The organism is Achromobacter sp. Marseille-Q4954, from assembly GCF_943737025.1.
Classification (GTDB): domain Bacteria; phylum Pseudomonadota; class Gammaproteobacteria; order Burkholderiales; family Burkholderiaceae_B; genus Achromobacter; species Achromobacter bronchisepticus_A.
Map to the genome: position 1 here is coordinate 512,839 of NZ_CALSFQ010000001.1, position 56,664 is coordinate 569,502.

Sequence of the window (56,664 nt, forward strand, 5' to 3'; positions counted from 1 at the left end):
ATTGCGTACGGCAGCTTGCTGTACAGTGTGTAATTGACCGCATTCGGGCCGCTGCTGCCCATGACCATCGTGTAGCCGTCGGGCTCGGCGCGCAGCAGGCCTTGCATGCCCAGGATGCCGGCCGCGCCTGCCATGTTCTCCACCACCACCGGCTGACCGAGCCGCTCTGACAGCTTCTTGCCTATCACCCGGCTGGTGATGTCCAGAATTCCGCCGGGCGAACTGGGCGCGATCAGGCGCAGGGGTTTGTTCGGATAGTCATCGGCCGCGTGCGACATCTGCGGCAAGGATATTGCGGTCATCAGGCCGGCCAGCACTGCCAGCGTGTATCGCCTGCGTGTGTTCATGTATGTCTCCTGATTGGTTTTTTGTCCGCGGGCTTGTGGCGCCCGCTGTCTCGAATCCGGCGTACGGACCCGTTGCCGCGCGTCAATCCACCTTCATGCCGGTGGCGTCGACCACGCCCTGCCACTTCTTCACTTCGCCCTTCAGGAAGGCCCGGGCCTCTTCGGGGCCGCCGGTCAGGGGCCGGGCGTAGATCCGGTCCATGAACTCCTGCACATCGGGCTGCTTGTTGATGTCGGCCACGGCATCGGCCAGCTTCTTCAGGACTGGCGCCGGCACCTTGGCGGGCGCCGCCATGAAGTACACCGCTTCCACGTCGTAGCCCTTGAGGCCGGCCTCCTCGATGGTGGGCAGGTCGGGCATCGCCTTCATGCGCTCGCGCCCGGTCACGGCCAGCGCCTTCAGCTTCTTGGACTGCACCAGCGGGATGGCGGTGGAGACGCTGCCGAACATCATGTCCACCGTGCCCGACATCAGATCCACCTCCGCCGGCGACACCCCCTTGTAGGGCACGTGTGTCATGTCGACGCCGGCCATGACCTTGAACAGCTCGCCCGCCAGGTGGATGGACGAGCCCATGCCGGCCGAGGCGAAGGTCAGCTTGTTGCCGCCGGCCTTGGCCTTGCGCACCAGGTCGTCGACGCTCTGGATGCTGGAGCCGGGCGGCACCACCAGAATGTTGGGCGTGGACGCCACCATGCCTATGGGCATCAGGTCGCGCTCCCAGTCGTAGGGGTTGCGCTTCATGGCGGCGTTGGCCGCCACATAGTTGGCCGCCATCGCGATCGTGTAGCCGTCGGCCGGCGCCTGCGTCAGCGCCTGGATCGCGATGTTGCCGCCGGCGCCCGGGCGGTTTTCCACGATGAAAGTCTGGTTGAAACGTTCGCCAAGCTTTTTGGCGTACAGGCGGGCAAGCAGGTCGGTGGCGCCGCCGGGCGCGAAGCCCACGTACACCCGCACCGGCTTGTCCGGATAAGCGTCGGCCCCGCTGGCTGCGCCCGCGGCAGCCAGGCTCAGTACCGCGGCCAACAATCCCTTCAACATTGCCATGAGTCGATCTCCTTCCGTTTTTTTAGAGATATGGGAATGCCGGGCCTGCTCATTTCCGACATGCCGAACAGTATAACGACGTGCCGATATTAATTGTCAAGAATTCCGGTGATGTGTATATTTGTTCGGAACCTCGGAATAAATTCAAACCTGCCAAGTGCCTATCCCGGGATGTTGGATTTCGGGTCCAGGGCGCCGGGCGCCATCAGCTACAGAAGGGGAATGGAGATGGACCTGCAACTCACCGGTAAAGTCGCTGTCATTACGGGTTCCGGCCGCGGCATCGGCTATGCGTCGGCATTGGCCCTGGCGCAGGAAGGCGCCCGCATCGTCATTACCGACATCAACCCCGAATCGGTGGAACAGGCGGTCGGCAGCCTGAAGCAGGCCGGTCACGAGGCTATCGGCGCCGTGCTCGACGTCTGCGATGCGGAACAGGTCCAGACCATGGCCGAACTGGCCGCGCACAAGTTCGGCGGCATCGACATCCTGGTCAACAACGCCGGCTTCACGCGCGACAAGTACCTGCTCAAGATGCCGGTGGAGGATTGGGATTCGGTGGTCGACACCATCCTGAAGGGCGCCTACTACTGCACCAAGGCCGCCCTGCCCTCGATGATGGAAAGGAAGTGGGGCCGCGTCATCAACATCGCCTCGCGCGCGCACTGGGGCAATCCCGGCCAGACCAACTACTCGGCCGCCAAGGCCGGCCTGATCGGCTTCACCCGCGCGCTGGCGCTGGAACAGGGCAAGTTCAACATCACCGCCAACGCCATCGCCCCGGGGCTGATCGAAACGCCGCTGGTGCGCGGCCTGTCCACCTACGAAACCCTGCGCGCCAATGCGCTGGCGCGCCAGCCGGTGCCGCGCCTGGGCGCGGTCGAGGACATCGCCAACGCGGTGGCCTTCCTGGCTTCCGAGCGGTCCTCCTTCATCACGGGCGAACTGCTGCACGTGACCGGCGGCCGCTACGCGTCGTAAAACGCCCCTCCCATCCGGAATCCGATCAGCCATGCAAAGCGCAAGCCCAGTCAGCCAGCCCCCGCTACCCATCCAGCCGCCGCTGGAGGTCGGCCACCATTTCGAATCCGCCGGCCGCACCATTACCGAAAGCGACATCGTCAACTTCGCCTGCCTGTCGGGTGATTTCAACCGCCTGCACGTCGACCACGAATACGCCAGCGCCACGCCCTTCGGCCAGCGCATCGCCCACGGCCTGCTGGTGCTGTCCGTGCTGTCCGGGCTGACCACCCAGTCCAGCGGCTACCGCCAGCTGGAGCCCTACGTGCTGGCGCTGATCGACATCAACTGCCGCTTTCCCAAACCCACCTTCATCGGCGACACCATCGTGGTGCGGGTAACGGTGACGGAAAAGACGAAGCAGTACCGGCCCGGCAAGGACAAGGTGGTGTTCCGGCGCGAAGCCATCAATCAGCGCGGCGAGGTAGCGGTCCAGGCCGACTTCGCGATGGTGCTGCGTTCCATGGAGGGTCAGGCATGAAGCCGTTCGCAGACCTCAGCCGCTTCGTCAATCCGCGCAACATCGCCGTGGTCGGCGCGTCCGCCCGTGAATCCAGCCAGGGACGCCGCCTTTACGACAACCTGGCGCTGCATTCCTCGGTGCCAGGCGAGATATACGCGGTCAATCCCGCTTACCAGGAGATAGGCGGTCGGCCTTGCTGGCCTTCCATCAGCGCCTTGCCACAGGCCGAGATCGACGTGGCCCTGATCATGATCAACGCCTCGCTGGTGCTGGATGCCTTGCGGCAATGCGCGGCGCGCGGGATTCCTTTCGCGGTGGTCATGACCTCCGGCTTTTCCGAGGCGGGCGAGGAAGGCCAGCGGCTCGAACGCGAGATCGCCGAGCTGTGCGAAGCCACCGGCCTGCATGTCTACGGGCCGAACTGTCCGGGCTTCGTCAATGTCCGCGACCGGCTGGGCATGACCTTTTCGCCCGCCTTCAAGGACGATCTGAATACCGGCTCCATCGGCCTGGCAACCCAGGGCGGCGGACTCGGCCGCAACCTGCTGCAAGGCCTGTCCTACGGCCAGGGCGTGGGCCTGTGGTTTTCCGCCGGCAACGAGGTCGACCTGGAGATTCCTGACTTCATTGCCCACATGGCGAACGATCCGAAAACCAGCGTGATCGCCTTGCTGATGGAAGGCGTGAAGGATGGCAGGCGCTTGACCGCCGCGCTGGAGCTGGCGCGCGCCCGCAACAAGCCGGTGGTGGTGCTGAAGGTCGGCCGCTCCGAAGCCGGCGTGCGCGCCGCGCAGTCGCATACGGCGTCGGTAGCCGGCACGGCCGCCGTCAACAGCGCGGTGTTCCGCCAATTCGGCGCTATCGAAGTGGACGACCTGGACCAGTTGCTGGCGGTCTCGCGCCTGCTTACGCGCATCACGCCCAAGAGCGGCAATGGCCTGTGCATCTATACGTTTTCGGGCGGGACCGCCGCGCTGGCCGCCGATATCGCCGGCGCCGCCGGCCTGCCGATGGCGTCCTTCGCGCCCGAGACCAAGGCCGCCTTGCGCAAGCTGCTGCCGGACTTCGCCAGCATCGACAACCCCGTCGACACCACCGCCGACATCCTGCGCAACCCCGAGGCCTCGGCGGCCTGCCTGCGCGCCATATGCGCCGACCCGGCGGTGGGCACGGTGCTGTTCCCCATCCCCATGGATTACGGTTCCATCACCGACGGCATGGCGCAGGCCATCGCCACGGTGGCGGCCGAAACCGAAACCCTGATCGTGCCGGTCTGGATGAGCCGGCGCCTGGGCGGCGGCTTCCAGCTGCTGGAAACCGCCGGTTTGCTGCCGTTCCTGTCGCTGTCGGATGCGATTGCGGCGCTGTCCAAGGCCATCCCTTGGAAACGGCCCGACCGCAGGGCGGTTGCGCCCCCCGTGCACGTGGACGCCGCTACCGACCAGGCCTGCATGCTCAGCGAAGCCGCGGCCAAGGCGATGCTGCGCGCGGCCGGCCTGCCGATACCTGAAGGGGTGGTGGCCGCCAGCGCCGACCAGGCGGCCCGCGAAGCCGAGCGCCTGGGCTTTCCCGTGGTGATGAAGGTGGTCAGCGCCCAGATCGCGCACAAGACCGAAGCGGGCGGCGTCAAGCTGGGCATTGCCAGCGCCGGCGCGGCGCGCGAAGCTTATGCCGCCATCCGCGAATCCGTCGCGCGCCATCATCCCGATGCCGTCATCGACGGCATCCTGGTGGAACGCATGCTGCCGCCGGGCGGCCGCGAGGTGCTGGTCGGCGTGCACAGCGATGCGGCCTTTGGCCTGGTGCTGACCTTCGGCCTGGGCGGCATCTTCGTCGAGACCATCCGCGACGTGGCGCACCGCATGGTGCCGCTGTCACGCGACGATGCTCGCGCCTTGCTGCGCGAGATCCGCCATGCCGACGTGCTGGACGGCGTGCGCGGCCAGGCGCCCGCCGACCTTGCCGCGCTGGAGGACCTGATCCTGCGGGTATCGGACTTTGCCTGGAGCCGCCGCGACGCTTTGCAGGAACTGGAGCTCAACCCGGTCTGGGTCGGTGCCGAAGGACAGGGCGCGATGCCGCTGGACGCGCTGATCGGCCTGCGCCCCGGCGCAGACGCCGGCCTGGAGCAACGCCCATCATGACCGCCGCCGCAACGCCCTCCTCGACCATATCCGCCTAGGACTCGCATGGACTTCTCACTGGACTCCACCCAGATCGAATTGCGCGATTCGCTGCGCCGCTACCTGGCGGCCGAAGTCGCGCCCATCGTCAACCGCTACGAGGCCGAAGCCCGCGTGGTGCCGCAGGACATGGTCCGCGCCATGCGCGACTTCGGCCTCCTGGGCGGCATGCTGCAGGAAAAGGACGGCGGCTACGGCCTGCCGATGACGACCTACGGCGTGCTGATAGCCGAGCTGGCGCGCGTCTGGCCGTCGCTGCGCAGCATCGTCAGCACCAGCAATCTCGCGGCCTCGGTGCTGAGCGACGGCGGCTCGCCCTATCTCAAGGAAAAGTACCTGCCGCGCGTCCTGTCGGGCGACGCGATCGCCAGCTTCGCGCTCAGCGAACCCAATATCGGCTCGGACGCCGCCCATGTCGAAACGCGCGCGGTGCAGACCGAGACCGGCTGGCGAGTCAACGGCCGCAAGCTGTACATCAGCCTGGGCACGGTCTGCGAGCTGGGCGTGGTATTCGTGCAGACCCAGCGGGATGGCGGCGAACGAGGCGTGTCCTGCCTGCTGTTCGAGCGCGCCATGCCGGGCTTCTCGTCCAGCCCCATCGACAAGATGGGCATGCTGAGCTGCCCGCTGGGCGAGCTGCTGTTCGAAGACGTGGAAATCCCCGCCGCCAATCTGATCGGCACGGAGGGCAAGGGTTTCGCGCTGGCCAAGAAGTACCTCAACATCGGCCGCTGCGTGGTGGCGTTTTCCGCGCTGGGCATCGCCGAGGCCGCCTATGAGGCGGCGGTAAAATACGCCGGCGACCGGGTCCAGTTCGGCCGGCCCATAGGCGGCTTCCAGTTGGTGCAGCATATGATCGCCGACATGATGACGCTGGTCGAAACCTCGCGCCTGCTGTGCTGGCGCGCCGCCGACGCGCTGGACCGCAACGCCGCCGACAGCCAGATGCTATGTTCGATGGCCAAGCGCCATGCCACCGACGCCGTGCTGCGCGTGGCGGAACTGTCCATGCAGGTGCATGGCGGCGCGGGCTACACCACGCTGTTCCCCGTCGAGCGTCATTACCGCGACGCCCGTCACCTGAGCATTGCCGAAGGCACCAACCAGATCCAGGCCCTACTCATGGCGCAGAGCGTACTGGGCATTTCCGCGTTGAAATGACCGACTACGCAAACGCCCAGGCCGGCTCCCCTATCCACTCCGACATCCTATGCCGCAAATCCTCCCTACCGCACAGCGCGTGCTGCAAGTCTTCGAAGTCTATGCGCGGGAACGCCGTCCCCTGACGAATTCGGAAATGGCGCGCTTTCTCGACCTGGCCGACAGCAGTTGCTCGGACCTGCTCTACACGCTGCGCCAGGCAGGCTACCTGCTGCGCACGCCCAAGTCGCGCTACTTCCACCCGACCGGCCGGCTGCTCGACGTGGCCCAGGGCATTTCGGCGGCCGACCCGCTGCAGGCCTTCGCGTCCGAAGCGCTGGAGATCCTGACGCGCCAGTCCGGCGAATCCTCGATGTGCGGCCTGCTGGACGGCAACAAGGTGAAGATCTACGCCAGCCAGGAAAGCCCGCGCGCCCTGCGCTACGTGGTGCAGCCCGGCACCACCTTCGACCTGCAGGTGGCGGCGCTGGGCAAGGCGCTGCTGGGCGAGATGGACGCGGCGGAACGCAATGCGCTGATCGACTCGCTGCCGTATGAGCACGTCACGGCCAGCAGCATCACCGACCCCGCCACCTTGCGCGCGCAGATCGAATCACAGCAGGCCAAGCACTATTTCAACAGCCGCGACGAAGGCAATGAAGGCGTGTCGGCGGTTGGCATCGCGGGGCGCGTGGGAGGCCAGCTGACGGCCCTGTCCATCGTCGGCCCGACCCACCGCATGGACGCCAACATGGAGAAGTACGTCCAGATCATCCTGGACGCGCGCGCTGAATTTTTCGAATCCTGAGAACCCGACACATCATGGAGTGACGATAGACATGGCTGGTCCCCTGAGCGGATTTACGGTGGTCGAGATGGCCGGTATCGGACCTGGCCCCTTCTGCGCCATGATGTTGGCGGACATGGGCGCGGACGTGATCCGCATCGACCGGCTTGCGCCCGGTTTCCTGGGCGGCGGCGGCACCATCATCGACCGGGGCCGGCGCACGATCGCGCTGGATCTCAAGAAGCCCGGCGCGACCGACATCGTGCTGCGGCTGCTGGACCAGGCCGATGCCCTGCTGGAAGGCTTCCGGCCGGGCGTGATGGAAAGGCTGGGCCTGGGGCCGGACGAATGCCTGGCGCGCAATCCGCGGCTGGTGTACGGACGCATGACGGGCTGGGGCCAGGACGGCCCGCTGGCGCAGGCGGCCGGCCATGACCTGAACTACATCGCCATCACCGGCGCGCTGCACGCCATGGGACATGCCGAACTGCCGCCGACGCCGCCGCTGCATCTGGTCGGCGACATGGGCGGCGGCGCGATGATGCTGGCCTTCGGCGTGCTTTGCGGCCTGCTCGAGGCCGGCCGCACGGGCCGGGGCCAGGTGGTGGACGCAGCCATCTGCGACGGCGCGTCCCTGCTGGCCAGCGCCTACCACGGCAAGCTGCGGGACGGCGGCTGGGTCAACCAGCGCCAATCCAACATGCTGGACGGCGGCGCCCATTTCTACGGCTGCTATGCCTGCGCGGATGGCAAGTACGTCTCCATCGGCGCGATCGAACCGCAGTTCTACCGCCTGCTGCTGGAGCGCTGCGGCATCGACGACCCGGACTTCCAGCAGCAATGGGAACGCGCGCAATGGCCGCAGCTGCGCGCCAAGCTGGCCGGCATCATCGCGGGCCGGACCCGCGAACAATGGTGCGCGCTGCTCGAAGGCACGGATGCCTGCTTCGCGCCGGTGCTGGACTTCGAGGAAGCGCCGCGGCACCCGCATCATCAGGCGCGCGGCAGTTTCATCGAAACCGGCGGCATCGTGCATCCCGCCCCCGCGCCGCGGCTTTCGCGCACGCCCGGGCAGGCCCGCGCAGTGCCCGCGCCTGGCGCGCACACGGAAGAATTGCTGGCGGAACTGGGCCTGGCGCAAGCCGAGATCCAGGCCCTGCGCGAACGCGGCGCCATCGCCTGAGCGCCTGCGGCAGCTTGCGGCCCGGTCCGCGTGGCGCGGCCCGGCCATCATGGAAGGCAGACATGGAGACCGATCCGATGCAAGTCATCTCTAGCGAGTTCAAGACCCTGCTCTATGCCGTGGAAGGCGGAGTCGCCACCATCACGCTGAACCGCCCCGCCCAGCGCAACGCGCTGGACATGGTCATGCGCGAAGAGCTGGCCCATCTGGTGGGCGAAATCAGGCGCGACCGCGGCGTGCGCGTCGTGATCCTGGCCGGCGCCGGCGGCGCCTTCTGCTCGGGCGGCGACATCTCCACCATGGGCTCCGGCGGCTCCGCCGAAGAGGCGCGCGAACGCATGGCCAGCCTGCTCCTGACGATTGAAGGCCTGATCACACTGGACCGGCCGGTGATCGCCGCGGTCGACGGCCCGGCCTATGGCGCCGGACTGGGCCTGGCCCTGACCGCCGACCTGATCCTGGCCTCGCCGCGGGCGCGCTTCTGCCTGTCCTTCCTGCGGCTGGGGGCCATCCCCGATTGCGCCACCATGTATACCCTGCCGCGCATGGTGGGATTGCAGCGCGCCAAGGAACTGGCCTTCTCCACCCGCGAGTTCGGCGCGCAGGAGGCCCGCGACATGGGCATCGTGTTCGAGATCCAACCGCAGGAGGCCATCCACGAACGTGCGCGGCAGATCGCGCTGTCCATGGCCGAACTGCCCATGGCGGCGCTGGCGATCACCAAGCGCGGCTTCAATGCCTCGCTCAACAGCGACCTGAACGCGATGCTGGACCTGGAAGCCGCCGGCCAGGGGGTGGCCCGTTCCACCGACTATCACCGCGAGGCGGCGGGCCGATTTCTCGACAAGGTGGCGCAACGCTTTCAGTGGCCTGCGGCCGACGCCAGATAGGGCATATCGTTTTCTTCGAGCGCGGCGCCCGCCGCTCTGCTTCTAGCCCGGGGGGCGCGCACTTGCCCGCCGCGCCAGCGTGCAGTAGTACTCGGCCGCCGGCGTCAGCGGCAGGCCGGCGCGCTGCACGATGCATACCGGCGGCGCGGGCAGCGGTTCCTTGACGCGGATTTCCTGGAACACGCCTTGCAGCAGCGGATACCGCAACCATTGCACCGGCAGCATCATCAGCAGGTCGGAGTTGGTCAGGGCGGTGATGAAGGTCAGCGCGGACTGGGCCTTCAGGGCCAGGTGCGGCGGCGGCAGGCCATGCTTCTCGAATAGCGGACCCAGCTCTTCTTCGGCCTTGTGCGTGATGGAGGTGGTAATCCATTGCGCCCCGGCCAGGTCACGCAGGGAGCGGGCGCGCGCCAGCGGATGGCCCTTGCGGCCGACGATCACGCGCGTGTTGTCGAAGAGCTTTTCCACCTGTAGCTCGCCAGGCGTGCGCGTGGGCACTGGCCCGATATAGAAGTCCACGGTGCCGTCCAGCAGGGACGCTTCCACCAGCGGGTAGACCCCGTCGATGATTTCCAGATGGGTGTCCGGGTAGCGCGCCCGGAACTCGCGCAATACTTCGGCGAACAGTCCCAGATGCGGCGCCGTAGACATGCACAGCGTGACCCGTCCGCGGGATTCCCCGTTCAACTGGCCGATCTCGTCGCGCGCGCGCTGCAGCTCATGGCGTATGGCGTTGGCCCGCCTTAGGAACACGGCGCCCATGGGGGTCAGGCGCACGCCCTTGGCATGCCGTTCGAATAGCACGCACCCCAGCTCTTTCTCCAGTTCGCGGATGCTGCGCGAGATGGCCGGCTGCGGCGTGTCCAGATGCCGGGCCGCGGCCCTGACGCCGCCGCGTTCGGCCACGGCCAGGAAATCCCGCAGGGTGTTGAGCTTCATGCCAAGTGATTCAGATTTGATATCGATAAGCCAATTCTGCCATCTTTCAGCATCGGCGGCATAGGCCTAGGATGCGTCCAAAGCCTGCAAGGAAAGCAGGCAACCGAGGAGACCGAAGGTGGAGAAGCGAGCCTCGCCCCGCGTGCTGATCGTGGGCGCCGGACCGGCCGGACTGAGTCTGGCGATCGAACTGGGGCACAGGAAGATTCCGTGCCTGCTCATCGAGCGCAATGACCGCGTGGGATACGCGCCGCGCGCCAAGACGACCAATGTGCGCACACGCGAACACCTACGCCGCTGGGGCATCGCCGACCGCCTGCGCGCGGCATCGCCGCTGGGCGCCTACTACCCCTCCAACGTCGTGTTCTGCACCCGCCTGGCCGGCTTCGAGCTCGCGCGGCACGAGAACGCCATGTATTGCGCCCCCGGCCGCAATCCGCTGTACTCGGAACACGCGCAATGGATTCCCCAATACACCGTGGAAGAGGTCTTGCGTTCGCATGCGGCCTCCCTGCCCGGCGTGGAGATACGGTTCCGCTCCGAACTGCTGGACCTGACGCAGGATGCCGGCGGCGTGCGCGCCCGCTTGCGCGATCTGGCGCAAGGCCGCGACATCGAACTGGAAGTGGATTACCTGGTGGGAGCCGACGGCGCCCGCAGCCTGGTGCGGGACCTGATCGGCACGCGCATGGAAGGCAGCTACGGGCTGTCCCGCAACTACAACATCGTGTTCCGCGCCCCCGGACTGGCCCAGGCTCATCGGCACGGACCCGCCATCATGTACTGGCAGATCAACGGCGATGCGCCCAGCCTGATCGGCCCGATGGACAGCGGCGACACCTGGTTCTTCATGCCCACTCATGTGGACCCGCAGCGGCGCGCCAGCGACATCGACGCGCGCGCCATGATCGCCCGCGCCACCGGCATCGACCTGCCTTACGAGGTGCTCAGCAGCGACGAATGGACCGCCAGCAAGCTGCTGGGCAACCGCTACCGCCAGGGGCGCGTCTTCCTGGTGGGCGACGCCTGCCATCTGCATCCGCCCTTCGGCGGCTATGGCATGAACATGGGGGTGGCCGACAGCGTGGACCTGGGCTGGAAGCTGGCCGCGGCGCTGCAAGGCTGGGGCGGCCCCGCCCTCATCGACAGCTATGAACGGGAACGCCGGCCCGTGCACCAATGGGTACTGGACGAAGCCGAACACAACCATTCGATTCTCGGCAATCATTTGCTGGCCGACCATCTTGAAGACGCCGGCGCCGCGGGCGAACAGGCCCGCCAGGAAGCCGGCGCGCGCATCTGCGCGGCCAAGATGCGCGAGTTCGCCACCCTGGGCGTGGTGCTGGGCTACCAATATGGGGACTCTCCCGTCATCGTGCCTGACGGCAGCCCCGAGCCGGCCCGGGACTTCATCAACTACACGCCGTCGTCCCGCCCGGGCGCCCTGGCCCCGCATGCCTGGCTGCACGACGGCAGCTCGCTGTACGACCATTTCGGTTCGGGTTTTACGCTGCTGGCCTTGCCCACGGCGGCCGCCCGCGACGTCGATGCCGCCGTATCCGCGGCGCGGGCCGCGGGCGTGCCCTTGACGCTGATCCGCCCGGACGAAGGCGGCGTCGCCAACCTCTACCCCGCCCCCCTCACCTTGATCAGACCCGATCAGCACGTCGCCTGGCGCGGCGCCGCCAGGCCGGATACCGACCTGTACGCCCGGTTGACGGGGCGCACCTGAAACCACGACCGGCGGCGCGCTGCCCCGCGCCACCGCAATCCCAGCCTAGCGAGATCCGCCACCAAGGCGGACGACACAGGAGACCAACCATGATCCGCAATGAAGATCTGGCGCATGCCGAACAGGCTGTCGCCGGCTTTCGCAACCGCGTCCTGCCCTTGCTGTTCGCAGGATATCTGCTCAACTTCCTGGACCGCACCAACATCAGCTATGCGCAGCTGCAGATGGGCGCGGACCTGGGCATCTCCCTGGCGGCCTACGGGTTTGGCGCGGGACTGTTCTTCATCGGCTACGCCAGCGTGTGCGTGCCCGCCAACCTGGCGCTGCAACGCTTTGGCGTCAGGCGCTGGCTGGCCTGCATGTTCCTGGCCTGGGGCCTGGTCTCCTGCCTGATGGCCGCGCTGCACGGCGAAAAATCGTTCTACGCGCTGCGCTTCCTGCTGGGCGTGACGGAGGGCGGTTTCATCCCCGCCGTCAATTTCTACATCGCGTCCTGGATTCCGCCGCGCTACCGCAGCCGCATCAATTCGATCTTCATCATGGCGCTACCGCTGGCCATGATCTTCGGCGGGCCGCTGGCGGGCGCGCTGCTGAAGATCGACGTCGGCATGCCGGGCTGGCGCTGGCTGTTCCTCATCGAAGGCCTGCCCACGATGCTGCTGGGCCTGCTGATCCTACGCTACCTGCCCGGCACGCCACGGGAGGCCCATTGGCTCAGCGACGACCAGCGCCAGGGTTTGCGCGCCGTCATGGAACACGAGGCTCCCGCCCGCGCCGCCTCCCCCTCCGCTTCCTGGACGCACGGATTCGCCGTCTTCCGCCAGCCCATGCTGTGGGGCTTGCTGCTGATCTTGCTGGCCGCGTATGCCGCGACCTTTGCCCTGGCGTACTTTCTTCCCACCATCCTCAAGCAGCTGTATGGCATCACGCCGCTGGAAATCGGTGCGCTGCTGATGATCCCCAACGTCGTGGCGCTGGTGTTCAGCTACGTGGTCGGGCGCAGCAGCGAACGCACCGGCGACATCCGCTGGCACCTGGCGATCGTCTGCCTGGCGGGCGCGGGCGGCTTCCTGATGCTGCACGGCGCGGCGACGGTGTCCCTGGCGGCGTTCCTCGCCGTGGTATCCATCATCACCGGCTACACCATCGCGTACTACGGTCCGCTCAATGCCGCGGTGCAGAACTACATCGGCGCAAACGCCGGCCCCCTGGCGCTGGTGACGACCATTGGCTCGCTGGGAGGCTTCTTCGGCCCGACCTTGACCGGCGCGGTCATGCAGGCCAGCGGCGGCGAATGGGAACTCGCGGCCCAGGTGTTCGCCCTGGCGACGCTGGCGAGCGCGGGCCTGGCAATCCTGTGCGTGCGCAACCGGCGCGCGGCGCCAGCCGCGCAAGCAGCTGCCTCCGGCACCTGAAATCCACACAACCTACATAGCGAGTCAGACATGAGCACGAATACTCAAGCAAGGATCGCCGTCATCACCGGCGGCGCAAGCGGGATCGGCCAGGAATGCGCGCGGCAGTTGCGCGCCGAAGGCTGGCAGGTCGTGGTGTGGGACCGGACCGCAGCGGATGACGCCGTCGCCGTCGACGTTTCGGACTACGCCAGCGTGGCCCGCGCGGCGGCACAGCTGGACGGCGTAGACCTGCTGATCAACGCCGCCGGCATCGCCGGCAGCCGTGCCCCGGTTGCGGAAAAGGACCCGGCGGAATGGGCCCAGGTCCTGGCGGTGAACCTCAACGGCACCTTTTATTGCGCGCATGCCCTGTACCCGGCGCTGCGCGCCCGCGGCGGCGTCATCGTCAACATCGCATCGGTGGCCGGCATGGTCATGATGAAGGGCCGCGCCCACTACGCCGTGTCGAAGGCCGGCGTCGCGACGCTGACGCGGTCGCTGGCCAATGAATGGGCCGAAAACGGCATCCGTGTCATCGCGGTGGCGCCCGGCTACGTCAAGACGCCCTTGATCCAGCATTCCATCGACGCGGGCGAACTGGACGAGGCGCGGCTTGCAGCCATGCATCCGCTGAACCGCCTGGCAACCACCCAGGAAATCGCGGCGTCGATCATCGCGTTGACCAGGCCGCCGTTCCTGTTCATGACCGGCTCGATCGTCACGATCGACGGCGGCATGACACTGGGTAAATAGTGCGGGGTATCGCGCGAAAGCAACAGATTGTCCCCAAATTTTCCAGCAACCCCCTTTCCATGAAATAAACCGTCACATATTACGATTACTTTCAATACATAATCTACGCAAGAAAATGCCACCGGCGTAGGGGGCCCGCTCTTGCGATGAAAGTCCTTTCCATATTCGGGACCCGTCCCGAAGCGATCAAGATGGCCCCCCTGGTGTCCGCGCTGCAAGCCGAACCCCGGATCCAGAGCGTCGTCTGCGTGACGGGCCAGCATCGCGAGATGCTGGATCAGGTGATGGCCCTGTTCGACCTGCGGGCGCAGCACGACCTGGACATCATGGTGCCCAACCAGACGCTCAACGGCCTGTTTGCGCGGCTGATCAGCCGGGTGGACAGCGTGCTGGAGGCGGAGCAGCCCGATTGCGTGCTGGTCCACGGCGACACCAGCACCGCATCGGCCTGCGCGCTGGCCTCCTTCCACCGCCGCGCCCGCATCGGCCACGTCGAAGCCGGCCTGCGCACCGGCGATCTGGCCAAGCCCTTCCCCGAGGAAATGAACCGCCGCGTGGTCGACGCGGTGGGCGACTGGCTGTTCGCGCCCACTGCGCAATCGCGCGCCAACCTGCTGCGCGAGAACCTCTCGGGACGCATCACGGTCACGGGAAATACCGTCATCGACGCGCTGGCCCTGACCTGCGCCAAGCTCGCGCCCGAAGGCGCGCTCGCGCAGCAATTGGCGGCGCGCTACGGCTGGCTGGATCCGCAGCGCCGCCTGCTGCTGGTCACCGGGCACCGGCGCGAGAGCTTCGGCGAGGGCTTCCGGAACATCTGCGCCGCCCTGGCCGAACTGGCGCGGCGCGAGGACCTGCAGATCGTCTACCCCGTGCACCTGAATCCGCAGGTGCGCAACGTGGTGATGGCGCAGCTGGACGGCCTGTCGCGCGTACATCTGATCGCCCCGCTGGATTACCTGGACTTCGTCTGGTTCATGCAGCGCGCCTACCTGATCCTGACCGACTCGGGCGGAGTGCAGGAAGAAGCGCCCTACCTGGGCAAGCCGGTGCTGGTGATGCGCGACGTCACCGAACGCCCGGAAGCCGTGCAGGCCGGCACGGTGACGCTGGTCGGCACCGATACGCAGCGCATCCTGGCCGAAGTGAACCGCCTGCTCGACAACCCGGAACTGCACGCCTCGTTCTCACGCCGCATCAATCCCTATGGCGACGGCCTCGCCAGCCAACGCATCGTCGACGCGCTTTGCGGCCGCGCCGTATCCGAGTTTGCGCCTCAAGCACCGGCCGCGGCCCGTTAGCCGCCCCACGCCCCTCACCACCGGAGCCCTCATGCCCCATGCCCCGCACTCCCCCGCCGCCCGCACCCTCTGCCGCGCCCTGATCGCCGCCGGGTTGCTGCTCCCCTTGGGAGCGATGGCCAGTCCCGCGGGCGACGCCTTGCGGCGCTTGCTGGGCGACGACTGGGTCACGCGCGACACCAGCCTGGAAGACCTGGGCATCCGCGAACCGGTGGTGCTGAGCAACAGCGACGCGCGCCAAGAGTTCTACCTGCCGGTGCCGCGCGGCGTGCCGATAGCCGACGCCACGCTGGACTTCGACGCGCGCTACATCAAGGGCGAACCGGGCCGCGCCAGCATGGTGCTGTGGGTGGACGGCGTGCCGCAGACGGCGCAGCGCATCGCCGACGGCGAGGGCTCGGCCACGCGCAAGCTGAGCGTGGAGCAACGCGTGCGCGACACCGGCTTCGTGCGGCTGGCTGTGGACTGGCAATCGGAGATCGCGCAGCGCCAGTGCGAAAGCAACCGCGCCACCGCCAACGCCTTGATGGTGTCGCCGCGCACGCGCCTGAGCTACCGCTACGACGCATCGGCCATCGGCAGCCTGGACGAAGCCTGGAGCACCCTGCCCGGCAAGCCCGTGCTGATGGTGGCGGGCGCCAAGCTCGACCAGCAGGCCTTCGACAGCGCATGGCGCATGGGCGTGGCGATGGAGCGCAGCGGCAAGCGGGTTGCGGTTCGCGCCTTCCCGGCAGTCGGCGACGAGATCGACACCCGCGGCCTGCAGGCTCCAAACGGACTGGGGCAGGTGCCGGCTTTCGCAGCCCTGGCGGCCAGTGACAAGCACAAGCTGGGCAACGCCGCGGAGATCGGCGCGCTGCTGGTCATGGGCGCCCCCGCCGTGAGCGGCGACGTGGTGATCGCCGACGCCGCGCTGCGGGCCCGCTACAACGAGGCGCTGGACGCCTTGCAGGCGCAATTGGCGCAGGACGCCGACGCCGCGGAGGCCTTCAAGGCCTGGCGCCAGCAGCGCATGCCCCTGGCCGGCCAGGACCTGCCCTCCAAGGAGATCCGCCTCGCGCCGCTGGGCCGGCAGGCGGTCATCGCCGTGGCCGCCGATGCCGGCGCGCAGGGCGCGGGCGCCTTCGACACGGCTTGGCGCCGCATCCTGGTCACGCGCCAGGCTCAGGTCAAGACGGCCGAACCGCCGCAAGCCTCGGGCGAAGGCGGCATGCGCCTGACTGCGCTGGGCGGATCGTCCGCCAGCTTCGACGTGGTCGCGCGCGGCGACTGGAATGCCACGTTCGCGCTGGCCGCGGTGTCGGCGGACGGAAGCATGCCGGACGAACTGGTCATGGACCTGGCCGCCGCGCCGGGCGCCTCCGCCACCCGCCCGGTCGCCTCGGTGTTCTGGAACGGCATCCTGCTGGCCGCCAAGCAGATGGACGCCGACGGCCATCCCGAACGCCTGACGGCGCGCGTGCCCGGCTACGCCCTGGGCCTCACCAACGCGGTGCGCGTCACGTTCCAGCGCCAGCCGGTATCGGTCGATTGCAACGAAATCCCGCAAGGCTATCCCGTCAACGTGCTGCCCACCAGCTACGTGAAGCCGGGCCGCGCTCAGCCGGACGGCACCTTCGTGGGACTGCTGCCGCTGTTGGCGGGCAGTCCCCAGCTGCTGATCCCCGACGGCTATCTGGCCGACGCGCCGGCCAGCCTGCAGCGCGTCATCGGCATCGCCACGGCCAGCGGCCTGTCCGCCACGCGCGCTGCGCTGTCGCTCACGCCTGCGGGCCAGGCGGCCAAGCCCGGCGGCCCCTTCGTGGCGATGGAAGTCGCGGTGGATGGCGCCAAACCCATGGTCAAGGTCACGGACCGCAAGCAGCTGACGGTGGATGGCAAGAACGCGCCCTGGCTCGACATTTCCGGCCTGGACAATCTGAGCACGGCCGAAGTGGTGCGCGCGGGCGGCCAGGACGGCCTGCTGTGGCACACGCTGGGCCAAAATCCGGTGATGCCGCAGGCGCCCTTCGTGCTGAACCGCGGCAACATCGCCATCATCGGCGCGGCGGGACCGCTGGCCTGGATAGACAGCGCCAATCCCGCGGCGGGCCAGCCGCCGGGGGCGGGCGCAAGCGCCTTCTTCGAATGGCGCAACTACCTGTCGTGGAGCGTCCCGGCGATGAGCGTGGGCCTGCTGGTCCTGCTCCTGATCCTGATCGCCGCATTGCGCGTCACCCGCAGGAAGAACAAGGACAGCAAGTAACCCGGAGGCGCCATGTCCTCGCTTTACTGGCCCTACCTCATCGCCGACTACTACCGCGGCCTGGAGATCGTGACGGCGGTGGTCGGCGTCATCATCCTGCTGTCCAGTCTGGACGACCTGTTCATCGACGGCTGGTTCTGGCTGCGCGAACTGCGCCGCGGGCTGACGGTCAAGCGCCAGTATGCGCCGCTGAGCGCGGAACAGTTGCGCGCCAAGCGGGAACAGCCGCTGGCGATCATGGTGCCGGCCTGGCTGGAATATGACGTGATCGCGCCCATGCTGGAAAACATGGTGTCGACGCTGGAATACAAGAACTACATGATCTTCGCGGGCACCTACCAGAACGACGAGCGCACCATCAAGGAAGTGGAACGCATGCGGCGGCGCTACCGCCAACTGATACGGGTGGAAGTGCCGCACGACGGACCGACCTGCAAGGCCGACTGCCTGAACTGGATCGTGCAGGCCATCTTCGCGCAGAACGCCCAGCAGCCCGAACCCTTCGCCGGCGTGATCCTGCACGACAGCGAAGACGTGCTGCACCCGCTGGAACTCAAGTACTACAACTACCTGCTGCCGCGCATCGATTTCATCCAGTTGCCGGTCACGTCGCTGGAGCGGGAGTGGCACGAACTGGTCGCCGGCACCTACATGGACGAGTTCGCCGAATGGCACACCAAGGACCTGGTGGTGCGCGAAAGCCTGTCCAAGATGGTGCCGTCCGCCGGCGTCGGCACCTGCTTCTCGCGCCACGCGCTGGAGGTGCTGGCGGCAGAGACCAACAACCAGCCTTTCAATACCGACACGCTGACCGAGGATTACGACATCGGCGCGCGCCTGGCCCAGCGCGGCATGCGCCAGATCTTCGGCAAATTCGAGGTCGAGTACGTGACGCGCCGCCGCTCCTGGTTCGGCCTGGGGCGGGAGAAGATCTCCGCCATCAAGATGCCGCTGGGCGTGCGCGAGTACTTCCCCAACACCTTCCGCACCGCTTACCGGCAAAAGGCCCGCTGGACGCTGGGCATCGGCCTGCAAGGCTGGCAGCAGGTGGGATGGACCGGGTCGCTGGCCACCAAGTACCTGCTGTTCCGCGACCGCAAGGGACTGTTCACATCCTTCATCGCGATACTGGCCTATCTGTTGCTGGCCAACTTCTTTCTCTTCTATCTGGCCGACCGCTTCGGCTGGTGGAAGGTCTACTACCCCTCCTATTTCCGTCCGGGCGGCTGGCTGGTGACGCTGATGTGGCTGAACGCGGGGGCCCTGCTGCTGCGCGTGGTGCAACGCGCGTACTTCGTCGGCCGCATGTACGGCTGGGAGCATGCGCTGCTGTCCATGCCGCGCATGATCGTCGGCAACTTCATCAACGCCATGGCGGCGGCGCGGGCTTGGCGCCTGTTCATCGGCCATCTGATCACGGGCAAGCGGCTGGCCTGGGACAAGACCATGCATGACTTCCCCTCCACCGACCAGTTGGCGCAGCAACGCCAGCGCCTGGGCGACCTGCTGCTGTCCTGGCAGGCCATCGATCACCAGATGCTGGAGCAGGCGCTGGAGATCCAGGCGCGCGAGAAGCGGCCGCTGGGCGAAATCCTGATGGAACGGGGCTGGCTCGACGAAAAGACGCTGCACGAAGCGCTCTCGTTCCAGCAAGGCGCCCCGACGCAGACCGAACACCCCGCGGACCCGCTATCGCACAGGCCCACACCTCCATGACCGTCATTTCCCGTACGCTGGCTTTCAGCGCCCTGCTGTGCGTGGCCGCAGTCCCTCAAGCGGCCGCGCAACCCGCCGCCGCAGCCGAACGTCCGCTGGAAGGCGACGCCTACCAACTCGCCGACCAGGCCTACAAGCAGTACGACGCCGGCCATTACGAAACCGCCCAGATCATGGCGGAGAACGCCATCCGCCTGCGGCCCGACGTGGCCCGCCTGCGGCTGCTGCTGGTGTACGCCCTGGAAAAGCAGGGCAAGCGCCAAGAGGCCGCGCGCGCGGCCGATGCGGCGATCGCCGACGGCCTGGGCACGCCCGAACTGCGCCAGGCCAAGGCCAACCTGCAACGTCCGCCCGCGGTAGCCGCCACGCCCGCGCAGCCTGCGGCGCAAACGCCTGCGCAAGCTTCCGGGCAGGCGCCTGTACAAACCCCCGCCCCTGCCCGCAAATCCGCGCCGCAAACCCCTTACCAGCGCGCCTATCCCGTGGCGGCGCGCGCCTATGCGGACTATGGCCGACAGGACTACGCAGCGGCGGCGGCAGGCGCCGAACGCGCCTTCCGCGCCGTGCCCAGGCAAGGCGAATGGGCCTTGCTGTGGGTGGAATCGCTGGGCGCGCAACAGCGCTATGAAGCCGCCAGCCAGGCCGTGGACACGGCGCTGGCGCTGGGCGCGCCCAACAAGGTGGCGCTACAGGCCAGGCAACAGGCCTTTCAGAAGCAGATCGCCGCGAACCAGGCGCCCGCCGCGCCGGCTCCGGGCAGCGCGGCCGCCACGGGCGCCTATGCCGCCTACGACAAGGGCGCCTACCAGGAAGCCATCGCCCTGGCGCGCCAGGCCGTGGCGCAAGCGCCGGACAACGAAAGCTATGCCCAGCTGCTGACGACCGCGCTGGCCGCCGGCAACAAGGCGCAAGCCGCCGAGGCGGAAACCCGGCTGAGCGACGCCATCGCCCGCCAGCCGGACTCGGCCCAATTGTTGGCGCAGCGCGGCTACGCGCGCCAGCGCCTGGGCCAGCCCGCGGGCGCCGCGTCCGACTTCGCGGCCGCGCGCGCCACCGGCCAGGCGCCGCCGCGCCTGATCCTGGACCAGGCCTATGCGCAGTCCGCAATGGGCGACAACCGCGCCGCCACCGACTCGCTCAAGCAAGCCATCGACATGGACGATGCCGGCCAGCTGGGCCTTACGCCGCTTGAGCGCTACAACACGCGCAGCGGCGTCGCCGCCCTGTCGCGCGAATGGGGCGGCTCGTTCTCCGCGTCTTACCGCGGTGCGCGCCCCGCCAACTCCAGCATGGGCGGCGCCGCCATCAACACGCCAGGCGACGTGGTATTTAGCACTGCGGAAATCTTCTGGCGTCCGCCGCAGCTGAACAATCGCTGGGGCATGCTCGAAGCCTATGCGCGCAGCTCAAACACGCTGTACGACGGCGGCAGCACCTACGAGTCGCGCAGAAACGTGGATCCCTGCACCGGAGAAAGCACGCCGGACAACCGCTCGGCCGACGAACGCCTGCGCAACAGCAGCTCGGCCGCGGGCATCCCCAGCACCATCGGCGCGCTGGGCCTGCGCTACCTGCTGGCCGACACCGGCGTGACCTTCGGCATAGAACGGCGTTTCTTCCTGGGGTCGGCCACCCGCCAGGGCTACGCCTATCCGGAATCCAGCGCGGTGCAATGCGCGGCGCAGCAGGCCTTCCACAGCGCCTACCCCAACCTGCAGGACCAGAGCGCGGTCGCGCTACAAGCTCAACGGCAACGCGGGCGGATGGATGACCTACCTCACCTACGGCTACTACCATGGCCGCGAGCTGCGCGTGGACGTGCCGAGCTGGCTCACCATCGAAGGCTATGCGCAGGGCGGCTATCTCTGGGACGACAATAGCGCCAACTACACCGCCTACTCGGTGGACTCCAAGGGCCAGCGCCAGCAGGACCTGGGCAGTTCCTCGGGCCGCCTCAAGCGCGACCAGGCCTTCCTGTCCGGCGAGCTGCGCGTGGGCCGCAGCTTCCGCGCCACCAGCATCAGCGACAAGCTGGTGCTGTTTCCGTATGCGGTGGTCGGCGCGGACTGGCTGTGGCAGAAAAGCGTGGCCAAGCTGAACGACCTGCCCGGCTACGGCAACCAGTCGGTGGTCCTGTCCGACCATGGCACCTCCTGGTCGCTGGGCGTGGGACCGGGCTTCAACGTGCGCTATTGGTTCCGCGAAGACCACTACAACGCGCCGCGCTCCTATCTGGACTTCGGCGTCCAGTACCGCACCAGCCTGGGCGGCGGCGAAAGCGACCGCGCCAAGGGCTGGTTCATGAACATGACGCTGTCGTACTGAGCCGCTGATACACACGATTACATCGATTCATAAGCCTATAACAATGATTCGGGCATAGTGCTCCGCGCCACGCAGGCAGCGCGATCGCCAGGCGTGCAAACCCCATCCCTCACCGCGTTGGAGATTGAATTGCCGATGTTCAAACAAGCCCGTATCGCCCTGACGACCGTCGCCCTGACCCTGGCCTGCAGCGCCGCCCTTGCCCAGCAGACCATGCAGGGTCAGATGCCCAACCTGGCGGCCGTGAGCGGCCAGATGCATGCCGCCGCCGAATACTGCGGCGCCTACACGGCAGCGCAGCTCGAACAGATGAAGCAACAACAGAAGACCGCGACCAGCGCCCAGGGCATGTCCGCTGCGGACTTCGACGCCGCTTTTTCGAAGTCCTACAGCCAAGCCAAGGTGCAACTGGGCACGCTGAGCGCGGCCGACAAGGAAAAGACCTGCGCGCAGCTCAAGGCCATGGCCGCGGCGCAACCGCGCTGACCCTTCCCTTCCCGACCGCTAAACGGCCGCCTAGAGCGGCCATTCGCGCCGCAAGCGCTCGGCCTCGGGCGTAGGCCCGATCAGCCAGGGGTCCGCCGCAAAGGCGACCACGCTTTGCGCGCGGTAGCGCCGCGCGATGCGCAACTGCCGGCGCACGCGCGCCGCATCGGCGGAGCGGGCATTGAAGGTGGTGCCGTCCTGGCGTTCGGACGGCAGTTCCTCGAACAATTCGACGATCAGGTCGAATGGCGCGCGCCGCGCCAGCAGCATGCGATGCAGGGGCTCCAGCGCCTCATACGCCGCCATGCCGGACACGCCCACTCCGTCCTGGACCATGGGCCTCAGCTTGGCAACATCCAACAATCCGTTCCACAGGTCGGCCAGGCTCAGCGCTCCTGGCAATTTGCTGTGATAGGTGGAAATGGCGGGCGCGCGTCCCGTCTGTTGCGCAAGCGGATCGGACAGCTCGCGCAGCCATTGCGCCAACCGCGCCTGGCGGCCGGGCGCGGCCCAACTGTGCTGCTCGATCTCGTAAGGGATGTACCAGCCGCGAAACGCCGCCAGCCCGGTCGCGTTCGACGCCCCCGCATAGGCCAGCGCCTGCGTCTGCGCGGCTTGCAGGAATTCGGCCAGCGCCGCGTCATCCGGATTGCCAAGCTGTCGCCACCAGCGCTCGTCGTAGGGCAGGCCCAGTTGCAGCCCCATGCCCAGGCGCTCGGCCGCGTCGAAGATCAGCGCCAGCGTGGGCGCGGGCAGTTGCCAGGGCTGCGCCCCGCCGCTGGCGCCTACCCACTGGATGATGATCTCGCGGAATCCCAGCGCATGCATGGCGGCGATGCGTTCGCGCCAGGCCTCTGGACTCAATTCCAGATGGCTGGGCCAAAGCTGCCAGAAGGTACTTTGCACCGACCAGGCCGGCGCGCAGGCGGGCAGGCTGGCGGCCAGCGCCGCCGCGCCCAGGCCCTGCAACAGACGCCGCCGGCCGGTGGAAGCAGGCGCAGAAGCCTGCATGGGCTGCCTGGCGATAGGACTTATCCTGCGCGGTTGCCGAAGATGCCGGACAAGGACGCCAGCAGGTCGGCCGGGTTGAATTGCTGTTCGCCCTGGACCTCGCCGTTGGGCGTCGCCTTGTCCACCAGCTGCGGCAGCAGCGAGGACAGCGAACCCAACACGGAATCCGTGTCCTGGCCGGTCTTGGCGGCCAGTTCGTTGACGACGCCAGGGTCCAGCACGGAACCGAGCTGATCGGCGCTGACCGGCATGTTCTGGCCGGTGCCCACCCACGAGGCCACGATCTCGCTCAAGCCGCCCTTCTGGAAGCTGGCGATCAGGCCGGTCAGGCCGCCCGGGTACTTGTTCAGTTGCTCGATCAGCGCGGGCAGCAGCGAAGCCGAGCCCCCTTGCTGACCGCCGCCGGCCATCGAGGCCAAGGTATCCAATAGGCTCATCATCGTGCTCCTGAAAAAACGGAGATTCAGTATAGGCCCATGCCTGCCGCCCTGCCTGTCATCCGATGGATGACACCCGGCATCTTTACAAAGCTTATCGATTCCGACCCGTCAGTTGGCGGTTTTTCCTGCCTGCAAGGCCTGCAAGGACTTCAGGCCGGCGCGGCCGTCCGGCCGCAGGCCCAGTTCGCGCTGCACCGTCTGCAGGGCTTGCCGGGTACGGGCGCCGATCATGCCATCGGGTTCGCCGATCTCATAGCCCCGGGCAATCAGCAGCCGCTGCAATTCCCGCCGCTGCGCGCGCGACAGGCCCGGATCGTCGGTCGGCCAGGGCTGCGCCAGCGGACCGCCGCCGCGCAGTCTGTCGGACAGGTGGGCGATGGCCAGCGCATAGCTTTCCGCGGCGTTGTAGGAGTACAGGGCGTCGAAGTTGCGCGTGACCAGGAAGGCGGGACCTTTGTTGCCAGCCGGCAGCAGCAGGCCCGCCGGCGTGTCGCCCGCGGGCAGCGGCTGACCATCGGCGCGCGTCACGCCCCGCCCCGCCCAATACGACATGGCGCGCTTGTTCTTGCGGCCCGCGCCCGACGTATCCAGGCCCGCCGGCAGGCGGACTTCATAGCCCCATTGCAGCGCGCTGTTCCAGCCCGCCCGCTTCAGAAAGTTGGCCGTCGATGCCAGCGCGTCCGGCACGCTGTCGACCAGGTCGCGGCGGCCGTCGCCATCGAAGTCCACCGCCAGCCGCAAGTACGTCGAGGGCATGAACTGGGTCTGGCCGAAGGCGCCCGCCCAGGAGCCGGTCAAACGTTCTGGCGCGATGTGCTCGTCCTGGATGATCTTCAGCGTGGCAAAGAACTCGCCGCGGAAATAGGCCTGGCGCCGGCCGAAGCAGGACAGCGTGGACAGCGACGTCAGCAGGGGCCGGCCGCCCAGCGTGCGGCCGTAGTTGCTTTCCACGCCCCACACCGCGGCTATGGTGGCCGCGTCCACGCCGTAGCGCGACGCGGCGCGGTCCAGGTCGGACTGCCAGCGCGCCATGCCGGCTTGGCCGTCGGCCACGCGCTCATCGTCGACCAGGGCCGCCATGTAGTCCCAGATGGGCGTCTTGAATTCCGGCTGGGCGTCCAGCAGATCCAGCACCGTCATGTCGGGCGCGAGCCCCGCCGTCTGGGTGTCGAAGGTAGCGCCCGACACGCCGGCCTTGAGCGCCGGGCCGCGCAATTGCGCGAGGCAGGCCGCGAACGCGTCGGCGGCCGATGCGGCAGGCGCCAGCGAAATGAGCGCGCCTCCCGTCAAGAAGATGGTCAGTGGACGCAAGCAGCGGGTCCGCAGCGCTTTGATGAAAGTGTCGGTGCTCATGTTTTCCAATCAACCGGCCTGCAGCGCGGCAAGCTCGGCGTCGTCGAATCCGGCGGCGCGGCGCGCCTCCAGGTTGAAGGGGCCGCGCAGCCGGGGCGCGTCGTAACGCTGCGCCAGTTCGGCATAGCAGGACACGGGATCCTTGCCCGCCTGCGCGCACAGCTGCTTGTACCAATGATTGCCGATGGCCACGTGGCCGATCTCGTCGGCCAGGATGATGTCGACGATGGCGGCGCTTTCCGCGTCGCCCGCTCCCGCCAGCTTGGCGCGGATCGCGGGAGAAGCGTCCAGGCCGCGCGCCTCCAGCGTGCGCGGCACCAGGGCCAGGCGGGCCAGCAGATCCTCTTGCGTGCGCTGCGCCATGTCCCACAGGCCGTTGTGGGCGGGGAAGTCGCCATAGGCGCACCCCATGGCGGCCAGGCGCTGCCTGAGCAGATCGAAGTGATAGGCCTCTTCGCGCGCCACGCGCAGCCAGTCGAGGTAGAAGGCTTGAGGCATGCCGGCAAAGCGCCACATGATGTCCAGCGCCAGGTTGATGGCATTGAATTCGATGTGCGCCAGCGCGTGCAGCAGCGCCGCGCGCCCTTCCTCGGTGGCCATGGAACGCTGCTTGACCTGGGCGGGAGCCACCAGCTCGGGCCGGGCAGGACGGCCCGGCAGTCCAGCCGTGGGCGTGTATGTCCGCTCGCAGTCCAGCGCCGCCTCATCCGACATGGCGCGCACTGCCGCCAGCTTGTCCTGCCAGGCCGTCGCGGCCAGGGCCGCCAGCGCCTGCCCGCGCAGGCAATCCTGGCGATGCCCGGCCGCGGCGGGCGTCGTGTTGCTATCCATATGCTTCTCTGTGCCGGGCGGCCTCGCGCCCATCCGAAATCCCTTGAAAGCGCCGTGGCCGCAGGCCGCGCGCATACACGGAGACTTTATCATTCACCCATGGATTCCCTGCGCCTGACCATAGAGACCGACCTGTCCCGCATCGACGCCCAGCAATGGGACGCGCTGGCAGGCGACCAGCCCTTTCTGCGCCATGCGTTCCTGCGCGCGCTGCACGAGACCGGCTGCGCCGCGCCTCAGACCGGATGGGCTCCGCATTACCTGGCGCTGTGGCGCGACGATGCGTTGGCCGCCGCTGCACCGCTGTACCTGAAATCCCATTCGCGCGGCGAGTATGTATTCGACTACGCCTGGGCCGACGCCTTCCAGCGCCACGGGCTGCGCTACTACCCCAAGCTGCTGTCGGCCATTCCGTTCACCCCGGTCACCGGCCCCAGGCTGCTGGCCGGCAACGATGAGGATCGCGCCACGCTGGTGCGCGGGCTGGTCGCCTTCGCCGAAGAGATCAAGGTGTCGTCGCTGCACCTGCTGTTCCCTGCCGAGGCCGACATGCGCGCGCTGCGCGAGGCCGGCTTCATGATCCGCGAAAGCGTGCAGTTCCACTGGACCAATCCGGGCTACGCGGACTTCGACGCCTTTCTGGCCACGATGAGCCACGACAAGCGCAAGAAGATCCGCCAGGATCGCAAGAAGGTCGCGGCCGCCGGGCTGTCGTACCGCTGGATGCGCGGCGCGGAAATCGGCGAGGCCGAGCTGGACTTCTTCTACGAATGCTATTGCCGCACCTACTTCAGCCATGGCAATCCGCCCTACCTGAACCACGAATTCTTCCGCCGCGCGTACCGCGAACAGCCCGAGGCCTTCGTGCTGATCCTGGCAGAGCGCGACGGCCAGCCGGTGGCCGCCGCGCTCAACCTGGCGGGCGGCGACGCGCTGTATGGGCGTTACTGGGGCGCGACCGAATACGTTCCGGGGCTGCACTTCGAGACCTGCTACATGCAGTCCATCGCCTATTGCATCGTCCACGGCATCGCGCGCTTCGAGGGCGGCGCGCAAGGCGAACACAAGATGGCGCGCGGGCTGCTGCCCACGCCCACCTGGTCGGCGCACTGGGTCGCGCATCCCGGCTTCGCGGACGCGATCCAGAACTTCCTGGACGAGGAAACCGCTGCGGTGACGGATTATCTGGGAGAGCTGGAAACGCACTCCCCATTCAAGCGGCCGCGGGAAGGCTGAGGGCTAGAGGAAGCGGTCCAGCAGCTTGCGGCTGTGCTTGTCCAGCGACTGGATGTCGCGCACCAGATAGAAGATGCCGTGGCTGTCGGCGATCAACAGGGTCTGCGGACTGAGGCGGCGGATGTCCTCTTCGCCGCGCAGCGTGAACGAGGTGGGGCCGCGGTCGGTATCGACCTGCCAGGTGCTGGGGGTGGCAAAGGTGGAGACGCTGGCCAGCTTGCGGATCTCGGGCATGAACTCCCGGCTCGCCAGTTCTTCCTCGATCAACTCGCGCTGCGGAGACGGCACATCGGACAGGTGTTCGATCCAGAGCAGTTCGCGCCCGTCCACCGTCACGAGCGACAGGCCGCGGCCAGGTTCGCTGATGGGAAAGGCGCGCACGGGCAGCACGCCCTCGTGGTTCTGACCATCGGCGGACTGGAACTCCAGGCGCCCGAAGGCATTGCGGCGCAGCTGAAAAGACGGCAAGGTCATGACGATAATTCCGGTTCCGCGTCAGGCCACGGCGGCCATGTCTTCGCTGCCCGACGCCTGCGCGTCGGCCTCGGCCTGGCGCGCCTGCGCCTGATACAGGCGGTAGTAGGCGCCCTCGCGAGCCATCAGTTCTTCGTGCGGGCCCTGCTCCACGATCTGGCCACGGTCCAGCACCACCAGGCGGTCCGCCTTGCGCAAGGTGCTCAGGCGGTGGGCGATGGCGATCGTGGTGCGGCCGCGCACCAGGTTGTCCAGCGCCTTCTGGATTTCCTTTTCGGTGGTGGTGTCCACCGACGAGGTGGCCTCGTCCAGGATCAGGATGCGCGGATCGATCAGCAGCGCGCGCGCGATCGAGATGCGCTGGCGCTCGCCGCCGGACAGGGCCTGGCCGCGTTCGCCGACCAGCGAGTCGTAGCCGTGCGGCAGCCGCAGAATGAATTCATGCGCATGCGCGGCGCGCGCCGCCGCCACGATTTCGTCGCGGGTGGCGTCCGGCTTGCCGTAGGCGATGTTCTCGGCGATGGTGCCGAAGAACAGGAACGGCTCCTGCAGCACCAGCCCGATGTTGCGGCGGTAGTCCGCCACGCGCACCGAACGGATATCGGCGCCGTCCACCAGCACCGCCCCTTCGGACACGTCGTAGAAGCGGCAGATCAGGTTGATCAAGGTGCTCTTGCCCGAGCCGCTGTGACCCACCAGGCCGATCATCTCGCCCGGCGCGATGTTCAGGTTCAAGCCGCGGATAACCTGGCGGTTGCCGTAGCGGAAGCCCACGTCGCGCAACTCGATGCGGCCGTTGATATGCGGCAGCTTGGCGGGATTCTGCGGTTCCGGCACGCTGGAGACATGGTCCAGGATATCGAAGATGCGCTTGGCGCCGGCAGCCGCTTTCTGCGTGACCGAGACGATACGGCTCATCGAATCCAGGCGCATGTAGAAGCGCCCGATATAGGCCAGGAAGGCGGCCAGCACGCCGACGGTGATCTGCTTCTGCGACACCTGCCAGATGCCGAAGATCCACACCACCAGCAGGCCCACTTCGGTCAGCAGCGTGACCGTGGGCGAGAACAGCGACCAGGTGGTGTTCACGCGGTCGTTGACTTCCAGGTTGCGGTTGTTGGCTTCGCGGAAACGCGCCACTTCGCGCTTTTCCTGCGCGAAAGCCTTGACCACACGGATGCCCGGGATGGTGTCGGCCAGGACGTTGGTGATCTCCGACCAGATGCGGTCGACCTTTTCGAAGCCATGGCGCAGGCGGTCGCGCACCGCGTGGATCATCCAGATGATGAACGGCAGCGGCACCAGCGTGACCAGAGCCAGCCACGGATTGATGGACACCAGGATGACCGCGGTCATGCAGATCATCAGGATGTCGTTGGCGAAGTCCAGCAAATGCAGCGACAGGAACACGCAGATGCGGTCGGTTTCGCTGCCGATGCGGGAAATCAGGTCCCCGGTGCGCTTGCCGCCGAAATACTCCAGCGACAACTGCTGCAGGTGCTCATAAGTGGTGGTGCGCAGGTCCGCGCCGATGCGCTCGCTGACCCAGGCCAGGATGTAGGTCCGGGCCCAGCCCAGGCCCCAGGCCAGGAAAGCCGAGGCCAGCAGCCCGCCCAGATAGAGGCGGACCTTGTCGTAATCGATGGGCGCGCCGTTCTGGAACGGAATCAGCACGTCGTCCATCAGCGGCATGGTCAGGTACGGCGGCACCAGGGTGGCGGCCGTGCCCAGCAGGGTCAGCACGAAACCCGCCAGCAGCGGCCCGCGGTAAGGGCGGGCGAAACGCCACAGGCGCAGCAGCGCCCAAGTGGTGGATGGCGCCGCCTGTTCCTGGTTGCAGGTCGGGCATTCTTCCTCGCCCGCCGGAATGACGTTATTACAGACGGTGCAGGTGCGCTCCGCCAGTTCCTCGTCCTGATGGCCCGACAAACGGATGGCCTGCTGGGTCTCGAACTGCGCCAGCAGCTTCAACGCGGCCGGATTGCGCGCCAGCGTAAAACGCCACGCGCCCAGGCGGGAGCCATCGTCGTGCAATTCCAGCAGCGCGGCGCCGGCGTGGTCGGTCAGGCTCAGCTTTAATTGGGGGCCGTATGCCCAGGATTCCCAGCGCGGTTCGTCGGGATGGCGGGCCAGCAGCCGGCGGTCGGTGGCGGCGATCAGCCCCGGACGGAACTTCAGGCGCTGATCCAGGTCTATTTCAACCCAGGCCAACAAGGTTTCGCCGTCCGCCAGTTCGGCGCTGATTTCATCGCGCCAGCGGGCAGGAAAGGCTTCGGCAAGGCCGGAAAGCAGGTTTGGTTTTTTCATTGGAACGCATACCGGGCCAGGACTCTGCCCTACTAGGCGGCAACCGGTTCGCAACCTGGACTGGCGGCAAACGTGTCCCTTCCTTACAACATAACGATTTCACGCCTTGAAGGCGTCGTATAGTAGCAGCCGATTTTTCTAATTAGGAATATCTGGGATCCCCCACTCGTTGGCATTATTCTAAAGGCGCAACCCCAATAAATTCGCGGTCTTGCATAGGGGCGTCCGCGCGTGCCAACCTGCTTCTCTCGTAAATTAAAACATGAAAAAGAAAGACATTGAATTTCTCGATGTCGTGGCTTTGCGCGGCCCGAACATTTGGACGTACCGTCCGGTACTCGAAGCGTGGGTGGATATCGGTGAACTGGAGGACTACCCCTCCAACACCATCCCCGGCTTTTACGAACGCCTGACGGAATGGCTGCCGACGCTGATCGAGCACCGCTGCAGCCCGGGGGTCCGGGGCGGTTTCCTGTCGCGCCTGAAGGAAGGCACCTGGCCCGGCCACATACTTGAGCATGTCACCCTGGAACTGCAGAACCTGGCCGGCTTGCGCGGCGGTTTCGGCAAGGCCCGGGAAACCTCCACCCGCGGCGTCTACAAGGTCGTGGTGCGAGCCTGGCAGGAACAGGTCACCCGCACCGCCCTGAACGAAGCCCGCGACCTGGTCATGGCCGCCATCGAAGACCGCCCCTTCGACGTGCCCGCCGCCATCGCCAAGCTGCGCAGCCTGATCGACAAGCACTGTCTCGGCCCCAGCACCGCCTGCATCGTGGATGCCGCCGACGACCGCGACATTCCCTACATCCGCCTGTTCGAGGGCAACCTCGTGCAGTTCGGCTACGGCTCGGCCCAGCGCCGCATCTGGACGGCCGAGACCGACCGCACCAGCGCCATCGCCGAAGGCATTTCGCGCGACAAGGACCTGACCAAGGAACTGCTGTCGACCTGCGGCGTGCCCGTGCCCGAAGGCCGCCTCGTGCGCAGCGAGGACGACGCCTGGGAAGCGGCCGAGGACATCGGCCTGCCGGTGGTCGTGAAGCCCTATGACGGCAACCACGGCCGCGGCGTGTTCACTAACCTGACCACGCGCGAGGAAGTGGTGTCGGCCTACCGCGTGGCCGTGGACGAAGGCAGCGGCGTGATCGTCGAACGCTTCGTGCTGGGCAACGAACACCGCCTGCTGGTCGTGGGCAACCGCATGGTGGCCGCCGCCGCCGGCGAACCGGCCTGGGTGACGGGCGACGGCAAGTCCACCATCACCGAACTCATCGACAGCCAGATCAATACCGACCCGCGCCGCGGCCGCACCGAGAACCACCCGCTGAACCCGGTGCGCCTCGATTCCGCCGCGCGGCTGGAAATCGCGCGCCAGGGCCTGTCGGAAGACAGCGTTCCGCCCGAAGGCCAGCGCGTGCTGGTGCAGCGCAGCGGCAACGTCGCCTTCGACGTCACCGACCGCGTACACCCCAGCATCGCCGCCACCGTGACCCTGGCCGCGCGCATCGTCGGCCTGGACATCGCCGGCGTGGACCTGGTGGCCGAGGACATCTCGCGCCCGCTGGACGAACAGCGCGGCGCCATCGTCGAAGTCAACGCCGGCCCCGGCCTGCTGATGCACCTGAAGCCGGCCGACGGCACGCCGCGCCCGGTGGGCCGCGCCATCGTCGACCACCTGTTCCCTGAAGGCGATGCAGGCCGCATCCCCATCGTGGGCGTGACCGGCACCAACGGCAAGACCGTGGTGGCGCGCCTGGTTGCCCGCCTGCTGAGCCTGTCCGGCAAGCGCACCGGCCTGGCCTGCAGCGAAGGCCTGTACCTGGACCGCCGCCTGGTGCAAAAGGGCGACCGCGCCGATTTCGCTTCCGGTACGCGCCTGCTGATGAACCGCAACGTGGATGCCGCCGTCATCGAGAACGACAGCGGCGTGATCCTGGGCCAGGGCCTGGCCTATGACCGCTGCCAGGTGGGCGTGGTCACCAACATCGACGACGCCGATCATCTCGGCGACTTCGACATCAATGAAACGGAGCGCATGTTCAATGTGTTCCGCACGCAGGTGGACGTGGTGCTGCCCGGCGGCTCCACCGTGCTGAACGCGCGCGATCCGCGCGTGGTGGAAATGGCCGAGCTATCCGACGGTGCCGTGATCTTCTTCGGCATCGATCCCGCCCTGCCCGCCATCACCGCCCACCTGCAACAAGACGGCCGCGCCGTATTCGTGCGCGACGGCGGCATCGTGCTGGCGCAAGGCACCCGCGAGGAACGCCTGGCCACCGTGGCTTCGATCCCGCTGACCCATGGCGGGCGCGTCGCCTTCCAGGTCGAGAACGTGCTGGCCGCGGTGGGCGCGGCCTGGGCGCTGGACATTCCCGTGGAGCTGATCCGCGCCGGCATCGAAACCTTCGACATCGACCAGGCCGACGCTCCCTGGCAGTTCACGCTGTTCGAACGCAACGGCAGCACCGTGGTGGTCGACGACGTGCACAACGCCTCGGCGCTGCGCCCCCTGATCGCCGCCATCGACCAGTTCCCGTCGACCACGCGCGCCGCCGTCTATTCGGCCGGCGCCGACCGCCGCGACGCGGACCTGATCGAACAGGGCAAGCTGCTGGGCGACGCGTTCGACCGCGTGGTGCTCTACGACGACCTGACCGTGCGCAGCAAGCGTCCCGCAGGCGAAGCGCGCGCGCTGTTGCGCCAGGGCCTGGCGCAAGGTTCCCGCGTCAAGGACATCCAGGACGAGCCCGACCACGGCAAGGCCATCCAGAGCCAGCTCGACGCCATCGCCGCAGGCGACTTCGTCCTGCTGCAGTCCGACGAAGCCTTCTCCGGTCCCACCATCGACCTGGTCCGCCGCTGGATTCAGCAATACTGACAATATCTGCGCGCGCCCTCGCACTAGCGGGGCGCGCGTGAGCTAGACAGGAATACCTGCCATGGAAGTTTCCCGTATCCGAGCACTGCGCGGCCCCAATCTGTGGAGCAAGAACACCGCGATCGAGGCCATCGTTTCCTGCGCCGACGCCGAATGCTCCATCGACAACCTGCCTGATTTCGAAGCACGCCTGCGCGCCCGTCTGCCGCAGACCGGGCTGCTGCGTCCGGAAGGCCATCAGGGCGCGGTCTCCATCGCGCACGTGCTGCAGATCGTGGCCCTGACGATGCAGGCGCATGCCGGCTGCCCCGTCACGTTCGGCCGCACCGCCTCCACCATCGAGCCTGGCGTGTTCCAGGTGGTGGTCGAGTACAGCGAGGAAGAAGTCGGCAAGCTGGCGATGGAACTGGCGCAAGTGCTGGTGCGCGCCGCGCTGGACGACACGCCCTTCGATCTCGCCGACGCCTTGAAGCGCCTGCGCGAACTCGACGAAGACGTGCGCCTGGGACCCAGCACCGGCTCCATCGTCAACGCCGCCACCGCCCGCAACATCCCGTACCGCCGCCTGACCCAGGGCAGCATGGTGCAGTTCGGCTGGGGCAGCAAGCAGCGCCGCATCCAGGCCGCCGAAACCGACCTGACCAGCGCCATCTCCGAGTCCATCGCACAGGACAAGGACCTGACCAAGATGCTGCTGGACGCCGCCGGCGTGCCGGTGCCCATGGGCCGCTCGGTGACCACCGCCGAAGAAGCCTGGGCCGCCGCCGAGGAACTGGGCGGCCCGGTCGTGGTCAAGCCGCGCGACGGCAGCCAGGGACGCGGCGTCGCCGTCAACATCGAATCCCGCGAGCGCGTGATCCAGGCCTTTGAAGTGGCCGAGGAAATCAGCTCCGAAGTCATCGTCGAACGCTACATCCCCGGCCACGACTTCCGCCTGCTGGTGGTCGGCGGCGCACTGGTCGCGGCCTCGCGCCGCGATCCACCGCAAGTCACGGGCGATGGGGTGCAGACCATCCGTCAACTGGTGGACCAGGTCAACGCCGATCCGCTGCGCGGCGACGGCCACGCCACCTCGCTGACCAAGATCCGCTTTGACGACATCGCCCTGGCCACGCTCAAGAAGCAGGGCTTCGAGGCCGATTCCGTGCCGCCGTCCGGCACCCTGATCTTCCTGCGCAACAACGCCAACCTCAGCACCGGCGGCTCGGCCACCGACGTGACCGACGAAGTGCACCCAGAAATGGCCGCGCGCGCGGTGTCGGCGGCCCGCATGATCGGGCTGGACATCTGCGGCGTGGACGTGGTCGCCGAAAGCGTGCTCTACCCGCTTGAAGACCAGAACGGCGGCGTGGTGGAAGTGAACGCCGCCCCCGGCCTGCGCATGCATTTGAATCCGTCCTTCGGCAAGGGCCGCGCCGTGGGCGAGGCCATCATCGCCAACATGTACGCGGACGGCGACGACGGCCGCATCCCGGTCGTGGCCGTGGCCGGCACCAACGGCAAGACCACCACGGTGCGCCTGACCGCCCACATCCTGGGCGTCGCCGGCAACCGTGTCGGCATGACCAACTCCGACGGCGTCTATGTCGACAACCTGCGCATCGACACCGGCGATTGCAGCGGTCCGCGCAGCGCCCGCAGCGTGCTCATGCACCCGGACGTCGACGCAGCCGTGTTCGAAACCGCGCGCGGCGGCATCCTGCGCGAAGGCCTGGCCTTCGATCGCTGCAACGTGGCCATCGTCACCAACATCGGCATGGGCGACCACCTGGGCCTGGGCTACATCAGCACGGTCGAAGACCTGGCCGTGGTCAAGCGCGTGATCGTGCAGCACGTGCACCCCACCGGCACCGCGGTGCTGAACGCGGCCGACCCCATCGTGGCTGAAATGGCGGCAAGCTGCCCGGGCTCCATTACCTACTTCGCCGAAGACCGCAATCATCCCGTGCTGGCCACGCATCGCGCCCAAGGCCTGCGCTGCGTCTACCGCGACGGCGACTCCATCGTCACCGCGCAGGGCGGCGAGGAAACCCGCTACCCGCTGGCCGCCATTCCGCTCACGCGCAACGGCACGATCACCTTCCAGGTGGAAAACGCCATGGCGTCGATCGCCGCTGCCTGGGCGCTGGGCCTGGACACGGACATCATCCGCCGCGGCCTGGCCAGCTTCGTCAATGACGCCCAGACCGCGCCCGGACGCTTCAACGTGTTCGATTACCGCGGCGCCACGGTCATCGCCGACTACGGCCACAATCCCGATGCCATCCTGGCCCTGGTGCGCGCGGTGGACGCCATGCCCGCCAAGCGCCGTTCCGTGGTCATCAGCGGCGCGGGCGACCGGCGCGACGAAGACATCCGGATGCAGACCGAGATCCTCGGCGAAGCCTTCGACGACGTGCTGCTCTACCAGGACCAGTGCCAGCGCGGCCGCGCCGACGGCGAAGTGCTGGCCCTGTTGCAGCAAGGCCTGGCCAACGCCACGCGCAGCAAGCACGTCGAAGAGATCCACGGCGAGTTTCTCGCCATCGACACGGCGCTGGCGCGCCTGGGCGCAGGCGACCTGTGCCTGATCCTGGTCGACCAGGTCGAAGAAGCCCTGGATCACATCGCGCGCCGCATCGCGCAGGCCTGAGCCGCACGCGGTTCCTGAAGTACAAACGGGGCGCCCAAGGGCGCCCCGTTTGCGTCAGCGCGCGCCGGTCAACTGCTGGACGACACCACGGGCGCGGCGGCCTGATAGCGATCCGTCACGTGCGTGCATCCGAGCGCCGCCATCGCGGCCAGCGTCAGCAAGATAGCGCGGCAAAGTCGTTGCGTCATGCGAGTTCCTCTTTCCATATTCCGTGGCCGAACCTGCTTGCGGGTTCCGCGGACACTATACCGGCGCGCCCGCCGGCAAGCCAAGCGCGCATGCCCGCGTCCAGCCTTGCAGATCCAGTTACCAGCCTCCCTCAAAAGGGGACAAGACATTGCCGGAATGTAACTACGGGATCTAGTGCGCCTGCAATCCCTACCCGCCGGAAACCGGGCCATTTCGCCGGCGCCGGGCCGTTACATTTGCCCACAGCCAGGTTTGACGGCCATGCCGCGGGCCCGTACGGTAAATGCATGGCCTGGACGGAATCACTTGAACCGACAGGCCCTAGCTGATCAGTGTCCCACTCAACCGCGACAGCCCGGTTTACAGGCCGCAAACCGGATGCCGCTAGCAAATGGAGAGGTCACTATGAACAACGACATCATCGCTGGCAAATGGAAGCAACTGACGGGCAAGGCCAAGGCCGCCTGGGGTGAGCTCACCGATGACGAGCTGACCCGCACCGAAGGCAACGCCGAACGTCTGGCGGGCCTGATTCAGGAGCGTTACGGCAAGACCAAGGAGCAGGCCGAAAAAGAAGTCCGTGACTTCTTCGACCGCAATCCTTGATCCGATAAACCACCAGGAGAAGCTGACATGTTGCATTACGCCGTAGTTTTCTTCGTCATCGCCATCATCGCGGCTGTCCTGGGCTTCGGCGGCATCGCCGCCGGCGCTGCCGGTATCGCCAAGATCCTGTTCTTCGTCTTTCTGGTACTGGCGCTGCTGTCCATCCTCGGCGGCGCATTCCGCAAGAAATAGAACTCGCACCCAAGACACTACCCCATCCTCGCGTCCCGACGCGCTGAACCACTAACAAGGAGCATGACTATGGAATTCCGCAAGCTGATCGCCGCCGCTGCACTGGGCACGGGCGCCGTCTTCACTTCCATGGCTTTTGCCGCCGACGACGGCAAGCCGAAACAGTCCGTGGGTGAGTACGCGTCCGACGCCACCGTGACCACCAAGGTCAAGGCCGCCATCGTGGCCGACAAGCAGCTGAGCGCGCTGGACATCGCCGTGGAGACCAATGCGGGCGTCACCAAGCTGACGGGTACCGTCGGCACCGCAGCCGAAGCCGATCATGCCGCCACCGTGGCGCGCGGCGTCGAAGGCGTCAAGCAGGTCATGAACAACATCAAGGTCGACCCGGCCAAGAACAAGAAGTAACCCCAACCGGGCTGTTGCGGCCCGTTCTTGAAATACAAGGCGGCGCCTGTGTCCGACACAGGCGCCGCCTTGTTTTGCGCCGCTACCCGCGGCGCTCCGGATCAGATGTTCACCACGCCCCGGCCTATCTCCAGCGCCCGTCCGCCCACCTGGATCCGGCCGTCGGCCTGGACGTCCAGCAACAGCCGGCAGGGCCTGCCCATCTGGTCGCCCTGCTCCACCAGGATGCTGGCGGGCAAGGGACGCTTTTGATGCAGCAGCCAGCCGCCCAGATTGGCGCAGGCGGAACCCGTGCCGGCGTCTTCGTTCACGCCGCCGCCCGCCTTGGCGTAGAAATAGCGCGCCACCACCACCTGGCGGCCATCCTGCTGGCGATCGTCGTCGAAAGCGTAGGCATACATGACCTTGCGGCCCAGGCTGTTGGCCTGCCAGCGGTCCAGCCGCGAGGCATCGGGCGCAACACGGCGCACCGCGTCGACGCTGGCCAGCGGCACCAGCAGCTGATCGGCGCCGGTGTCCAGCCAGATCGGATCGTCCAGCAGATCGCTTGCATCCAGGCCCAGCAGACTGGCAATTTCGCCTCGTTCCAGCGCGGGCGCGGCGGTGCGCACGCCATCCGGGCACGGCGCGGTAAAGGTCCAGGCATCGCCGCGCGCCGTCACCGGCACCACGCCGGCGGCGAACTCCAGCGTCAACGCATCGCCCGTCTGCCGCAAGTCACGCACGACCTGCGAGGTGCCTATGGTGGGGTGGCCCGCGAACTTCATCTCGAAGCCCGGCGTAAAGATGCGCACGCGCGCTGCCGCCTTGTCGGACGGCAGGATGAAAGTCGTTTCGGACAGATTGAATTGCGCCGCCAGATTCAGCATGGTGGCGTCGTCCATGCCGCGCGCGTCTTCGAACACGCAGAGCTGGTTGCCGCTGAAGGTGGAGGAAGCGAAAACGTTGAGCAGGCGGAAAGCGTAGGAGGCCATGGCGGTAGCGATAGTTGAAAACGTATGCGCCGGCTCAGGCCGGCGCGTTTCCCACTTTATCGCAAGCCTCGGACCCGGGCTACCAGACCGCGAAGAACAATACCCAGGCCAGGCAGAACGGCGCCAGGCCGGCCGCCAGCACCAGCCAGGCCAGCCCCTTGCGCCAGCCGCTGGCTTGGCGCGGCTTGAGCAGGCGCGCAAACAGGCGCAGCGTCCACAGCACCGCCAGGCTCAGCAGCGTGAAGCGCACGGGCGCGGCCCAGGCGGCCTGCATCCCTTCGTGCTTGAGCAGGTTGACGGTAGTGGCCGACAGGCCCAGGAACACGCCAATGCCGGCGGAAGGAATCAAGGCCTGCGCCAGCTTATGCAGGCCAGGACGACCCCAGCGCGTCGCGGGTTCGCCTTCCACCGGCGCGGCGGGCGCCAGGCGGTCGGCGATCCACAACGACAGGAAGGAAGCGCCGCCGACACAGATCGTGGCGCCGACGACGAACATCAGGATGCCGGCGCCATCCAGCCACGAGAAGCTGTCGTTCACTTCCGGGTAATGCGTCAGGATGAACCAGGGCGCGTTGTCCAGCAGCGGCCACATGATGTCGTTTTCGACCAGCCAGGTCGCGGCCCACTGCTTGGCGGTCACGTACCAGGGGCTGGCGCTCCAGAGGAAGGCGCCGATCGCGATGCCCATCAGGCCGAAGCACAGCAGCGCGGTCTGCCACGGATCGCCATGGGTGACATGCACGATTTCTTCTTCAGGCGAACGCGGCGTCAACTCGATCGCGCCGCGATAGCCGCTGCAGCGTCCGCAGACATGGCAGTCGCCCGCGCCCTTCATGTGGCGCAGCGGTACCAGCGGCGCACAGTTGATGGGCTCGATGCGGATGACCGGATGGCGCCACTTCTCTTCGTCGACCTTGAAATGCCAGGGAGCCAGCTTGGCCAGCAGGTTGAAGACGCCGTTGACCGGGCACAGATACTTGCACCACACGCGCTTGCTGCGGCCGTAGCGCCAGCCGACGATCATGGCCGCGACCGTGGACCCGCCCAGCACCGCCAGTACCGCGAGCGGATACTGATAGACGCTGACCAGCTGGCCGTAAACGGTGGTCAGCGCGAACGCGACGAAAGGCCAGCCGCCCCAGCGCATCCATTTCGGGATGGCGTGGCCCTGGCCGCGTTCGCTGGCCCATTCGGTCAGCATGCCCTCGGGGCATAGCCAGCCGCACCAGGCCCGGCCCAGAATGGGCATGGAGATGAGCACGAACGGCCACCACACGCCCCAGAACGCGAACTGCGCGACGATGGTCAGATTGTTGAACACCGAGGCCGCATTGTCCGGCAAAGGCAGGATCGCGGGCACGATCAAAAGGAACGCGTATATCGCAACAATGCCCCACTGCAGCTTGCGCAACAGCGGGGCATGGTCACGGAGGAAGTCGGCGATACGGGAGGTCGCCCTCCCGAGTGCAGCTGCCATGGTCAAACCTTCAAATATTCAGTCCGGCAACAGTCGGGTTCAGGAAGCGCTGCGGGCGGCGGCGGCAGCGCCTGCCGGCTTGCCCCCCACCCAGCGCAGCAGCGCCCACACAATGATCCAGTAGGCCGCCCACAACAGCACCGAGCTCAGCGCAGGCAGCGCGCGGTAGCCGGCAAAGTCGGCCAGGATCTTGCCCACGCCGGTGCTGTCGCTCAGGAGCCAGGAGCTGTCCCAGACCGGATCCACGATGGTCGGGAGTACGTCCAGCGAAATCAGGTGATCCAGGCCGCCCACCAGCAGCGAACCGGCCAGCAGCAGCAACAGGATTTCGGTCACGCGGAAGAAGCGGCGCCAGGTGATGAGCTTGCCGCCCAGCTGCAGCAGCCAGAACGTCAGCAGCGCCACCGCGAAACCAGCCACGCCGGCCAGCGCCAGCATCAGCATGTCGCTGCCGCCCTCGCCCGCCGACACGGTGCCGTACAGGAACACCACGGTTTCGCTGCCTTCGCGCGCCACGGCAATGGCCACCAGCACGAACAGGCCCCACCAGTTGTCGCTGGCGACGGAAGCGCGCGCCCCGCCTTCGAGTTCGCCCTTTAGCGTGCGGCCGTGCTTCTTCATCCACACGACCATCTGCACCACCAGTGCGCATGCGGCCAGCGACATGATGGCCTGGAACCATTCCTGGCCTTCGTCGCTGAGCCAGGTGGACACGCCCAGCAGCACCAGCGCCAGGGCCACGGCCAGCGCCAAGCCTGCCGCGACGCCACCCCACAGGTAGTTCAGGCCGCGCTTGCCCTCGGGCGTGGAGCGCAGCCAGGTGTAGAGAATGCCCACCACCAGCATGGCTTCGACGCTTTCACGCCAGACGATAAAGAGGACCTGTTCCATATATTGCTACCGCTTATTCCTTGGGCTTGACGACCAAGGTGCCTTTCACGCTCTGGTGAAAATCGTCGAAAAAGGGATATTCGCCGGGGCGGGAAATAGTGATCACCACGAAAGACTTCACGCCCGGCCCCAGGACTTTTTCCTTGCGCAGCGGAATGCTTTCGAATTCCACCGGCTCGTTGCTCTCGTTGATGAGCTCGATCTTGAACCGGCCCGCCGGCACTTCCAGCGTGGCCGGTTCGAACGTCCCGTTCGGCTTGAAGGTCAGCGTGAACGTGGGCAGTTCGTCAGCCTGCGCGGATGCCGCCCCGGCCAGGCCCGCCAGGCCGATCAGCAATGCGGCGGCAACGCGTAGCAGGCTGCGCACGATCAGTAGCCGCCCTTCTTGCCGGTGCCGGCGTAGACGAATTCATATTCCAGGTCGAAGGGCTCGAACCACGGGCCCACGCCGGTTTCCTTGTCGATGTGGCGGCCGAAGTGGCTCATCTTGTCCTCGGTCGGCGGCAGGATGGTGTACTTCAGCTTGTACTTGCCCGGTCCTTCCAGCTTGATGTTCTCGCCGTAGTGCGGACCGTCGTTGGCGACCATGGGCATGAAGGTGCCCTTCTGCACGTTCTGGCTGCCGACCTTCTGGATTTCGTACTTCACGACCAGGTAGGGCACCCACTCGCCTTCAGGGAAGCCCGTCTTGTTGCCGGCGGTGGCGTGAATGTCGGCCTCAAGGTGCACATCCGAATCCTTGGCCGGGCGCATCATCCCGGGGGGGTCCATTTCGATCGGCTGCAGGTATACCGCGCCGATTTCCATGCCGCCCTTTTCCACCGGCTTGCCGATGGGGTATTCGGCCGCGTTCGCGGCGGAAACGCTCAGGGCGACGATGGCCAGGGCCAAGGCTTTCTTGATCATGTGCATAATCCTTGAGTCACGAATGAGACGACGGCTCTTAAAATACAAACAAGAACCGTTTTCATTAATGTAACCAAATCAACTGACAGAACCCTGAACCTCGAGCCAGGGAAATCTGCGGATCATTGCGTTTGATCAAGCGGTGAAAGAGGTGCGGCCCCGGATGACTCAGAGCCCGAGAAACTTGAACGGCGCCGAGGGCTGGAAGTCGCGCGTGGCGTCGCCCGCAAACGTGTGGCGCTGATCCGGCCCCAGGTCCAGCTTCAGCACCTTGCCGCTTTCCGGGCTGAAATCGAGGGCCTTCAGATCCACCCAGAACGTGTTGGGCGTCAGGGCCGACTCAAAAAAATACAGTTTGCGCTGGTGGTCAAAGACCGTGCGCCAGCGGGTGGACGAGATATTGGGCTGTCCGGGCGTGCTGATGCCGTAGGGTACGGAGACGTTGCGTATCACGCTGAAGACGCTGGCCAGCGCCTTGTTGGGATCGGGATCCTTGGGGATGGCGTTGATGTAGAACGATGCCCGCACGAAACGATCGGCCGCGCGGTTGGTGCCCGGCAACATGGTAGTGCCGCCGATCTGCTGCCAATAGGCGTCGAGCGCGAGCTGCTGTTCGAACTGAGGCGAGTTGGTCATCACCTGGTAATCGCGGCTGTGGTGAATCACCTGGCGTCCGCCGATGTATTCGACGATGGCGCTGTCGCCGCTGGCGTCCGAGATCGACAGGTGCAGCGTCGTCAGGCGGTCCTCGCCGGGCACGTTGTCCGAGACGATGGTGTAGGGTTCCTGCTCCAGCGCGGCCACGGCTTCCTTGACGGTGGCGTAGTTGTCCAGCACGTACTGCGCCCACGCCGCGATGGTCAGGCCGGGCTTGCCCTTCGCATCGAATTGCGGGTACTGCGATTCGGCCAGCCACAGCAGATTGGCGCTCAGGCCCGCTTCGTTCACGCCATCGGTGGTGGAGACGTCATACCCGGACGTGACCACGCTGCCGTAGCGCGAAGTCCAGCGCAGGGAGTTCGGGCCGGCCTCGCCGCTGCGCGCCATGCCGCGCGGCAATACCCACAGATTGCTGGTGATGTCGTTCTTCCAGTCCATGGAGCGCGCGGTAACGACCTGCTGGTTGGCGCCATGGAAGACCACGCGCGTGCAAGCCCAAGCGGCGGGCGACGCGGACACGGCCGTCAAGCCGGCCAATGCCGCGCAGGCCAAGCGGGAAAACGCCTTGTTCAGTCTCATGCTTGCACTCCTGGGGTCGGTTCTTTTGCATGCCGCGCGAGCAAAAGGCCGCGCGCGATGATGAAAAAACACCCCAAGAACCGGATCTCCGTCCGGCTTTTGGGGTGTTGATCGATGAGGCGCGCGCCTGGCGCGGCCCCGCCGTTACTTGCGTCCGGGACCTTGCGTGCCGCCGGGCGTGAACGGGAAGGTCGAGAACATGGCGCGGGTCTGATCCTGCATCTGGTCCTGCATCTGCACGAACAGATTCTTGCTCTGGTCGATGTAGTTGTTCATCATGTTCTGCAGCATGGGCGTCTGCACGTTCATGAACTGGGTCCAGGCCTCGGGGCCGAACTGGCTGCCGTACAGGCCCTTGGACTGTTCCGCCATGCGTTGCTGGATTTCCATGAAGGCCTGGATGTTCTTTTCCAGGTAGGAACCCATGATGCCCTGCATGGCATGGCCGTAGAAACGGATGATCTGCGACAGCATGTTCGACGAGAACATGGGCATGCCGCCGCTTTCCTCTTCAAGGATGATCTGCAGCAGGATGCTGCGCGTCAGGTCTTCGCTGCTCTTGGCATCGACTACCTGGAATTCTTCGTTTGCCAGGACCAGTTGCTTGACATCTGCCAGGGTGATGTAGGTGCTGGTCCGGGTGTCGTACAGGCGACGGTTGGGGTACTTTTTAATCAGGCGCAGGCTGGCGCCGGTTTGTGCTTGCGTCATGGTTGTCCCCGGATCGGGCGATCTCTAAGGCTTCGGATAGGGTTAGTGTAATCCGGAGGGCCCTCTCCCCGAGGCCCTCCGGCGCCGACGGGCCGCCCGCTGGCGGTCCGCGATGGGTCAGCCCATGTGCAGGCCGCCATTGAGCGAGAAGTCCGCGCCCGTCGAAAAACCGGACTCGTCCGAGGCCAGCCACGACGTCATGGACGCGATTTCTTCCGGCGTGCCAAGGCGGCGCACCGGAATGGTGGCGACGATCTTTTCCAGCACGTCGGGGCGGATGGCGCGAACCATGTCGGTGCCGATGTAGCCGGGCGAGATCGTGTTGACGGTGACGCCCTTGCTGGCGACTTCCTGGGCCAGCGCCATGGTGAAGCCATGGATGCCGGCCTTGGCGGTCGAATAGTTCGTCTGGCCGAACTGGCCTTTCTGCCCGTTCACCGAGCTGATGTTGATGATGCGCCCCCACTGGCGTTCGACCATGCCGTCGATCACCTGTTTGGTCACATTGAACAAGCTGTTCAGGTTGGTGTCGATGACCGCGCGCCAATCGTCCGCGCTCATCTTGCGGAACAGGCCATCGCGGGTAATGCCCGCGTTGTTGACCAGCACGTCGACCGGGCCCAGCTCCTTCGTGACCCGTTCGAAGGCTTCCACCGTGGAGTCCCAATCGGACACGTTGCCCACGGATGCGTAGAACGTGTAGCCCTGCGCTGCCTGCTCATCCAGCCATTGCTGGTAGTTGCGGCTGGGGCCGCAACCTGCCACCACGCGAAAGCCATCCTTGGCCAAGCGCTGGCAAATAGAGGTGCCGATACCGCCCATCCCGCCTGTTACGTAAGCCAGTTTTCCGCTCATTGGACTTCCTCCTGTGTGCGACGGACGCCTCGTTAATTAACCTTCTTCTCGTCTGGGCCTAACCGCTGGTCGCGGTTTCAGGCTGCCCGGACTTTCACATACCTGCCAGGCGCCGGCTCTATCGGCCGGTACTTGGCATTGCCCAATTTTTCGCGCGCCTTGACCTGCTTGCCCGAGTGGCCCGACAACCAGCCGGCCCAATCGGGCCACCAGCTGCCCGGCGTCTCGACGGCCTGCGCAAACCATGTGTTCGGATCGCCAGGCAGATGATGGCCTGACTGTTCAAGCTTGTCAGCCGCCCAATAGCTGCGGCGCTTCTTCGCCGGAGGGTTGACCACGCCAGCGATGTGGCCGGACGCCCCCAGCACGAAGCGCTGCGGTCCGCGCAGCACCTGGGTCGACGCATACGCCGAGACCCAGGGCACGATATGGTCCTCGCGTGACCCGAAGATGTACGCCGGCATTTCCAGGCGCGTCAGGTCCAGCGGCAGGCCCGCGGCATGCGCGCGGCCCGGTACCTTGAGGTTGTTCTCCAGGTAGGTATTGCGGAAGTACCAGGAGAAGAACGGGCCAGGCAGATTGGTGCTGTCGCCATTCCAGAACAACAGGTCGAACGCGGGCGGCTTCTGGCCTTTCAGATAGTTGCCGACCACATAATTCCAGACCAGCTCGTTGGGCCGCAGGAACGAGAACGTGGTGGCGAGATCGCGCCCGGGCATCAGCCCGCCCTGCCCCAATTGGTGGTCGCGCAGCAGCGCGTGGGCCTCGTCGACGAAGACGTTCAGGATGCCGGTATCGTGGAAATCCAGCAGCGAGGTCAGCAGCGTCAGCGATGCGACCGGATGCTCGCCGCGCGCCTCGGCCAGGGCCAGCGCGGAAGCCAGCATCGTGCCGCCGACGCAGAAGCCCAGCGCATTGACCTGCGACTGTTTGGTGATGTCGCTGGCAACGCGCAGCGCCTGCAACACCGCGTCGTCCAGATAATCGGACCAAGTCGCGCGGTCCACGCCATCGGTGTCGCTGGATACCGGATTGCGCCAGGAAATCAGGAACACCGTAAAGCCCTGGTCCACCGCGTGCCGCACGAAGGAATTTTCGGGCTGCAGGTCCAGGATGTAGAACTTGTTGATGTTCGGCGGCACGATGACCAGCGGCCGTTCGTGCACGGTGGCGGTCGACGGCGCGTACTGGATGAGCTGGAACAACCGGTTTTCGAACACCACTTCGCCCGGCGTCACGGCGACGTTGCGGCCGATCTCGAACTGCGATTCGTCGGTCTGCGTGATGCGGCCTTTCTTGACGTCGCCCAGCAGATTGGCCAGCCCTTCGTTGAGCGCGCGGCCGGCGCTTTCGACGATGGATTGCTGGGCATCCGGGTTCAGCGCCAGGAAGTTCGACGGCGACAGCGCGTCGACCCATTGCATGATCGAAAAACGCAGGCGGTCGCGCATGGGCTCGCTGACTTGGGCCGCGTCGACCATGCGCGACATGGCGCGGGCCGACAGCAGATAGGTATGCGCCAGCAACAGATGCGAATGATTGGAGGCCCAGGCATCGCCCGAAAAACGGCGGTCTGGCGGCGGCGCAAGCGCGCCACGGCGGGCGTCATCGCAAAGGCGCTGCCACTCGCGGGAGAATTCGGCCTGAATGTCGGCCAGGACTTCCGGTGCCACGCTCACCGGAATGGGCCCTGCGGAGAGATTGGCATTCACTTCGACACCTTGTTATCGAAACTACGCGATTGATGTTGCATTCCGGGTCCGGGACTGTCAATGCGGGTATACAAGGAGGCCTGACAGGGTATGACGCAAGGCCGGCTGCGGGCCTTGCGCCAGATCAAACAGGGCCTAGCCAGGCCAGCAAAGCCATGCGTCCGGTTTCGCCGTCGCGGCGGTACGAGAAGAACCGATCCGCCCCCTCCACCGTGCACATCCCGCTCAAGGACACTTCTTGTACCCCGGCGCGGCGCAGGCGGAAATCAGCCAATCCGGCGAGGTCGGCCAGCCATTTTCCGGAAATGCCCGGCCGCGGCGTGAAGTACCGCAGGGTCGCGGGATCGTCCTTGGAGAAGGCGTCCAGCACGTCCTGGCCGACTTCGAACGCCTGCGGGCCGATGCCTGGCCCGACCCAGGCACGCCAGCCCGAGGCCTGCGGCGCCTTGGCGCGCATGGCCGCCAGCGTGTTCTCCAGCACGCCGCCCGACAGGCCGCGCCAGCCGGCATGCGCCGCGCCCAGCACCGTGCCTTGCGCATCGGCGATGACCACGGGCAGGCAATCGGCGACCATCACCGCCAGCACGCGGCCGGGCTGCGCCGTGACGCTGGCGTCGACCGCCGGCTCGTCCGGCAGGTCGGCCTGATCGGCATCCACCACTTCGCTGCCATGGACCTGGCGCAGCCACAAGGGTTCGGCCGGCAATGCGGCGCGCACGCGGCGACGGTTCTCGGTGACCGTGTCCGGGTCATCCCCGGCGCGGCGCCCCAGATTCAAGGTGTCGTGCGGCGCGACGCCGACGCCCCCTGCCCGGGTCGTGCAGAAGTAGTTCACGCCCGGCCATTGCGGGCCAGTCACCACCGGCAGGCCTGCCACTACGCGTTCCATGCAATCTCTTCCTGGACCAAGCTCATGTCGGGTGGCACGGCCGCGGTGAAGTCGACTTCGCCGCGGCCGCCCGGATCTTCGAAGTGCAGCGCGCGCGCATGCAGCATCTGCCGCTGCGCGCCCGCAATGTTCTTGCCGCCGTATAGCGTGTCGGCCAGCAGCGGGTGCCCCAGGCTGGCCATGTGCACGCGAATCTGATGGGTACGGCCGGTTTCCAGGCGGCACACCACTTCGGTGACGCGGCCGCCGGGATCCGCCTCGCCGCGGCGGGCGGGCATGTAATGGGTGATGGCGGGCTTGGGCGCCACCGGGCGCTCCACGCTCATGCGCACCGGGACGCGCGAATCGCGGCCGATGGGACGGTCGACCTTGCCCGCTCCGGCCAGCCAGCCGTGGGCCAGCGCCACGTACTCGCGGCCCATGCTGCGCGCCTGCAATTGACGCACCAGATGGGTCTGCGCGGTTTCGTTGCGCGCCACGACCATCAGGCCGGAAGTGTCCTTGTCCAGGCGATGCACGATGCCGGCGCGCGCCACCTGCGCCAGTTCGGGATAGCGGTACAGCAGGCCGTTGAGCAGCGTGCCGCTCCAGTTGCCGGCGCCGGGATGCGTCACCAGGCCGGCGGGCTTGTTCACCACGATCCAGTCGGGGCTATCGGCCACGACCGCGAAATCCACGGGTTCGGGCGCGAAGGCCAGGGTTTCGGGCGCGGGCTGGGGCCAGACGGTGAGTTCATCGTCGGGGCCGACCGTCTGCCGGATCTTGCCCGGCTTGCCGTTCACGTGGACGTTGCCGGCCTCGATCCAGCCCTGCAGCCGGCTGCGGGAATGCTCGGGCATCAGCCCTGCCAGCACCTTGTCCAGCCGGTCGGCGCGCGTGCCGGAAGGCACTGTTACAAATTGCGGTTCCCCCCGCGGGTTTTCTTCGGAAATACCCAGGAGTTCGTCGTCGGAAACGAGATCCGCGCCGGAGGCTGTATCAGACATGGAGACAAATCATATAATCAGCCTTGCATGCTAACACCAAGGATACGATTCTCGTGATTCACCACTCCGCAGCTCCCTCGAATCCCGCCTCCCGAAGCGGGCCGGTCTTGCGCGTGGTTATCGCGCTGCTCGCCGTGATGGTCATCGCCGGTTGCGGCTCAAGCAACAGCAAGTACGACAAGACCACCAACTGGAGCGCCGAACAGCTCTACGCGGACGCCAAGGCGGAAATGGCCTCGGGCGGCTGGAAAGAAGCGCGCGAGCGTCTGACCGCGATCGAAAGCCGCTACCCCTTCGGCGTCTACGCCCAGCAAGCGCTGCTTGAGCTTGCCTACGTCAACTGGAAAGATGGCGAAAACGAGCAGGCCCTGGCCGCCATCGACCGCTTCCAGCAGCTTTACCCCAACCACCCCGGCACCGATTACGCCCTCTACCTGAAGGGCCTGATCAACTTCACCCCGGCCAGCGCCTTCATGAGCAGCATCACCGGCCAGGATCCCGCCGAGCGCGATCCCAAGGGCCTGCGCGCGTCCTACGACGCGTTCAACGAGCTGATCAAGCGCTACCCGGACAGCAAGTACACGGTGGATGCCGAGAAGCGCGTCGCCTGGCTGGTCAACACCATCGCCATGAACGAAGTGCACGTCGCCCGCTACTACTACGAACGCGGCGCCTACGTGGCCGCGGCCAACCGCGCGCAGACCGTCATCACCGACTTCGAAGGCGCCCCCGCCACCGAGGAAGCGCTCTACCTGATGGTCGAGTCCTACGACAAGCTCGGCCTGACCGAACTGAAGAACGACTCGCAGCGCGTGTACGACAAGAACTTCCCCAACAGCGACTTCAAGACCAAGGGTCTGAAGGCCGACAAGAGCTGGTGGAACCCGTTCAACTGACGTAACCGCCGCAGCGAAGAAAGCCCCTGCCACGACGCAGGGGCTTTTTTTTATGCCGGCGCGCCGCGCCGCAGGGCCTGCGGCGGCTGCCCGTAGATGCGGATGAAGGCGCGGCGCATGCGCTCCGTGTCGCCGAAACCCACCCGGCGCGCGATGGCATCCATGCCGGCGTCGCCCTCCTCGACCAGTTCGCGGGCAGCCTCGGCGCGCACGCGTTCCACGGCCTTGGCCGGGGTCTCGCCGGTTTCCAGCTTGAACTGGCGGCAGAACTGGCGCGGACTCAGGCAGGCCACGCCGGCCAGGCGCTCGATATCCAGGACTTCGTCCAGGTGCTGGCCCACGTGCGCCAGCACCTCGCGCATGCGTCCGCTGGCCGGCGCCAGGTCCTGCAGCGCCGAGAACTGCGACTGCCCGCCCGTGCGCCGGTGATAGACCACCATCTCGCGGGCGGTGGCGCGCGCGACCGCCTCGCCGTGGTCTGCCTGCACCATGGCCAACGCCAGGTCGATGCCGGCGGTGATGCCCGCCGAGGTCCAGACCGCGCGGTCCTCGACGTAGATGCGGTCCGCTTCCACCGCCAGCGCGGGATGGCGCTGCTGCAGTTCGGCGGCATGGCGCCAGTGGGTGGTCACGCGGCGCCCTTGCAGGATGCCGGCCTGCGCCAGCACGAAAGCGCCGGTGCAGACGCTGGCCACGCGCCGGCCGCGAGCGTGCGCGGCGCGCAGATAGGCCAGCATGGCCGGGGCCGCCTGGGGCTCGCGCGCGCCCTGGCCGCCCGGCACCAGCACGGTGTCGGCGCGCAGGCCGCGCCAGGACCGCGTCAACACGGGCACGCCGGCCGAACAGCGGACCAGGCCTCCCTCGGCCGATGCCACGGCCACCTCATAGGCGCCCGGCACCAGTTCGGCGGCGATCTGGAAGACCGACAGCGGCCCAGCCATGTCCAGCAGCTGGAAGTTGGGTACAGGCAAAATGCAGACGCGATGGGTCATGGCATGAAATGAGGGAAAATAGTCATTCTTGCCATAGTTTCCGGCGCTAGAGTGGGGCCTGTCAATCCTCCGGACTCCCACCAGCCATGACCTCCTCCACGCGCGGCCTGCGCAATGCCCGCATCCTCGCCGTCTGCCAGGGCCTGTACATCGCGGCGATCTCCATCGACCTGACCCTGACGGCGCTGACCGGCCAGATGCTGGCGCCGCATCCGGCGCTGGCCACGCTGCCGTTCGCGCTGATCACGGTGGCAGGCGCCGCGGTCACCTGGTATGCATCGCTGCTGATGCAACGCATCGGCCGCCGCGCGGGCTTCATGCTGGGATCGCTGGCGGGCGCGGCCGGCGGGCTGATTTCCGTGGCCGCGGTGTTCGCCAGCGACTTCTGGCTGTTCTGCCTGGGCACGGCGCTGGTCGGCGTGTTCCAGGCCTTCGCGCAGTACTACCGGCTGGCCGCCGCCGACGCGGTGCCCGCCGAGGCCAAGAGCCGCGCCATATCCGTGGTCTTGACGGGGGGCGTCATCGCCGCCATCGCGGGGCCGGCGCTGGCGGCCTGGGCCAAGGACCTCTTCCCCGCCGCGATCTTCTCCGGCGCCTATCTGATGGTGGCGCTGCTGGGAGTCGCCAGCGCGCTGCTGCTGATCGCCTACCGCGACCAGGAAGCCGCCGGCGGCCAGCCCGCCGGCACGCAGGCCGCGGACCTGCCGGCCCGTCCTTTGGGCGAGGTCATGCGGCAGCCGATATTCGTCGCGGCCCTGGCCAACAATGTCGTGGGTTCCGTATCGATGATGTTCGTCATGACGGCCGCGCCGCTGGCAGCGGTCGCCTGCCAGCACAGCATCGCCGACGGCGCCAGCATCATGCAGTGGCATCTGATCGGCATGTACGCGCCGGCCTTCTTCGCCGGCGCGCTGATCAACCGGTTGGGGCTGCCCCGCGTGCTCGGCATGGGCATGGCGCTGAACGCGGCTTGCTCGGTGATCGCGATGCAATCGACTTCGCTCACGGCCTTCCACGCGGCATTGTTCTGCCTGGGCGTGGGCTGGAACTTCATGTTCGTCGGCGGCACCACGCTGCTGGCGCAGTCCTACCGGCCCGCCGAACGGGCGCGCGTACAAGGGGCCGCCGAAATGCTGCGCTATGCCACCACCGCCCTGGCCACGCTGGCCGCGGGCCCGGCGCTCGCGCGCATGGGCTGGGAAACGTTGAATGCCGCCATGCTGCCCATCGTGGGCCTGGCCGCGGTCATGACCGGTTGGTGGGCGATGTCGCGGCGGACGGAACGGGTCGCGGCCTGAGGTGGCTGCCAGGGGCGCCCGCTGGCGCGGGCGATCCCCAGGGCCGGCTCATTGTGGCGTGAACGGCCGCTAGTCCTGAGGTTCCTGCTTGCGCCGGTAAAACGCCAGCACCTCTTCCAGTTCGCGCGTCCGCGCGAACGGCGGCAGTCCGCGCCACAGGCGCTTGCCATAAGGCTTTTCGACCAGGCGCGCGTCGCCCACCATGAGCACACCCCAGTCCGATTCCGTGCGGATCAGACGGCCGGCGCCCTGCTTGAGCGAGATCGCGGCTTCCGGCAGTTGGTATTCCGCAAAGGGATTGCCGCCATGCGCGCGGCAGGCGCGCAGCCGCGCCTCGATGACCGGATCGTCGGGCGGCGCGAACGGCAGCTTGTCGATCGCTACCAGCGTCAGCACGTCGCCGGGCAGGTCTATGCCTTCCCAGAAACTGGCGCTGCCCACCAGCACGGGGTGCTCCAGCTTGCAGAAGCGGTCCAGCAGATCGCGGCGCGTGCCCTCGCCCTGCTTGAGCAAGGGCCATTCATGGCCGGCATCGTCGAAGGCGTCCGCCAGCAGATTGGCAACCTTGTCCACCGCGCGCAGCGTCGTGCACAACACCAGCGTGCCGCCCGGGCTGGCCTCCAGCAGCGGCAGCAAGGTCTGCACGAAACGATCGAGGAACTGCGGCGACTGCGGTTCGGGCATGCCGCGAGGCACGAACAGCAAGGCCTGTTCGGGGTAGTCGAAGGGCGATTCCCATTTGCCCGTGCGCGCCTTCTCCAGCCCCAGCTGGCTGGTGAAGTGGGTGAACTCGCCGTTCACGGACAGCGTGGCCGAGGTCATGATCCAGGCCTGGCCCGGCTTGCGGTACTTGGAAAAAGCCTGCGCCACCGACAGCGGCGCCGAATGCAGGCGCACATGGTGCTGCCCGTGTTCGACCCAGCGCACCGCCGGACCGGTCCATTGTTCCGCGGCGGCCGCACCCTCCAGGATGGCGGCGGGCGTGGACAGCCCATCGCCCAGCGCCGATTGCACGGCGGGTTCGGACGCCTGGTCATCGCGGCCCCAACCTTCGTCGGCATGGTCCGCGCCCGCCCGTCCCGGCGTGGCCCAGCGTTTCAGGCGCACCGAGATCTCGGCGCCGCTGCGCGCGGCCGCCATCAGGTCCGGATGCTTTTCGGCCACCGCGCCCAGCGCCTTGGCCGCGCCGTCCACGGCCTCGCGCAGCGCCAGCAGCGCTTCATCGAATTCCTCGGGATTGGGAATGGCCTCGAAGGTGGCCTTGCGGCCCGGCATGCGGTCCAGCGGCGCACAGACCAGCCGCAGCTCGCGCGCCGCCGTTTCCACATGCCGGCTGACGTCGCTCCATTTGGCGGCTTCGCGGGCGTAGGCCAGGCCGGCCGCTTCCAACGCGCGGCCGAAATCCAGCAGCTGGTGCGTGGACACGCTGCTGCCCAGGAAGCGGGTGGCGGTGTCCGGCAGCTGGTGCGCCTCGTCGAAGATCACGGTGTCCGCTTCGGGCAGCAGATCGGTCACGCCCTCTTCGCGCAGCACCAGGTCTGCCATGAACAGGGCATGGTTGACGACCACCACGTCGGCTTCCTGCGCCTGGCGGCGCGCCTTCACCACGAAGCAGTCGCGGATGCGCGGGCATTCCTGGCCCAGGCAGTTCTCGCGCGTGGAGGTCACGCGCTGCCAGATGTCGGCGTCTTCCGGCACCTGCGCCAGGTCGCCGCGGTCGCCCGTTTTGGAGATGCCGGCGAATACCTGGATCTGGCGCAACTGCTGGATTTCGGTGCGCGACTTCAGCGCGCGCTCGTCGCCCTGCAGGCGGTCCAGGTGGTAATGACAGACGTAGTTGCCGCGGCCCTTGAGCAGCGCGGCCGTCACTGGCGCGGCCAGCGCCGCGCGCACGCGCGGCAGGTCGCGGGCGAAAAGCTGGTCCTGCAAAGTGCGCGTACCGGTGGAAATCAGCACCTTGCCGCCCTGGATGAAGGCGGGTACAAGATAGGCCCAGGTCTTGCCGATGCCGGTGCCTGCCTCTGCCACCAAGGTGGCGCGGTCCTGGATGGCCTGCCCTATGGCCTGCGAGAGTTCGACCTGTGAAGGCCGGGGTTTGTAGCCAGGCAAGGCCGTGGCCAAAGGGCCTTCGGCATCAAAGAATTCGGAGATATCCAGGTCCAGCATAGCGAGTCAACGGTGAACCGGTGCCGGTTGCGGTTCGGGCGCCAGACACTTGGGTGGGAAAGGACCAAATGATACCCGCTGCCGGGCCGCGGATTGGCCGCCAGGCTGCCGCGAGGGGGACATATCCGTCCACCCTGGCACGTTTTGTAACAGCGGCTTATGGCACAATCCGCCCCTTGTTTTTCCTTTTTGTCGTCGTATCGAGATGTCTGAAACTTCCGCTATCACGTACGTCGCCGCCGGCGTCGACAACGCCCGCATCGTCGCGCAGCTCGCCACCGAGCTGGGTACGCGCGCCTCCCAGATCGCTTCGGCGGTGGAACTGCTGGACGATGGCGCCACCGTGCCCTTCATCGCCCGCTATCGCAAGGAAGCCACGGGCGGCCTGGACGATACCGTGCTGCGCAATCTCGAAGTGCGCCTGGGCTATCTGCGCGAACTCGAAGAGCGCCGCGGCTCCATTCTTGAATCCATCTCGCAGCAGGGCAAGCTGACGCAAGCGCTGCAGCAGGAAATCGCCACGGCCGACACCAAGCAGCGTCTGGAAGACTTGTACGCGCCGTACAAGCCCAAGCGCCGCACCCGTGCGCAGATCGCGCGCGAAGCGGGCCTGGAGCCGTTGGCCGACGGCATCCTCGCCGATCCCGCCTGCGACCCCGCCGCGCTGGCCGCGCAGTACCTGAATCCCGAAGCGTCCATCAACGACGCCAAGGCCGCGCTCGACGGCGCGCGCGACATCCTGGCCGAGCGCTACGCGGAAAACGCGGACCTGCTGGCCGACATGCGCGAGCACCTGTGGTCCACCGGACTGATCCATTCCAAGATGGTCGACGGCAAGGAAACCGAGGGCGCCAATTTCCGCGACTGGTTCGACTTCAACGAACCGCTGCGCACCCTGCCCTCGCACCGCATCCTGGCGCTGCTGCGCGGCCGCCAACAAGGCGTGCTGGAATTGCGCCTGGGCCTGGAAGCCGAACTGGAAGCGCAGACGCCGCATCCCTGCGTGGCCCGCATCGCCGGCTTCCTGAAGCTGGGCAACGGCCTGTTCGCGCTGGACGCCACGCCGCGCGCGCGCTGGCTGGGCGAAGTCTGCCGCTGGACCTGGCGCGTGAAGCTGCTGACGGCGTTCGAAAGCGAACTGATCGGCCGCCTGCGCGAAAGCGGCGAAGCCGAAGCCATCCGCGTGTTCGCCGCCAACCTGAAGGACCTGCTGCTGGCCGCGCCCGCCGGCCCCAAGGCCGTGCTGGGCCTGGACCCCGGCATCCGCACCGGCTGCAAGGTCGCCGTGATCGACCAGACCGGCAAGGTCGTGGACACCACCACGGTCTACCCGTTCGAGCCGCGCCGCGACCGCGAAGGCACCATCAACACGCTGGCCGCCCTGGTGGCGCGCCACAAGGTCGACCTGATCGCCATCGGCAACGGCACCGCCTCGCGCGAAAGCGAGAAGCTGGTGGGCGACATGATGGAACGCTTCCCGGACCTGAAGGTCACCCGCGTGGTGGTCTCCGAAGCCGGCGCTTCGGTCTATTCGGCTTCCGAAACCGCGGCCCAGGAATTCCCCGACCTGGACGTGACGCTGCGCGGCGCCGTGTCCATCGCCCGCCGCCTGCAGGATCCGCTGGCCGAACTGGTCAAGATCGATCCCAAGGCCATCGGCGTGGGCCAGTACCAGCACGACGTCAACCAGCGCGAGCTGGCGCGTTCGCTGGACGCCGTGGTCGAGGATTGCGTGAACGCCGTGGGCGTGGACGTGAACACCGCGTCGGCCGCCCTGCTGGCCCGCGTGTCCGGCCTGAATTCGCTGCTGGCCAAGAACATCGTTGCCTGGCGCGACGAGAACGGCGCCTTCCCGACCCGCGAGATCCTGCGCAAGGTGCCGCGCTTTGGCGACAAGGCGTTTGAACAAGCCGCGGGCTTCCTGCGCATTCCCAACGGCGACAACCCGCTGGATGCCTCGTCGGTCCACCCCGAAGCCTATCCGGTGGTCGAACGCATCGTCGCCAAGATCAAGGCCGAGGTGAAGCAGATCATCGGCCAGCGCGAAGCGCTCAAGGGCGTGTCGCCGTCCGACTTCACCGACGAGCGCTTCGGCCTGCCGACGGTGCGCGACATCTTCGCCGAACTGGAAAAGCCCGGCCGCGATCCGCGTCCGGAATTCAAGACGGCGCAGTTCAAGGAAGGCGTCGAAACGCTGAACGACCTGTACCCGGGCATGGTGCTGGAAGGCGTTGTGACCAACGTGGCCAACTTCGGCGCGTTCGTGGACATCGGCGTGCATCAGGACGGCCTGGTCCACATCTCGGCCCTGGCCGAGAAGTTCGTGAAGGATCCGCGCGACGTCGTGCGGGTGGGCCAGACGGTCAGCGTGAAGGTGCTGGAAGTGGACGTGGCGCGCAAGCGCGTCGCGTTGACCATGCGCCTGAACGACACCGCGGCTCCCGCCCGCCGCAGCGGCGACGCGCCCAAGGGCGGCGACCGCAACCGCCGTCCGCAGGGCGACGGCGGCCGCGCCGGCGCCGGGGCCGGCGCAGGCATGAACAGCGCCATGGCGGACGCCTTCGCCAAGCTCAAGCGCTGAGCAAGCACCGCCCCACGGAAAACCGGCGCCTGATGCGCCGGTTTTTTTTTGCCTAGGGCTTACCCGTAAAGAGACGGGTTACTTGCGTAGTCTCAAGCCAAACCTATCAAAAATGATAGAAAATATCTAATTGTGTCCAAATAATAAAACCCGGCGGCGCCAGGCCGCAAGGCGGCACAAGCCCCCCGCGAGCAGGCGCGCCATGGCGCGCAGCGCCTGCCGGGGAGCAGCACAAGAACAACAGCGCCCTGCCCCGAACGACCGGAGATCCGCCCCGCCATGTCCCATACCATCACGCTTGCCGCCAATGAAACGGCAACCCTCGCCGCCAAGGAAACCAACGCCAGCGGCGTCTATAGCGAAATCACCCTGGGCCAGTATTCGCACCTGCTTGTCGACGGCGCCGAAGTCAGCTTCAAGCACATCACGCTGGAGCGGCTGGGCAGCCGCATCATCGAACTGAGCAATGGGGCGCAGCTGCACGTCGGCGCACTGGGATTCGCCAGCATGGGCGCCAGCATCACCTACCGCATCGGCGCGGGTTGCGCGCTGACCTTCGACGCCAGCCAATGGGACCCGGAAGTGGTCGCCAACACCACCTTCGATTTCGCCAGCCAGGGCAGCGGCACGCTGAAGTACTTCCCGTTCATCAATCCGGAATGGCTGGACTGCCCGAACGTCACCGGCTACACGGAAGGCGACATGCTGGAAATCGCCGGCCAGGGCAGCGCGCAGCGCTTCCAGGTGCGCGACGGGCGCATCGTGGCCAACGCCCGCGCGGCCTGAACCGCCGGGCCGGCTGCGCGCCGGCCCCTTGGGTTTATTCCTGCGACAAAGACGACAGCGCGGCGCGCGCGCGTTCCAGCAAGGCGCCGGACTCGCCCTGCGCGCCTGCCGGCGCGGTGGCCACGGCCACACCGTCGATCATCGCGGCATAGCCCTGCCCGTCAGCCTGCAGCACCGCATCGGCCGGTTCCGACTGCAGGCGGCGCATCAGCGCGCCGGCTTCCTTCGGATCGGCGAAACGCTGCGACAGCAGCAGTTCCTCGCCGTCGGCGGCCAGCAGGCGGAAACGGAAGCCGCCGTCTTCATCGCGGAAGCTGACGAAGCGCGCGCCCTTGCCCTTTTCCTTCTTGGGCTGCGCGGCCTTGGCGCCCGAGCCGGCTTCCAGGTTGCGCAGGCCCACGGCCTGGCGCAGTTCCTGCATGAACGGCGTGGCCAGCTTGCGCGCCTTGGCGGCGCCGGCCTGCAGAATGTCTTCGATGCGGCCGGGGTTGGCCATCAGGTCGAAGTACTTTTCGCGCATGGGCGCCAGCAGGTTTTCCAGATGGTCGTACAGCGCCTGTTTGGCTTCGCCCCAGCCCATGCCTTCTTCGAGCTGCTTGCGCAACGCGGCGGCCTGCTCGTGCGTGGCGAAGGCGCGATAGATGGTGTACAGGTGCGAGTTCTCGGCGTCCTTGGGCTCGCCCGGCGCGCGCGAGTCGGTCACGATGCGCATCACCGCCGCGCGCAGCGCGCTGGCGCCGCCCTCGAACAGCGGAATGGTGTTGTTGTAGCTCTTGGACATCTTGCGGCCATC

Annotated in this window: 49 protein-coding genes (2 of these 49 cut by a window edge); 26 read left to right on the forward strand and 23 right to left on the reverse strand. The window is 67.0% G+C overall.

Annotation, left to right across the window (positions count from 1 at the left end; all coding sequences use genetic code 11):
- Together NGK62_RS02375 and NGK62_RS02380 are read right to left on the reverse strand one after the other, a co-directional pair.
- Window positions 1-347, reverse strand: partial view of a Bug family tripartite tricarboxylate transporter substrate binding protein gene (locus NGK62_RS02375; protein WP_059374542.1) — the beginning only. Its footprint begins 637 nt before the window's first position; 347 of the gene's 984 nt are visible here — the first part of the coding sequence; the start codon lies at window positions 345-347; its stop codon lies off the left edge, out of view.
- An 82-nt stretch (window positions 348-429) separates the two neighbouring features.
- The gene (locus NGK62_RS02380; protein WP_251877282.1) at window positions 430-1,395 is read right to left on the reverse strand and encodes a tripartite tricarboxylate transporter substrate binding protein; all 966 of its coding nucleotides are present in this window, start codon (window positions 1,393-1,395) and stop codon (window positions 430-432) included.
- A gap of 228 nt (window positions 1,396-1,623) precedes the next feature.
- Between NGK62_RS02380 and fabG the strand changes: the two genes are divergently transcribed.
- From fabG to NGK62_RS02415, 7 genes are all read left to right on the forward strand, one after another.
- Window positions 1,624-2,376, forward strand: a complete 753-nt coding sequence (gene fabG, locus NGK62_RS02385) for a 3-oxoacyl-ACP reductase FabG (protein ID WP_088139203.1) — start codon at window positions 1,624-1,626, stop codon at window positions 2,374-2,376.
- A 31-nt stretch (window positions 2,377-2,407) separates the two neighbouring features.
- Window positions 2,408-2,896 (forward strand): MaoC/PaaZ C-terminal domain-containing protein, encoded by a 489-nt coding sequence (locus NGK62_RS02390; protein WP_059374549.1) that lies wholly within the window; start codon window positions 2,408-2,410, stop codon window positions 2,894-2,896.
- Window positions 2,893-5,022, forward strand: coding sequence for an acetate--CoA ligase family protein (locus tag NGK62_RS02395; RefSeq protein WP_251877284.1), 2,130 nt, complete (start codon window positions 2,893-2,895; stop codon window positions 5,020-5,022). The genes NGK62_RS02390 and NGK62_RS02395 overlap by 4 nt, the downstream gene beginning before the upstream one ends.
- Window positions 5,023-5,067: 45 nt before the next feature.
- Window positions 5,068-6,222 carry an acyl-CoA dehydrogenase family protein gene (locus tag NGK62_RS02400; RefSeq protein WP_059374553.1) on the forward strand — a complete coding sequence of 385 codons (1,155 nt, stop codon included), beginning with the start codon at window positions 5,068-5,070 and terminating at the stop codon, window positions 6,220-6,222.
- Window positions 6,223-6,271: 49 nt separating this feature from the next.
- Window positions 6,272-7,009 (forward strand): IclR family transcriptional regulator, encoded by a 738-nt coding sequence (locus tag NGK62_RS02405; protein WP_059374555.1) that lies wholly within the window; start codon window positions 6,272-6,274, stop codon window positions 7,007-7,009.
- A 31-nt stretch (window positions 7,010-7,040) separates the two neighbouring features.
- The gene (locus NGK62_RS02410) at window positions 7,041-8,171 is read left to right on the forward strand and encodes a CaiB/BaiF CoA transferase family protein (RefSeq protein ID WP_118933421.1); all 1,131 of its coding nucleotides are present in this window, start codon (window positions 7,041-7,043) and stop codon (window positions 8,169-8,171) included.
- Window positions 8,172-8,233: 62 nt separating this feature from the next.
- A complete protein-coding gene (locus NGK62_RS02415; protein ID WP_059374559.1) occupies window positions 8,234-9,061 on the forward strand; it encodes an enoyl-CoA hydratase/isomerase family protein in 828 nt (275 codons plus the stop codon).
- 42 nt (window positions 9,062-9,103) lie between these two features.
- Here NGK62_RS02415 and NGK62_RS02420 read toward each other — a convergent pair whose 3' ends face one another.
- Window positions 9,104-10,000 (reverse strand): LysR family transcriptional regulator, encoded by an 897-nt coding sequence (locus tag NGK62_RS02420; protein WP_251877286.1) that lies wholly within the window; start codon window positions 9,998-10,000, stop codon window positions 9,104-9,106.
- A gap of 118 nt (window positions 10,001-10,118) precedes the next feature.
- Here NGK62_RS02420 and NGK62_RS02425 point away from each other — a divergent pair, with 118 nt between their 5' ends.
- The 9 genes from NGK62_RS02425 to NGK62_RS02465 all read left to right on the forward strand — a co-directional run bounded on the left by NGK62_RS02425 (window position 10,119) and on the right by NGK62_RS02465 (window position 21,955).
- Window positions 10,119-11,732, forward strand: a complete 1,614-nt coding sequence (locus NGK62_RS02425; RefSeq protein ID WP_251877288.1) for an FAD-dependent monooxygenase — start codon at window positions 10,119-10,121, stop codon at window positions 11,730-11,732.
- 89 nt (window positions 11,733-11,821) lie between these two features.
- A complete protein-coding gene (locus NGK62_RS02430; protein ID WP_059374563.1) occupies window positions 11,822-13,147 on the forward strand; it encodes an MFS transporter in 1,326 nt (441 codons plus the stop codon).
- A 30-nt stretch (window positions 13,148-13,177) separates the two neighbouring features.
- On the forward strand, window positions 13,178-13,882 hold the full coding sequence (locus NGK62_RS02435; RefSeq protein WP_251877290.1) for an SDR family NAD(P)-dependent oxidoreductase: 705 nt from the start codon (window positions 13,178-13,180) through the stop codon (window positions 13,880-13,882).
- Between the two features lie 146 nt (window positions 13,883-14,028).
- A complete protein-coding gene (gene wecB, locus NGK62_RS02440) occupies window positions 14,029-15,183 on the forward strand; it encodes a non-hydrolyzing UDP-N-acetylglucosamine 2-epimerase (protein WP_251877292.1) in 1,155 nt (384 codons plus the stop codon).
- A gap of 31 nt (window positions 15,184-15,214) precedes the next feature.
- The gene (locus NGK62_RS02445) at window positions 15,215-17,428 is read left to right on the forward strand and encodes a cellulose biosynthesis cyclic di-GMP-binding regulatory protein BcsB (protein ID WP_251877294.1); all 2,214 of its coding nucleotides are present in this window, start codon (window positions 15,215-15,217) and stop codon (window positions 17,426-17,428) included.
- A 12-nt stretch (window positions 17,429-17,440) separates the two neighbouring features.
- A complete protein-coding gene (locus NGK62_RS02450) occupies window positions 17,441-19,144 on the forward strand; it encodes a glycosyl transferase family protein (RefSeq protein ID WP_059374572.1) in 1,704 nt (567 codons plus the stop codon).
- Complete coding sequence (locus NGK62_RS02455; protein WP_251877296.1) at window positions 19,141-21,024, forward strand: tetratricopeptide repeat protein; 1,884 nt, start codon at window positions 19,141-19,143, stop codon at window positions 21,022-21,024. Before NGK62_RS02450 ends, NGK62_RS02455 begins: the two co-directional genes overlap by 4 nt.
- Window positions 20,912-21,469 carry an NfrA family protein gene (locus NGK62_RS02460; protein ID WP_251877298.1) on the forward strand — a complete coding sequence of 186 codons (558 nt, stop codon included), beginning with the start codon at window positions 20,912-20,914 and terminating at the stop codon, window positions 21,467-21,469. Before NGK62_RS02455 ends, NGK62_RS02460 begins: the two co-directional genes overlap by 113 nt.
- Before the next feature lie 135 nt (window positions 21,470-21,604).
- Window positions 21,605-21,955 carry a hypothetical protein gene (locus tag NGK62_RS02465; protein ID WP_251877300.1) on the forward strand — a complete coding sequence of 117 codons (351 nt, stop codon included), beginning with the start codon at window positions 21,605-21,607 and terminating at the stop codon, window positions 21,953-21,955.
- Window positions 21,956-21,985: 30 nt separating this feature from the next.
- On the opposite strand, the gene NGK62_RS02470 is transcribed toward NGK62_RS02465, so the two are convergent.
- The 4 genes from NGK62_RS02470 to NGK62_RS02485 form a co-directional block, all read right to left on the reverse strand.
- A complete protein-coding gene (locus tag NGK62_RS02470; protein ID WP_251877302.1) occupies window positions 21,986-22,966 on the reverse strand; it encodes a DUF4434 domain-containing protein in 981 nt (326 codons plus the stop codon).
- A gap of 20 nt (window positions 22,967-22,986) precedes the next feature.
- Window positions 22,987-23,403, reverse strand: coding sequence for a YidB family protein (locus tag NGK62_RS02475; RefSeq protein ID WP_054450829.1), 417 nt, complete (start codon window positions 23,401-23,403; stop codon window positions 22,987-22,989).
- 111 nt (window positions 23,404-23,514) lie between these two features.
- A complete protein-coding gene (locus NGK62_RS02480) occupies window positions 23,515-24,759 on the reverse strand; it encodes a lytic murein transglycosylase (RefSeq protein WP_251877304.1) in 1,245 nt (414 codons plus the stop codon).
- A gap of 9 nt (window positions 24,760-24,768) precedes the next feature.
- A complete protein-coding gene (locus tag NGK62_RS02485) occupies window positions 24,769-25,590 on the reverse strand; it encodes a ferritin-like domain-containing protein (protein WP_251877306.1) in 822 nt (273 codons plus the stop codon).
- Window positions 25,591-25,689: 99 nt separating this feature from the next.
- On the opposite strand from NGK62_RS02485, the gene NGK62_RS02490 reads away from it, so the two are divergent.
- Window positions 25,690-26,826: a GNAT family N-acetyltransferase gene (locus tag NGK62_RS02490; RefSeq protein ID WP_251877309.1), complete on the forward strand. Its 1,137-nt coding sequence runs from the start codon at window positions 25,690-25,692 to the stop codon at window positions 26,824-26,826.
- Window positions 26,827-26,829: 3 nt separating this feature from the next.
- Here the strand turns inward: NGK62_RS02490 and NGK62_RS02495 are convergent, their stop codons facing one another.
- Window positions 26,830-27,300, reverse strand: a complete 471-nt coding sequence (locus tag NGK62_RS02495; protein ID WP_059374585.1) for a cyanophycin metabolism-associated DUF1854 family protein — start codon at window positions 27,298-27,300, stop codon at window positions 26,830-26,832.
- A gap of 21 nt (window positions 27,301-27,321) precedes the next feature.
- Window positions 27,322-29,607 carry a cyanophycin metabolism-associated ABC transporter gene (locus NGK62_RS02500; protein WP_118934235.1) on the reverse strand — a complete coding sequence of 762 codons (2,286 nt, stop codon included), beginning with the start codon at window positions 29,605-29,607 and terminating at the stop codon, window positions 27,322-27,324.
- Between the two features lie 262 nt (window positions 29,608-29,869).
- Here NGK62_RS02500 and cphA (NGK62_RS02505) point away from each other — a divergent pair, with 262 nt between their 5' ends.
- From cphA (NGK62_RS02505) to NGK62_RS02525, 5 genes are all read left to right on the forward strand, one after another.
- Entirely contained in the window at window positions 29,870-32,485 is a 2,616-nt protein-coding gene (gene cphA, locus NGK62_RS02505) for a cyanophycin synthetase (protein ID WP_059374590.1), read from the forward strand.
- Between the two features lie 61 nt (window positions 32,486-32,546).
- Entirely contained in the window at window positions 32,547-35,117 is a 2,571-nt protein-coding gene (gene cphA / locus NGK62_RS02510; RefSeq protein WP_059374592.1) for a cyanophycin synthetase, read from the forward strand.
- Window positions 35,118-35,711: 594 nt separating this feature from the next.
- On the forward strand, window positions 35,712-35,912 hold the full coding sequence (locus tag NGK62_RS02515; RefSeq protein ID WP_006389412.1) for a CsbD family protein: 201 nt from the start codon (window positions 35,712-35,714) through the stop codon (window positions 35,910-35,912).
- A 27-nt stretch (window positions 35,913-35,939) separates the two neighbouring features.
- Window positions 35,940-36,104, forward strand: coding sequence for a DUF1328 domain-containing protein (locus NGK62_RS02520; protein WP_006389411.1), 165 nt, complete (start codon window positions 35,940-35,942; stop codon window positions 36,102-36,104).
- 69 nt (window positions 36,105-36,173) lie between these two features.
- On the forward strand, window positions 36,174-36,512 hold the full coding sequence (locus NGK62_RS02525) for a BON domain-containing protein (RefSeq protein ID WP_013392352.1): 339 nt from the start codon (window positions 36,174-36,176) through the stop codon (window positions 36,510-36,512).
- Window positions 36,513-36,613: 101 nt separating this feature from the next.
- Here NGK62_RS02525 and NGK62_RS02530 read toward each other — a convergent pair whose 3' ends face one another.
- From NGK62_RS02530 to NGK62_RS02580, 11 genes are all read right to left on the reverse strand, one after another.
- The gene (locus tag NGK62_RS02530; RefSeq protein WP_251877311.1) at window positions 36,614-37,486 is read right to left on the reverse strand and encodes a PhzF family phenazine biosynthesis protein; all 873 of its coding nucleotides are present in this window, start codon (window positions 37,484-37,486) and stop codon (window positions 36,614-36,616) included.
- Window positions 37,487-37,565: 79 nt separating this feature from the next.
- A complete protein-coding gene (locus NGK62_RS02535; protein WP_251877313.1) occupies window positions 37,566-38,963 on the reverse strand; it encodes a 4Fe-4S binding protein in 1,398 nt (465 codons plus the stop codon).
- 39 nt (window positions 38,964-39,002) lie between these two features.
- The gene (locus NGK62_RS02540; protein ID WP_059374599.1) at window positions 39,003-39,854 is read right to left on the reverse strand and encodes an FTR1 family iron permease; all 852 of its coding nucleotides are present in this window, start codon (window positions 39,852-39,854) and stop codon (window positions 39,003-39,005) included.
- A 13-nt stretch (window positions 39,855-39,867) separates the two neighbouring features.
- The gene (locus NGK62_RS02545) at window positions 39,868-40,221 is read right to left on the reverse strand and encodes a cupredoxin domain-containing protein (RefSeq protein WP_059374601.1); all 354 of its coding nucleotides are present in this window, start codon (window positions 40,219-40,221) and stop codon (window positions 39,868-39,870) included.
- A gap of 2 nt (window positions 40,222-40,223) precedes the next feature.
- Entirely contained in the window at window positions 40,224-40,760 is a 537-nt protein-coding gene (locus tag NGK62_RS02550) for an iron transporter (RefSeq protein ID WP_059374603.1), read from the reverse strand.
- A 168-nt stretch (window positions 40,761-40,928) separates the two neighbouring features.
- Complete coding sequence (locus tag NGK62_RS02555; RefSeq protein ID WP_059374605.1) at window positions 40,929-41,999, reverse strand: linear amide C-N hydrolase; 1,071 nt, start codon at window positions 41,997-41,999, stop codon at window positions 40,929-40,931.
- A gap of 144 nt (window positions 42,000-42,143) precedes the next feature.
- Complete coding sequence (gene phaR / locus NGK62_RS02560; RefSeq protein WP_059374607.1) at window positions 42,144-42,710, reverse strand: polyhydroxyalkanoate synthesis repressor PhaR; 567 nt, start codon at window positions 42,708-42,710, stop codon at window positions 42,144-42,146.
- A 117-nt stretch (window positions 42,711-42,827) separates the two neighbouring features.
- Window positions 42,828-43,565 (reverse strand): acetoacetyl-CoA reductase, encoded by a 738-nt coding sequence (gene phbB / locus NGK62_RS02565; RefSeq protein WP_054450805.1) that lies wholly within the window; start codon window positions 43,563-43,565, stop codon window positions 42,828-42,830.
- A gap of 77 nt (window positions 43,566-43,642) precedes the next feature.
- The gene (phaC, locus tag NGK62_RS02570) at window positions 43,643-45,277 is read right to left on the reverse strand and encodes a class I poly(R)-hydroxyalkanoic acid synthase (RefSeq protein ID WP_251877315.1); all 1,635 of its coding nucleotides are present in this window, start codon (window positions 45,275-45,277) and stop codon (window positions 43,643-43,645) included.
- 124 nt (window positions 45,278-45,401) lie between these two features.
- Window positions 45,402-46,166 (reverse strand): peptidoglycan editing factor PgeF, encoded by a 765-nt coding sequence (gene pgeF, locus NGK62_RS02575; protein WP_118934239.1) that lies wholly within the window; start codon window positions 46,164-46,166, stop codon window positions 45,402-45,404.
- On the reverse strand, window positions 46,154-47,152 hold the full coding sequence (locus tag NGK62_RS02580) for an RluA family pseudouridine synthase (RefSeq protein ID WP_118934240.1): 999 nt from the start codon (window positions 47,150-47,152) through the stop codon (window positions 46,154-46,156). The genes pgeF and NGK62_RS02580 overlap by 13 nt, the downstream gene beginning before the upstream one ends.
- A gap of 137 nt (window positions 47,153-47,289) precedes the next feature.
- Between NGK62_RS02580 and NGK62_RS02585 the strand changes: the two genes are divergently transcribed.
- Window positions 47,290-48,048, forward strand: a complete 759-nt coding sequence (locus tag NGK62_RS02585; protein WP_240633409.1) for an outer membrane protein assembly factor BamD — start codon at window positions 47,290-47,292, stop codon at window positions 48,046-48,048.
- Between the two features lie 50 nt (window positions 48,049-48,098).
- On the opposite strand, the gene NGK62_RS02590 is transcribed toward NGK62_RS02585, so the two are convergent.
- Window positions 48,099-49,040 carry a GlxA family transcriptional regulator gene (locus NGK62_RS02590; protein ID WP_118934241.1) on the reverse strand — a complete coding sequence of 314 codons (942 nt, stop codon included), beginning with the start codon at window positions 49,038-49,040 and terminating at the stop codon, window positions 48,099-48,101.
- 86 nt (window positions 49,041-49,126) lie between these two features.
- Here NGK62_RS02590 and NGK62_RS02595 point away from each other — a divergent pair, with 86 nt between their 5' ends.
- Entirely contained in the window at window positions 49,127-50,338 is a 1,212-nt protein-coding gene (locus NGK62_RS02595) for an MFS transporter (RefSeq protein WP_059374617.1), read from the forward strand.
- Window positions 50,339-50,407: 69 nt separating this feature from the next.
- Here the strand turns inward: NGK62_RS02595 and yoaA are convergent, their stop codons facing one another.
- Entirely contained in the window at window positions 50,408-52,504 is a 2,097-nt protein-coding gene (yoaA, locus tag NGK62_RS02600) for a DNA repair helicase YoaA (RefSeq protein WP_118934243.1), read from the reverse strand.
- A gap of 205 nt (window positions 52,505-52,709) precedes the next feature.
- Here yoaA and tex point away from each other — a divergent pair, with 205 nt between their 5' ends.
- Window positions 52,710-55,085, forward strand: a complete 2,376-nt coding sequence (gene tex / locus NGK62_RS02605) for an RNA-binding transcriptional accessory protein Tex (protein WP_059374621.1) — start codon at window positions 52,710-52,712, stop codon at window positions 55,083-55,085.
- A 279-nt stretch (window positions 55,086-55,364) separates the two neighbouring features.
- Window positions 55,365-55,871 (forward strand): hypothetical protein, encoded by a 507-nt coding sequence (locus NGK62_RS02610; protein WP_251877317.1) that lies wholly within the window; start codon window positions 55,365-55,367, stop codon window positions 55,869-55,871.
- Between the two features lie 34 nt (window positions 55,872-55,905).
- Here NGK62_RS02610 and NGK62_RS02615 read toward each other — a convergent pair whose 3' ends face one another.
- Window positions 55,906-56,664, reverse strand: partial view of a tryptophan--tRNA ligase gene (locus NGK62_RS02615; RefSeq protein WP_251877319.1) — the 3' portion only. The gene runs 594 nt beyond the window's last position; only the last 759 of its 1,353 coding nucleotides appear in the window; the start codon falls outside the window, past its right edge — the gene reads right to left on this strand; the stop codon is at window positions 55,906-55,908.

Excerpts from the sequence above, each read along its gene's own strand:
- cphA (WP_059374592.1), top strand. The coding sequence starts at position 32,547 with ATGGAAGTTTCCCGTATCCGAGCACTGCGCGGCCCCAATCTGTGGAGC.
- phbB (WP_054450805.1), bottom strand. The coding sequence starts at position 43,565 with ATGAGCGGAAAACTGGCTTACGTAACAGGCGGGATGGGCGGTATCGGC.
- NGK62_RS02580 (WP_118934240.1), bottom strand. The coding sequence starts at position 47,152 with ATGTCTGATACAGCCTCCGGCGCGGATCTCGTTTCCGACGACGAACTC.
- pgeF (WP_118934239.1), bottom strand. The coding sequence starts at position 46,166 with ATGGAACGCGTAGTGGCAGGCCTGCCGGTGGTGACTGGCCCGCAATGG.
- NGK62_RS02400 (WP_059374553.1), top strand. The coding sequence starts at position 5,068 with ATGGACTTCTCACTGGACTCCACCCAGATCGAATTGCGCGATTCGCTG.
- NGK62_RS02520 (WP_006389411.1), top strand. The coding sequence starts at position 35,940 with ATGTTGCATTACGCCGTAGTTTTCTTCGTCATCGCCATCATCGCGGCT.
- NGK62_RS02455 (WP_251877296.1), top strand. The coding sequence starts at position 19,141 with ATGACCGTCATTTCCCGTACGCTGGCTTTCAGCGCCCTGCTGTGCGTG.
- NGK62_RS02595 (WP_059374617.1), top strand. The coding sequence starts at position 49,127 with ATGACCTCCTCCACGCGCGGCCTGCGCAATGCCCGCATCCTCGCCGTC.
- NGK62_RS02460 (WP_251877298.1), top strand. The coding sequence starts at position 20,912 with ATGACCTACCTCACCTACGGCTACTACCATGGCCGCGAGCTGCGCGTG.
- NGK62_RS02555 (WP_059374605.1), bottom strand. The coding sequence starts at position 41,999 with ATGAGACTGAACAAGGCGTTTTCCCGCTTGGCCTGCGCGGCATTGGCC.
- NGK62_RS02610 (WP_251877317.1), top strand. The coding sequence starts at position 55,365 with ATGTCCCATACCATCACGCTTGCCGCCAATGAAACGGCAACCCTCGCC.
- NGK62_RS02430 (WP_059374563.1), top strand. The coding sequence starts at position 11,822 with ATGATCCGCAATGAAGATCTGGCGCATGCCGAACAGGCTGTCGCCGGC.
- yoaA (WP_118934243.1), bottom strand. The coding sequence starts at position 52,504 with ATGCTGGACCTGGATATCTCCGAATTCTTTGATGCCGAAGGCCCTTTG.
- NGK62_RS02490 (WP_251877309.1), top strand. The coding sequence starts at position 25,690 with ATGGATTCCCTGCGCCTGACCATAGAGACCGACCTGTCCCGCATCGAC.
- wecB (WP_251877292.1), top strand. The coding sequence starts at position 14,029 with ATGAAAGTCCTTTCCATATTCGGGACCCGTCCCGAAGCGATCAAGATG.
- NGK62_RS02590 (WP_118934241.1), bottom strand. The coding sequence starts at position 49,040 with ATGACCCATCGCGTCTGCATTTTGCCTGTACCCAACTTCCAGCTGCTG.
- tex (WP_059374621.1), top strand. The coding sequence starts at position 52,710 with ATGTCTGAAACTTCCGCTATCACGTACGTCGCCGCCGGCGTCGACAAC.
- NGK62_RS02420 (WP_251877286.1), bottom strand. The coding sequence starts at position 10,000 with ATGAAGCTCAACACCCTGCGGGATTTCCTGGCCGTGGCCGAACGCGGC.
- NGK62_RS02405 (WP_059374555.1), top strand. The coding sequence starts at position 6,272 with ATGCCGCAAATCCTCCCTACCGCACAGCGCGTGCTGCAAGTCTTCGAA.
- NGK62_RS02585 (WP_240633409.1), top strand. The coding sequence starts at position 47,290 with ATGGTCATCGCCGGTTGCGGCTCAAGCAACAGCAAGTACGACAAGACC.
- NGK62_RS02435 (WP_251877290.1), top strand. The coding sequence starts at position 13,178 with ATGAGCACGAATACTCAAGCAAGGATCGCCGTCATCACCGGCGGCGCA.
- NGK62_RS02465 (WP_251877300.1), top strand. The coding sequence starts at position 21,605 with ATGTTCAAACAAGCCCGTATCGCCCTGACGACCGTCGCCCTGACCCTG.
- NGK62_RS02445 (WP_251877294.1), top strand. The coding sequence starts at position 15,215 with ATGCCCCATGCCCCGCACTCCCCCGCCGCCCGCACCCTCTGCCGCGCC.
- cphA (WP_059374590.1), top strand. The coding sequence starts at position 29,870 with ATGAAAAAGAAAGACATTGAATTTCTCGATGTCGTGGCTTTGCGCGGC.
- NGK62_RS02515 (WP_006389412.1), top strand. The coding sequence starts at position 35,712 with ATGAACAACGACATCATCGCTGGCAAATGGAAGCAACTGACGGGCAAG.
- NGK62_RS02410 (WP_118933421.1), top strand. The coding sequence starts at position 7,041 with ATGGCTGGTCCCCTGAGCGGATTTACGGTGGTCGAGATGGCCGGTATC.
- NGK62_RS02390 (WP_059374549.1), top strand. The coding sequence starts at position 2,408 with ATGCAAAGCGCAAGCCCAGTCAGCCAGCCCCCGCTACCCATCCAGCCG.
- NGK62_RS02380 (WP_251877282.1), bottom strand. The coding sequence starts at position 1,395 with ATGGCAATGTTGAAGGGATTGTTGGCCGCGGTACTGAGCCTGGCTGCC.
- NGK62_RS02480 (WP_251877304.1), bottom strand. The coding sequence starts at position 24,759 with ATGAGCACCGACACTTTCATCAAAGCGCTGCGGACCCGCTGCTTGCGT.
- NGK62_RS02535 (WP_251877313.1), bottom strand. The coding sequence starts at position 38,963 with ATGGCAGCTGCACTCGGGAGGGCGACCTCCCGTATCGCCGACTTCCTC.
- NGK62_RS02495 (WP_059374585.1), bottom strand. The coding sequence starts at position 27,300 with ATGACCTTGCCGTCTTTTCAGCTGCGCCGCAATGCCTTCGGGCGCCTG.
- NGK62_RS02540 (WP_059374599.1), bottom strand. The coding sequence starts at position 39,854 with ATGGAACAGGTCCTCTTTATCGTCTGGCGTGAAAGCGTCGAAGCCATG.
- NGK62_RS02395 (WP_251877284.1), top strand. The coding sequence starts at position 2,893 with ATGAAGCCGTTCGCAGACCTCAGCCGCTTCGTCAATCCGCGCAACATC.
- NGK62_RS02485 (WP_251877306.1), bottom strand. The coding sequence starts at position 25,590 with ATGGATAGCAACACGACGCCCGCCGCGGCCGGGCATCGCCAGGATTGC.
- NGK62_RS02415 (WP_059374559.1), top strand. The coding sequence starts at position 8,234 with ATGGAGACCGATCCGATGCAAGTCATCTCTAGCGAGTTCAAGACCCTG.
- NGK62_RS02525 (WP_013392352.1), top strand. The coding sequence starts at position 36,174 with ATGGAATTCCGCAAGCTGATCGCCGCCGCTGCACTGGGCACGGGCGCC.
- NGK62_RS02475 (WP_054450829.1), bottom strand. The coding sequence starts at position 23,403 with ATGAGCCTATTGGATACCTTGGCCTCGATGGCCGGCGGCGGTCAGCAA.
- NGK62_RS02500 (WP_118934235.1), bottom strand. The coding sequence starts at position 29,607 with ATGAAAAAACCAAACCTGCTTTCCGGCCTTGCCGAAGCCTTTCCTGCC.
- NGK62_RS02470 (WP_251877302.1), bottom strand. The coding sequence starts at position 22,966 with ATGCAGGCTTCTGCGCCTGCTTCCACCGGCCGGCGGCGTCTGTTGCAG.
- fabG (WP_088139203.1), top strand. The coding sequence starts at position 1,624 with ATGGACCTGCAACTCACCGGTAAAGTCGCTGTCATTACGGGTTCCGGC.
- NGK62_RS02450 (WP_059374572.1), top strand. The coding sequence starts at position 17,441 with ATGTCCTCGCTTTACTGGCCCTACCTCATCGCCGACTACTACCGCGGC.
- phaR (WP_059374607.1), bottom strand. The coding sequence starts at position 42,710 with ATGACGCAAGCACAAACCGGCGCCAGCCTGCGCCTGATTAAAAAGTAC.
- NGK62_RS02550 (WP_059374603.1), bottom strand. The coding sequence starts at position 40,760 with ATGATCAAGAAAGCCTTGGCCCTGGCCATCGTCGCCCTGAGCGTTTCC.
- NGK62_RS02530 (WP_251877311.1), bottom strand. The coding sequence starts at position 37,486 with ATGGCCTCCTACGCTTTCCGCCTGCTCAACGTTTTCGCTTCCTCCACC.